Annotated in this window: 51 protein-coding genes, 18 tRNA genes, 3 rRNA genes and 1 pseudogene (2 of these 73 cut by a window edge); 62 read left to right on the top strand and 11 right to left on the bottom strand. The window is 33.6% G+C overall.

The annotated features are described in order from the left end of the window. From K337_RS0100995 to K337_RS17395, 15 genes and pseudogenes are all read left to right on the top strand, one after another. Positions 1 to 468: the 3' portion of a hypothetical protein gene (locus K337_RS0100995; RefSeq protein ID WP_028854945.1), read on the top strand. The gene continues 801 nt to the left of window position 1, outside the view; only the last 468 of its 1,269 coding nucleotides appear in the window; its start codon lies off the left edge, out of view; the stop codon is at positions 466 to 468. Continuing rightward, positions 461 to 1,954: a cysteine--tRNA ligase gene (gene cysS, locus K337_RS0100990; protein ID WP_028854944.1), complete on the top strand. Its 1,494-nt coding sequence runs from the start codon at positions 461 to 463 to the stop codon at positions 1,952 to 1,954. Before K337_RS0100995 ends, cysS begins: the two co-directional genes overlap by 8 nt. Continuing rightward, positions 1,942 to 2,334: a Mini-ribonuclease 3 gene (locus K337_RS0100985; RefSeq protein WP_028854943.1), complete on the top strand. Its 393-nt coding sequence runs from the start codon at positions 1,942 to 1,944 to the stop codon at positions 2,332 to 2,334. The genes cysS and K337_RS0100985 overlap by 13 nt, the downstream gene beginning before the upstream one ends. A 169-nt stretch (positions 2,335 to 2,503) precedes the next feature. Continuing rightward, positions 2,504 to 3,532, top strand: a complete 1,029-nt coding sequence (mreB, locus tag K337_RS0100980; RefSeq protein WP_028854942.1) for a rod shape-determining protein — start codon at positions 2,504 to 2,506, stop codon at positions 3,530 to 3,532. Further along, the gene (locus K337_RS17405; RefSeq protein WP_051251549.1) at positions 3,532 to 4,482 is read left to right on the top strand and encodes a hypothetical protein; all 951 of its coding nucleotides are present in this window, start codon (positions 3,532 to 3,534) and stop codon (positions 4,480 to 4,482) included. Before mreB ends, K337_RS17405 begins: the two co-directional genes overlap by 1 nt. A gap of 39 nt (positions 4,483 to 4,521) precedes the next feature. Next, positions 4,522 to 4,806 (top strand): annotated as a pseudogene (locus K337_RS0100970) (sulfatase-like hydrolase/transferase); the annotation flags it as partial. Further along, the gene (locus tag K337_RS0100965) at positions 4,785 to 5,006 is read left to right on the top strand and encodes a hypothetical protein (RefSeq protein ID WP_028854940.1); all 222 of its coding nucleotides are present in this window, start codon (positions 4,785 to 4,787) and stop codon (positions 5,004 to 5,006) included. The pseudogene K337_RS0100970 and the gene K337_RS0100965, both read left to right, overlap by 22 nt. A gap of 476 nt (positions 5,007 to 5,482) precedes the next feature. Then, positions 5,483 to 7,001, top strand: a 16S ribosomal RNA gene (locus tag K337_RS0100955). A gap of 286 nt (positions 7,002 to 7,287) precedes the next feature. After that, a 23S ribosomal RNA gene (locus tag K337_RS0100950) occupies positions 7,288 to 10,231 on the top strand. A gap of 151 nt (positions 10,232 to 10,382) precedes the next feature. After that, positions 10,383 to 10,499: ribosomal RNA gene (gene rrf, locus K337_RS0100945) — 5S ribosomal RNA — on the top strand. The 16S, 23S and 5S rRNA genes sit together here with 1 tRNA gene alongside, the layout of an rRNA operon. Before the next feature lie 24 nt (positions 10,500 to 10,523). Next, a tRNA-Lys gene (locus K337_RS0100940) sits at positions 10,524 to 10,599 on the top strand. 125 nt (positions 10,600 to 10,724) lie between these two features. Beyond that, complete coding sequence (locus tag K337_RS0100935; protein WP_037029031.1) at positions 10,725 to 11,945, top strand: aminopeptidase; 1,221 nt, start codon at positions 10,725 to 10,727, stop codon at positions 11,943 to 11,945. A gap of 28 nt (positions 11,946 to 11,973) precedes the next feature. Continuing rightward, positions 11,974 to 12,483, top strand: coding sequence for an NUDIX hydrolase (locus K337_RS0100930; protein WP_028854938.1), 510 nt, complete (start codon positions 11,974 to 11,976; stop codon positions 12,481 to 12,483). A 145-nt stretch (positions 12,484 to 12,628) separates the two neighbouring features. Beyond that, positions 12,629 to 14,335, top strand: coding sequence for an NAD(P)H-dependent oxidoreductase subunit E (locus K337_RS17400; RefSeq protein ID WP_037029029.1), 1,707 nt, complete (start codon positions 12,629 to 12,631; stop codon positions 14,333 to 14,335). Further along, positions 14,328 to 16,232 carry an NADH-dependent [FeFe] hydrogenase, group A6 gene (locus K337_RS17395; protein WP_051251548.1) on the top strand — a complete coding sequence of 635 codons (1,905 nt, stop codon included), beginning with the start codon at positions 14,328 to 14,330 and terminating at the stop codon, positions 16,230 to 16,232. Before K337_RS17400 ends, K337_RS17395 begins: the two co-directional genes overlap by 8 nt. A gap of 54 nt (positions 16,233 to 16,286) precedes the next feature. Here the strand turns inward: K337_RS17395 and K337_RS0100915 are convergent, their stop codons facing one another. Then, on the bottom strand, positions 16,287 to 16,535 hold the full coding sequence (locus tag K337_RS0100915) for a CPF_0552 family protein (protein WP_028854937.1): 249 nt from the start codon (positions 16,533 to 16,535) through the stop codon (positions 16,287 to 16,289). Between the two features lie 99 nt (positions 16,536 to 16,634). Then, a complete protein-coding gene (locus K337_RS0100910; RefSeq protein ID WP_028854936.1) occupies positions 16,635 to 17,954 on the bottom strand; it encodes a DUF1576 domain-containing protein in 1,320 nt (439 codons plus the stop codon). 150 nt (positions 17,955 to 18,104) lie between these two features. Here K337_RS0100910 and K337_RS0100905 point away from each other — a divergent pair, with 150 nt between their 5' ends. Next, positions 18,105 to 18,419, top strand: a complete 315-nt coding sequence (locus K337_RS0100905) for a GIY-YIG nuclease family protein (protein WP_028854935.1) — start codon at positions 18,105 to 18,107, stop codon at positions 18,417 to 18,419. A 182-nt stretch (positions 18,420 to 18,601) separates the two neighbouring features. Here K337_RS0100905 and K337_RS0100900 read toward each other — a convergent pair whose 3' ends face one another. The 4 genes from K337_RS0100900 to K337_RS19710 form a co-directional block, all read right to left on the bottom strand. Beyond that, on the bottom strand, positions 18,602 to 19,333 hold the full coding sequence (locus K337_RS0100900; protein WP_028854934.1) for an amino acid ABC transporter ATP-binding protein: 732 nt from the start codon (positions 19,331 to 19,333) through the stop codon (positions 18,602 to 18,604). After that, positions 19,323 to 20,114, bottom strand: coding sequence for an amino acid ABC transporter permease (locus K337_RS0100895; protein ID WP_028854933.1), 792 nt, complete (start codon positions 20,112 to 20,114; stop codon positions 19,323 to 19,325). The genes K337_RS0100900 and K337_RS0100895 overlap by 11 nt, the downstream gene beginning before the upstream one ends. A gap of 3 nt (positions 20,115 to 20,117) precedes the next feature. Then, positions 20,118 to 20,891: a transporter substrate-binding domain-containing protein gene (locus tag K337_RS0100890; RefSeq protein WP_028854932.1), complete on the bottom strand. Its 774-nt coding sequence runs from the start codon at positions 20,889 to 20,891 to the stop codon at positions 20,118 to 20,120. A 186-nt stretch (positions 20,892 to 21,077) separates the two neighbouring features. Beyond that, a complete protein-coding gene (locus K337_RS19710; protein ID WP_156877293.1) occupies positions 21,078 to 21,230 on the bottom strand; it encodes a hypothetical protein in 153 nt (50 codons plus the stop codon). A gap of 204 nt (positions 21,231 to 21,434) precedes the next feature. On the opposite strand from K337_RS19710, the gene K337_RS0100880 reads away from it, so the two are divergent. From K337_RS0100880 to K337_RS0100700, 37 genes are all read left to right on the top strand, one after another. Continuing rightward, the gene (locus K337_RS0100880; protein ID WP_028854931.1) at positions 21,435 to 23,567 is read left to right on the top strand and encodes an ATP-dependent helicase; all 2,133 of its coding nucleotides are present in this window, start codon (positions 21,435 to 21,437) and stop codon (positions 23,565 to 23,567) included. Positions 23,568 to 23,634: 67 nt separating this feature from the next. Continuing rightward, positions 23,635 to 24,318 carry a PD-(D/E)XK nuclease family protein gene (locus K337_RS0100875; protein ID WP_028854930.1) on the top strand — a complete coding sequence of 228 codons (684 nt, stop codon included), beginning with the start codon at positions 23,635 to 23,637 and terminating at the stop codon, positions 24,316 to 24,318. Between the two features lie 135 nt (positions 24,319 to 24,453). Continuing rightward, positions 24,454 to 24,541, top strand: a tRNA-Leu gene (locus tag K337_RS0100870). A gap of 22 nt (positions 24,542 to 24,563) precedes the next feature. Next, positions 24,564 to 24,640, top strand: a tRNA-Met gene (locus tag K337_RS0100865). Positions 24,641 to 24,666: 26 nt separating this feature from the next. Continuing rightward, positions 24,667 to 24,742 (top strand) — tRNA-Gly (locus tag K337_RS0100860). 3 nt (positions 24,743 to 24,745) lie between these two features. Beyond that, a tRNA-Lys gene (locus K337_RS0100855) sits at positions 24,746 to 24,821 on the top strand. Between the two features lie 5 nt (positions 24,822 to 24,826). Beyond that, positions 24,827 to 24,903 (top strand) — tRNA-Arg (locus K337_RS0100850). Positions 24,904 to 24,909: 6 nt separating this feature from the next. Next, a tRNA-Ile gene (locus K337_RS0100845) sits at positions 24,910 to 24,986 on the top strand. Between the two features lie 16 nt (positions 24,987 to 25,002). Next, a tRNA-Glu gene (locus K337_RS0100840) sits at positions 25,003 to 25,077 on the top strand. Between the two features lie 42 nt (positions 25,078 to 25,119). Then, positions 25,120 to 25,207: transfer RNA gene (locus K337_RS0100835), tRNA-Leu, on the top strand. Positions 25,208 to 25,234: 27 nt separating this feature from the next. Further along, positions 25,235 to 25,319 (top strand) — tRNA-Tyr (locus K337_RS0100830). 5 nt (positions 25,320 to 25,324) lie between these two features. Then, positions 25,325 to 25,401: transfer RNA gene (locus K337_RS0100825), tRNA-Ile, on the top strand. Positions 25,402 to 25,405: 4 nt separating this feature from the next. Continuing rightward, positions 25,406 to 25,481: transfer RNA gene (locus tag K337_RS0100820), tRNA-Ala, on the top strand. Between the two features lie 4 nt (positions 25,482 to 25,485). Then, a tRNA-Met gene (locus tag K337_RS0100815) sits at positions 25,486 to 25,562 on the top strand. A gap of 20 nt (positions 25,563 to 25,582) precedes the next feature. Continuing rightward, a tRNA-Glu gene (locus K337_RS0100810) sits at positions 25,583 to 25,657 on the top strand. Between the two features lie 11 nt (positions 25,658 to 25,668). Then, positions 25,669 to 25,744: transfer RNA gene (locus K337_RS0100805), tRNA-Val, on the top strand. A 20-nt stretch (positions 25,745 to 25,764) separates the two neighbouring features. After that, positions 25,765 to 25,841 (top strand) — tRNA-Asp (locus tag K337_RS0100800). Positions 25,842 to 25,862: 21 nt separating this feature from the next. After that, positions 25,863 to 25,938, top strand: a tRNA-Thr gene (locus K337_RS0100795). Between the two features lie 23 nt (positions 25,939 to 25,961). Then, a tRNA-Gln gene (locus K337_RS0100790) sits at positions 25,962 to 26,036 on the top strand. Positions 26,037 to 26,140: 104 nt separating this feature from the next. After that, positions 26,141 to 26,896, top strand: coding sequence for a glycosyltransferase family 2 protein (locus K337_RS0100785; RefSeq protein WP_028854929.1), 756 nt, complete (start codon positions 26,141 to 26,143; stop codon positions 26,894 to 26,896). Positions 26,897 to 26,931: 35 nt separating this feature from the next. Then, positions 26,932 to 27,966 carry a glycosyltransferase family 9 protein gene (locus K337_RS0100780; protein WP_028854928.1) on the top strand — a complete coding sequence of 345 codons (1,035 nt, stop codon included), beginning with the start codon at positions 26,932 to 26,934 and terminating at the stop codon, positions 27,964 to 27,966. Positions 27,967 to 27,984: 18 nt separating this feature from the next. Next, positions 27,985 to 29,109, top strand: coding sequence for a glycosyltransferase family 9 protein (locus K337_RS0100775; protein ID WP_028854927.1), 1,125 nt, complete (start codon positions 27,985 to 27,987; stop codon positions 29,107 to 29,109). Positions 29,110 to 29,125: 16 nt separating this feature from the next. Continuing rightward, the gene (locus tag K337_RS0100770) at positions 29,126 to 30,325 is read left to right on the top strand and encodes a CDP-glycerol glycerophosphotransferase family protein (protein ID WP_028854926.1); all 1,200 of its coding nucleotides are present in this window, start codon (positions 29,126 to 29,128) and stop codon (positions 30,323 to 30,325) included. Then, on the top strand, positions 30,322 to 31,455 hold the full coding sequence (locus K337_RS0100765; protein WP_028854925.1) for an O-antigen ligase family protein: 1,134 nt from the start codon (positions 30,322 to 30,324) through the stop codon (positions 31,453 to 31,455). The genes K337_RS0100770 and K337_RS0100765 overlap by 4 nt, the downstream gene beginning before the upstream one ends. 49 nt (positions 31,456 to 31,504) lie before the next feature. Then, positions 31,505 to 32,368 (top strand): glycosyltransferase, encoded by an 864-nt coding sequence (locus K337_RS0100760; protein WP_028854924.1) that lies wholly within the window; start codon positions 31,505 to 31,507, stop codon positions 32,366 to 32,368. An 18-nt stretch (positions 32,369 to 32,386) separates the two neighbouring features. Next, positions 32,387 to 33,463: a glycosyltransferase family 9 protein gene (locus tag K337_RS0100755; protein ID WP_028854923.1), complete on the top strand. Its 1,077-nt coding sequence runs from the start codon at positions 32,387 to 32,389 to the stop codon at positions 33,461 to 33,463. Positions 33,464 to 33,483: 20 nt separating this feature from the next. Then, the gene (locus K337_RS17390) at positions 33,484 to 34,134 is read left to right on the top strand and encodes a hypothetical protein (protein WP_051251547.1); all 651 of its coding nucleotides are present in this window, start codon (positions 33,484 to 33,486) and stop codon (positions 34,132 to 34,134) included. A 20-nt stretch (positions 34,135 to 34,154) separates the two neighbouring features. Next, positions 34,155 to 35,165 (top strand): glycosyltransferase, encoded by a 1,011-nt coding sequence (locus tag K337_RS0100745; protein ID WP_084140752.1) that lies wholly within the window; start codon positions 34,155 to 34,157, stop codon positions 35,163 to 35,165. Between the two features lie 14 nt (positions 35,166 to 35,179). Then, a complete protein-coding gene (locus K337_RS0100740) occupies positions 35,180 to 36,268 on the top strand; it encodes a DegT/DnrJ/EryC1/StrS family aminotransferase (RefSeq protein WP_028854921.1) in 1,089 nt (362 codons plus the stop codon). A 9-nt stretch (positions 36,269 to 36,277) separates the two neighbouring features. Beyond that, entirely contained in the window at positions 36,278 to 36,697 is a 420-nt protein-coding gene (locus K337_RS0100735; protein ID WP_028854920.1) for a sugar 3,4-ketoisomerase, read from the top strand. A 45-nt stretch (positions 36,698 to 36,742) separates the two neighbouring features. Then, entirely contained in the window at positions 36,743 to 37,786 is a 1,044-nt protein-coding gene (locus K337_RS0100730) for a glycosyltransferase family 9 protein (RefSeq protein ID WP_028854919.1), read from the top strand. Positions 37,787 to 37,795: 9 nt separating this feature from the next. Then, positions 37,796 to 38,527, top strand: a complete 732-nt coding sequence (locus tag K337_RS0100725; protein ID WP_037029026.1) for a lipopolysaccharide core heptose(II) kinase RfaY — start codon at positions 37,796 to 37,798, stop codon at positions 38,525 to 38,527. 8 nt (positions 38,528 to 38,535) lie between these two features. Further along, positions 38,536 to 39,399: a glucose-1-phosphate thymidylyltransferase RfbA gene (gene rfbA / locus K337_RS0100720; RefSeq protein ID WP_028854917.1), complete on the top strand. Its 864-nt coding sequence runs from the start codon at positions 38,536 to 38,538 to the stop codon at positions 39,397 to 39,399. A 171-nt stretch (positions 39,400 to 39,570) separates the two neighbouring features. After that, on the top strand, positions 39,571 to 40,596 hold the full coding sequence (gene waaF, locus K337_RS0100715; protein WP_028854916.1) for a lipopolysaccharide heptosyltransferase II: 1,026 nt from the start codon (positions 39,571 to 39,573) through the stop codon (positions 40,594 to 40,596). 60 nt (positions 40,597 to 40,656) lie between these two features. Further along, complete coding sequence (locus K337_RS0100710; RefSeq protein ID WP_037029025.1) at positions 40,657 to 41,337, top strand: lipopolysaccharide core heptose(II) kinase RfaY; 681 nt, start codon at positions 40,657 to 40,659, stop codon at positions 41,335 to 41,337. Positions 41,338 to 41,418: 81 nt separating this feature from the next. Next, on the top strand, positions 41,419 to 41,871 hold the full coding sequence (locus K337_RS17385) for an RIO1 family regulatory kinase/ATPase domain-containing protein (RefSeq protein ID WP_051251546.1): 453 nt from the start codon (positions 41,419 to 41,421) through the stop codon (positions 41,869 to 41,871). Between the two features lie 22 nt (positions 41,872 to 41,893). Continuing rightward, positions 41,894 to 43,918 carry an LTA synthase family protein gene (locus K337_RS0100700; protein WP_028854914.1) on the top strand — a complete coding sequence of 675 codons (2,025 nt, stop codon included), beginning with the start codon at positions 41,894 to 41,896 and terminating at the stop codon, positions 43,916 to 43,918. A gap of 70 nt (positions 43,919 to 43,988) precedes the next feature. Here K337_RS0100700 and K337_RS0100695 read toward each other — a convergent pair whose 3' ends face one another. The 5 genes from K337_RS0100695 to K337_RS0100675 all read right to left on the bottom strand — a co-directional run bounded on the left by K337_RS0100695 (position 43,989) and on the right by K337_RS0100675 (position 47,322). Further along, positions 43,989 to 44,528, bottom strand: coding sequence for a 2-oxoacid:ferredoxin oxidoreductase subunit gamma family protein (locus K337_RS0100695; protein ID WP_028854913.1), 540 nt, complete (start codon positions 44,526 to 44,528; stop codon positions 43,989 to 43,991). Next, a complete protein-coding gene (locus K337_RS0100690; RefSeq protein WP_028854912.1) occupies positions 44,528 to 45,277 on the bottom strand; it encodes a thiamine pyrophosphate-dependent enzyme in 750 nt (249 codons plus the stop codon). The genes K337_RS0100695 and K337_RS0100690 overlap by 1 nt, the downstream gene beginning before the upstream one ends. Next, a complete protein-coding gene (locus K337_RS0100685) occupies positions 45,277 to 46,338 on the bottom strand; it encodes a 3-methyl-2-oxobutanoate dehydrogenase subunit VorB (RefSeq protein ID WP_028854911.1) in 1,062 nt (353 codons plus the stop codon). The genes K337_RS0100690 and K337_RS0100685 overlap by 1 nt, the downstream gene beginning before the upstream one ends. 18 nt (positions 46,339 to 46,356) lie before the next feature. Further along, complete coding sequence (locus K337_RS0100680; RefSeq protein ID WP_028854910.1) at positions 46,357 to 46,578, bottom strand: 4Fe-4S dicluster domain-containing protein; 222 nt, start codon at positions 46,576 to 46,578, stop codon at positions 46,357 to 46,359. A 69-nt stretch (positions 46,579 to 46,647) separates the two neighbouring features. Next, a complete protein-coding gene (locus K337_RS0100675) occupies positions 46,648 to 47,322 on the bottom strand; it encodes a hypothetical protein (RefSeq protein WP_028854909.1) in 675 nt (224 codons plus the stop codon). A gap of 303 nt (positions 47,323 to 47,625) precedes the next feature. Here K337_RS0100675 and K337_RS0100670 point away from each other — a divergent pair, with 303 nt between their 5' ends. The 9 genes from K337_RS0100670 to K337_RS0100630 form a co-directional block, all read left to right on the top strand. Beyond that, on the top strand, positions 47,626 to 48,006 hold the full coding sequence (locus tag K337_RS0100670; protein WP_028854908.1) for a RidA family protein: 381 nt from the start codon (positions 47,626 to 47,628) through the stop codon (positions 48,004 to 48,006). Positions 48,007 to 48,397: 391 nt separating this feature from the next. Beyond that, on the top strand, positions 48,398 to 50,200 hold the full coding sequence (locus tag K337_RS0100665) for an ABC transporter substrate-binding protein (RefSeq protein WP_028854907.1): 1,803 nt from the start codon (positions 48,398 to 48,400) through the stop codon (positions 50,198 to 50,200). A 438-nt stretch (positions 50,201 to 50,638) separates the two neighbouring features. Beyond that, positions 50,639 to 52,429, top strand: coding sequence for an ABC transporter substrate-binding protein (locus tag K337_RS0100660; RefSeq protein WP_028854906.1), 1,791 nt, complete (start codon positions 50,639 to 50,641; stop codon positions 52,427 to 52,429). 55 nt (positions 52,430 to 52,484) lie between these two features. Then, positions 52,485 to 53,516 (top strand): ABC transporter permease, encoded by a 1,032-nt coding sequence (locus K337_RS0100655; protein WP_028854905.1) that lies wholly within the window; start codon positions 52,485 to 52,487, stop codon positions 53,514 to 53,516. Continuing rightward, on the top strand, positions 53,516 to 54,520 hold the full coding sequence (locus K337_RS0100650; RefSeq protein ID WP_028854904.1) for an ABC transporter permease: 1,005 nt from the start codon (positions 53,516 to 53,518) through the stop codon (positions 54,518 to 54,520). Before K337_RS0100655 ends, K337_RS0100650 begins: the two co-directional genes overlap by 1 nt. Continuing rightward, positions 54,521 to 55,522: an ABC transporter ATP-binding protein gene (locus K337_RS0100645; RefSeq protein ID WP_028854903.1), complete on the top strand. Its 1,002-nt coding sequence runs from the start codon at positions 54,521 to 54,523 to the stop codon at positions 55,520 to 55,522. Beyond that, on the top strand, positions 55,512 to 56,507 hold the full coding sequence (locus K337_RS0100640; RefSeq protein ID WP_028854902.1) for an ABC transporter ATP-binding protein: 996 nt from the start codon (positions 55,512 to 55,514) through the stop codon (positions 56,505 to 56,507). The genes K337_RS0100645 and K337_RS0100640 overlap by 11 nt, the downstream gene beginning before the upstream one ends. Then, a complete protein-coding gene (locus tag K337_RS0100635) occupies positions 56,500 to 56,721 on the top strand; it encodes a hypothetical protein (protein WP_051251545.1) in 222 nt (73 codons plus the stop codon). The genes K337_RS0100640 and K337_RS0100635 overlap by 8 nt, the downstream gene beginning before the upstream one ends. A gap of 69 nt (positions 56,722 to 56,790) precedes the next feature. Further along, a protein-coding gene (locus K337_RS0100630) for a M3 family oligoendopeptidase (RefSeq protein ID WP_028854900.1) crosses the window boundary here: on the top strand, positions 56,791 to 57,671 show its 5' portion. 886 nt of this gene lie beyond the right edge of the window; 881 of the gene's 1,767 nt are visible here — the first part of the coding sequence; the start codon lies at positions 56,791 to 56,793; its stop codon lies off the right edge, out of view.

Below are 57,671 nucleotides of genomic sequence, written 5' to 3'. Positions count from 1 at the left end.
AGAAAAAATGTAAATTCAGAAATAAATTCAATGTTATCTTTGGTGAAGATGTTTACAGGGAAAGACTTTGAAGATTATATGGACAAAGTAGATGGTGAGATGATCTATGACTATGTTAAAAATCAATTGCTTATTCCTGTAAAAGAGGTAAAAGATTTTAAGAAACTCATAGAAATCTTTGCAAAAAAAGATGGAGATAAATATATCTTGGGAAATGGTGAAACGATAGAGATAAAAGACAATGTTATCTACTATAATGGAATCATGTCGGAAGGGTCAATAACTCCCAAAGAGGATGAATTTATGAATATATCTTTAAATCTAGGGTTATACAATCCGGTATTAAAAGATATATATGTGGATATGGGAGGAAAAGTAGAAGCAAATAAGATAAAGATAAGAACTACCATAACAGATGGGGAGTTACTTGAAATATATAATAGGATGGAGGGCGAAAAAAATGATTAAGATACACAATACACTTACTAAAAAATTAGAAGAGTTTGTTCCTATAGAACCTGGTATGGTGAAGATGTATGTTTGTGGACCAACAGTATACAACTATATCCATATAGGGAATGCAAGACCTGCTATCTTTTTTGACACAGTGAGAAGATACTTTGAATATAGAGATTATAAAGTTAAATATGTACAAAATTTTACAGATGTAGATGACAAGATGATAGAAAAAGCTAACGCTGAAGGGGTAACTGTAAAGGATATAGCTGACAAATATATTGCGGCTTATCTGCAAGATACAAAACAGGTAAACCTGAAAGAAGAGGGAATGATGAGACCGAAGGCTACCGACCACATCAAAGAAATGATAAAATCTATCAAGATATTGGAGAGTAAAGGTTATGCATATGAATCTCATGGAGATGTATATTTTGATGTAGAGAAATATAAAGACAATTATGGTGAATTATCTGGGCAAAAAATTGAAGATTTAAAAGCCGGTGCCAGAATAGAGGTTACTGACATAAAAAAATCATCTGTAGATTTTGCTCTTTGGAAAACTGCCAAAGAAGGGGAACTTTCTTGGGGGTCACCTTGGGGTAAAGGTAGACCAGGATGGCACATTGAGTGTAGCGCAATGAGTGAAAAATATTTAGGAGCATCTTTTGATATTCATGGAGGGGGACAGGACCTTATATTCCCACATCATGAAAATGAGATAGCTCAATCAAAGTGTTCTTATGGTGGAGACTATGCTAGGTATTGGATTCATAATGGGTATATCAACATCAAAGGGGAAAAGATGTCTAAGTCTAAGGGAAATTTTTTCCTACTTCGTGAAATCTTAGAAGATTATGAAGGAAAAGTTGTTAGATTCTTCATGCTTTCATCTCATTATAGAAAACCAATTGATTTTTCTGAAACAGAATTAAATATGGCTAAGAGTGCAATAAATAGAATTGAAAACAGTATGCTGGCTATGCTGGAAAAATTAGATACTGAAAATTCAACTGAAGGCAGTGATGGAACAGAGTTAAGGGCTGTTTTAGAGAGTTCTAAAATAAGATTTGTAGAAGCTATGGATGAGGATTTCAACACCGCTCAAGCTATAGGTGTGTTGTTTGAACTTATAAAAGAAGCTAATAAATCTATGGAGCACCAACTAAATAATGCTGGAAAAGAAGTTTTAAAAGATGTGTATACATTTATAAAAACAACTTTAATAGATGTATTAGGAGTGGAGATTGTAGTTGAAAAGCAGATCAAAAACCTGACTACAGAATTACTGGAGCTTCTAAAAGAAATCAATATAGAAAAGCCTTCTGAATTTAATGAAGAAAATTTAACTGTAAAATTAATTGAATTTTTAATAGAGCAGAGAAAGGTAGCTAAAAAAGATAGAAACTTTGCATTATCGGATGAAATTAGAGATAAGATGGCTGGAATTGGTATAAAAATAAAGGACGGAAGGGAAAAAACTACATGGACAATATAAGGATAAAAGAATTAAATGGGTTATCATTGGCATATTTAGGAGATGCAGTTTGGGAATTGAGACTTAGGGAAAGATTTGTAGCGAGAAACCTCAAAGTAAAAGATCTGAATAAATTAGTGAAAGCTCATGTGAGTGCTGTGGCACAAAGTAAGATATATTTAAGCGTCATAGATGAGTTAGAAGATGAATATAGAGCTTGTGCTAGAAGAGCTAGAAATTCAAAAATTTCAACTTTTCCAAAATCATGTACTATGAAGGAATATAAAAACGCAACAGCATTTGAAGCGTTGATTGCCATGTGTTATATAAATAAAAGGGAAGATATAATAGAGGGAATTATAGATAATTATGTATTTGAAAAGAAAAATGATGAGAAATAAAAAAATAATGGTGCAGAAAAATAGGGTGAATTCCGCAGCAATCGAGGCAGAGGAAAGAATAGAAATAGAGGGGGAAACTCATGAATTCCCTATACAGGCAGAAGAAAATGATATTAAAAAAGGAGATGAGAAAAAAAAGATGAAGAAAAAAAGTAAGTTTAAATTTAATATGAGTTTTCCAGGCTTTAAATTTCAAAAGAGTATAGGGATAGACCTTGGGACTGCAAATACATTGGTATATAACAAGCAAAAAGAAGAGATTGTTTTGAATGAACCATCTGTAGTGGCTGTAGACAGGGAAACAAAGAAAGTTTTAGCAGTAGGAAAAGAAGCAAAGGATATGTTAGGGAAGACACCTGATCACATAATGGCGGTAAGACCCTTAAGAGAGGGAGTTATAGCTGATTACGACATTACAGAAGCGATGATAAAATATTTTATAAAAAAAGTATTCGGTAAGTTAAATATGGTATTACCAGAAGTAATGATCTGTGTTCCTATCGAAGTAACTGGGGTAGAAAAAAGAGCTGTATTGGAAGCTGCAATTTCAGCAGGAGCAAAGAGAGCATATTTAATAGAGGAAGCCAGAGCTGCAGCTTTAGGAGCGGGGATAGATATCTCAGCTCCTGAAGGAAATATGATAGTAGATATTGGTGGAGGATCTACAGATATAGCTGTAATTTCATTGGGTGGAACTATTGTAAGTAAATCTATTAGAATTGCAGGGAATAACTTCGATGAGGACATCATAAAATACATAAAGAGAAGACATAATCTATTGATTGGGGAAAAAACTGCTGAAGAGATCAAAATCAAGATAGGTACTGCGATTCCTTTAGAAGAAGATGAAACTATGATAATTAAAGGAAGAGACCTTATGACAGGATTACCAAAACCATTAGAGATAAACTCTAGTGAAGTATTAGAGGCTATAAAAGATTCTTTAGATGCTATAGTAACTAGTGTTAAGCAAGTGTTAGAAAAAACACCACCGGAATTATCAGCTGATATAGTAGATAAGGGGATAGTTATGGCAGGTGGAGGATCGATGATTAGAAACTTCCCGGAATTACTTGCTAAAAACACCCTTTTAAATGTAGTTTTAGCTGATAATGCTTTGGAATCAGTGGTACTAGGTGCTGGATTAGCCTTGGATAAATTAGCTGTTCTTAGAAAAATTGAGAAGGCTGAAAGATAATGTTTAATAGTTTGATTTTTGGAGATGAAGTTAAGTTATTTCTGAAAAATGAGTTGAGACAAAATAAGGAAGCGGGTACCTATCTTTTTTATGGAGATAAAGGAATAGATCTATTAGGATTAGCTGTAGCTTTTACCATGGCTATGAATTGCCCGGAAATAGAGAATAACTATTGTGGTGTCTGTGAAGTATGTAAGAAGATAAAACATGGAAACTATGCCGACTTAGAGATTGTTGGTCTCCTACAGGGAGAGAGTAAAGTAGGAATAGATAAGATAAAAAATACTATATATAAAGCTTCTAGCTCTAGTTATGAGGGAAGAAAAAAAGTTTTTATTATAAAAGATATTGAGAGTATGAATAAATATTCTGCAAATGCTCTCTTAAAGATAATGGAGGAGCCTCCTAAGGGGACATTTTTTATCCTTGTATCTAATACTTTAAATGTTTTACCGACTATTTTATCTAGATCTATTGTAGTAAAGGTCGATAAACCTTCTGCTGAAACTTTAGGGGTAACTGAAAAGGTATATGATTTTTTTATGGGGAATATGGAAGAGATATTGGAGTGGAAAGAGGAAAGGTTTGATCTCAATGAGATTAAATCTTATTCTGCTTTAGGTGAACAACTCAATTTATATCTTACAGAAAAAACTTTAAAATCAAAGATAGATCTATTAAAGGGGATAGATGATTATATATACAATATAGACAGGATAAAAAAATCAGAAAAACTTTCTATAGCTTTTGACTTGTTATCTATTTTACAGGATGATAAATTAGTGGAAAATAAATCTCATGAGAGAAAGATTATCGAAGAATTGATGCATATCTTCATAGTGAGGTTAAAAGCTCCTAAATACACAGAAAAATTGATAGAGTTGAAACAAGGGTTGAGACATAATATTAATACCCAGGCAGCGTTATCTTTATTTTTTTTGAGTTTTTAGGTTAAAGAACAGGAGAAAAACTAAGATGGTGTTGCTTTTGCAGACTATGCCATTGGTAGATTTATAGATTCTATAAAGAATGAAGAGTGGGCTAAAAATACGATATTTGTATTTATGGCAGAACATGGAGCAAATAGGAGTGTACCGGTTGAAATAGATTGGAAAAAATTTACTAATCCATTATTGATATGGAGTCCTAATAAAAAACTAGTAAAACCACAAGTAATAGATGCATTGGGGTCACAAGCAGATATATTACCGACTCTTATGGGGATATTAGGAGGAAAGTATGAGCATTCTACATGGGGCAAAATTTACTTTTAAAAGATAATAAAAAAGGGTTTTCCTATGTAGTTGATACTCAGTACGTGGGCATTATTGATAAAGATTATATCTATATAGAAGATATAATCGGAAAAAAGGATAAACTTTTAAATAAAAAAGATAATAAAGTAGTAAAAGAGGTAGCTTTAGAAAATTATAGAAAAAAAACTAGAACATTTTTAGAATTGTCTATAGAGTAGGAAAAAGAAGGGACTTTTGGAAAAGAAAACTAATGATTGGATGATTTAATGCTGAAGATTATAGAAACCACTAGACTAATGTAAATAATTTTACATTAGTCTAGTGGTTTTTTTGAACAAAAATATTAAGTGTAATATGAGGGTTTAGCCTTGATTTTATTGGGGTGTTTGATAAGTGATCTAGAATGGTGGAGTGGGGGTGGTGGAGAAAAAAACAAAAAAATCCTTGACGAAAACTTGTAAACGCGGTATACTTCTTCTTGTCCGCGAGGGAAAGCGAAAGCGACTTGAAGCGAGACATTTAATAGGACATTAGCAATTAAATAGAGAAAGAAAGTGTAAATTAAAAACTCAATTGTCGTTTGAAACTTTGTTTTCAAACAATCGATTAAGGTGTACAGTGGAATGAACCACTATAAAAATAATTATCTTTTAATAGATAGCTAAACTTCATTTATGAAGTTAGGATATAAATTTGAATGTAGAGTTTGATCCTGGCTCAGGATGAACGCTGACAGAATGCTTAACACATGCAAGTCGACTGGAATTCTTCTTCGGAAGATAGTACGGTGGCGGACGGGTGAGTAACGCGTAAAGAATTTGCCCTTCAGACTGGGACAACTAATCGAAAGGTTAGCTAATACCGGATATTATGAGACCTTGGCATCAAGGACTTATGAAAGCTATATGCGCTGAAGGAGAACTTTGCGTTCCATTAGGTAGTTGGTAGGGTAATGGCCTACCAAGCCGACGATGGATAGCCGGCCTGAGAGGGTGAACGGCCACAAGGGGACTGAGACACGGCCCTTACTCCTACGGGAGGCAGCAGTGGGGAATATTGGACAATGGACCAAAAGTCTGATCCAGCAATTCTGTGTGCACGATGAAGGTCTTCGGATTGTAAAGTGCTTTCAGGTGGGAAGAAGAAAGTGACGGTACCACCAGAAGAAGCGACGGCTAAATACGTGCCAGCAGCCGCGGTAATACGTATGTCGCAAGCGTTATCCGGAATTATTGGGCGTAAAGCGAGTCTAGGCGGCTTGTTAAGTCAGATGTGAAAATGCGGGGCTCAACTCCGTATTGCGTTTGAAACTGGCAGGCTAGAGTACTGGAGAGGTGGGCGGAACTACAAGTGTAGAGGTGAAATTCGTAGATATTTGTAGGAATGCCGATAGTGAAGACAGCTCACTGGACAGATACTGACGCTAAAGCTCGAAAGCGTGGGGAGCGAACAGGATTAGATACCCTGGTAGTCCACGCCGTAAACGATGTTCACTGGGTGTAGGGGGTCGAACCTCTGTGCCGAAGCTAACGCGATAAGTGAACCGCCTGGGGAGTACGCACGCAAGTGTGAAACTCAAAGGAATTGACGGGGACCCGCACAAGCGGTGGAGCATGTGGTTTAATTCGACGCAACGCGAGGAACCTTACCAGCACTTGACATACAACGAACTCGTCAGAGATGACTTGGTGCCGCTTCGGTGGAACGTTGATACAGGTGGTGCATGGCTGTCGTCAGCTCGTGTCGTGAGATGTTGGGTTAAGTCCCGCAACGAGCGCAACCCCTATCGTATGTTACCATCATTAAGTTGGGGACTCATGCGAGACTGCCTGCGACGAGCAGGAGGAAGGTGGGGATGACGTCAAGTCATCATGCCCCTTATGTGCTGGGCTACACACGTGCTACAATGGTTGGTACAGAGAGCAGCAATACCGCGAGGTGGAGCAAATCTCAGAAAGCCAATCTTAGTTCGGATCGCAGTCTGCAACTCGACTGCGTGAAGTTGGAATCGCTAGTAATCGCGAATCAGCAATGTCGCGGTGAATACGTTCTCGGGTCTTGTACACACCGCCCGTCACACCACGAGAGTTGGTTGCACCTAAAGTAGCAGGCCTAACCATTTATGGAGGGATGTTCCTAAGGTGTGATTAGCGATTGGGGTGAAGTCGTAACAAGGTATCCGTACCGGAAGGTGCGGATGGATCACCTCCTTTCTAAGGAGCACTTTATGAGATCAGTTTACTGATCTATATAAAGAATATTTACGCGTCTCTTTCTCTATTTATTTGGTAATGTTCTCTTTTTTGAGAGAAAATACCAGTTGGACATTGAAAACTATATAGTAATGAAATAATAAATTAACAATTTTATTAGATCTTCAAGTTATGTGAGAGCATAACGATAATTAACGAAGAGTTAGAAATAACTGAACGTAAATTAGATTTCAAAAATTCTAAAAACAAATTAAGCAAAAAATATTAAAATTCTATTTTAATAATAGGTTAAGAAATTAAGGGCGCACGGAGAATGCCTTGGTAGTAAGAGCCGATGAAGGACGTGATAAGCTGCGATAAGCTAAGACAAGCTGCAATTGAGCGTAATAGTCTTAGATTTCCGAATGGGTAAACCTACTAGTTTGAAGAACTAGTGTGGAAACGGGAACCGGATGAACTGAAACATCTAAGTAATCCGAGGAAGAGAAAGTAAAAACGATTCCCTAAGTAGCGGCGAGCGAACGGGGAAGAGCCCAAACCGAACAAGTGTGATAGCATGCAGGCGTTGCTTGTTGGGGGTAGTGGGATACAGAGTAGCAGATCTGCAAAGTCTGCGCTTGACTAACAGAGGTACTAGAATGAACTGGAAAGTTCAACCGTAGAAGGTGATAGTCCTGTATAGGGAACTTATGTTAGCAAGTCACTGTAATCCCAAGTAGCACGGGACACGAGAAACCCTGTGTGAATCAGCGAGGACCATATCTCGTAAGGCTAAATACTCTTACTAACCGATAGTGAATAGTACCGTGAGGGAAAGGTGAAAAGAACCCCGGGAGGGGAGTGAAATAGAACCTGAAACCGTGTGCTTACAAGCGGTCAGAGCAGAGCCTTCGGGCGTGTGATGGCGTGCCTTTTGGAGAATGATCCTGCGAGTTACGATCAATGGCGAGGTTAAGTATAACGGAGCCGAAGGGAAACCGAGTCTGAATAGGGCGAATTAGTCGTTGGTTGTAGACGCGAAACCTGGTGATCTATGCCTGTCCAAGATGAAGCTGTGGTAAGACACAGTGGAGGTCTGAACCCACCGTCGTTGAAAAGCCGGGGGATGAGGTAGGTATAGGGGTGAAAAGCCAATCGAACCAGGAGATAGCTCGTTCTCTCCGAAATGCATTTAGGTGCAGCCTTGATTGTTTAAATATGGGGGTAGAGCACTGAATGGTCTAGCGGGCATATTGCTTAGCGAAATCAATCAAACTCCGAATACCATATTTCAAGAGATCAGGAGTGAGACTATGGGTACTAAGATCCATGGTCAAAAGGGAAACAGCCCAGACCACCAACTAAGGTCCCAAATTATATCTAAGTGGGAAAGGAGGTGGAGATTCTGAAACAACCAGGATGTTGGCTTAGAAGCAGCCATACATTTAAAGAGTGCGTAATAGCTCACTGGTCGAGAGTCTCTGCGCCGACAATGTAACGGGGCTAAGATATAAACCGAAGTTGTGGAGTATACACTATGTGTAGACTGGTAGGAGAGCGTTCCGTAGGCCGTTGAAGGATAAGGGGTAACCCAATCTGGAGGTATCGGAAGTGAGAATGCAGGAATGAGTAGCGAGAAAGAGGGTGAGAATCCCTCTCGCCGGAAAACCAAGGTTTCCAGAGTAAAGCTTGTCTTCTCTGGGTAAGCCGGGACCTAAGCCGAGGCTAGATTGCGTAGGCGAATGGAAAGCAGTTTAATATTACTGCGCCACTATAATTTGTTTGAGAGATGGAGGGACGCAGAAGGGTATGTGCGCAGACTGTTGGATATGTCTGTGTAAGCATGTAGGATGGAACCGCAGGAAAATCCACGGTTTTAGATCTGAGGTGTGATGCGGAGTGTTTGTAATGAACACGAAGGTACAAATCCCACGCTGCCGAGAAAAGCTTCTATTGAGAATTATAGTGCCCGTACCGTAAACCGACACAGGTGGTTAGGATGAGAAATCTAAGGCGTACAGGCTAACTCTCGCTAAGGAACTCTGCAAAATGGCCCCGTAACTTCGGGAGAAGGGGTGCCATTAAAGGTGATAGAAACACGCGTTCTTGAGCTTTTGATGGCCGCAGTGAAGAGATTCGAGCAACTGTTTAGCAAAAACACAGGTCTATGCTAAGCTGAAAGGCGATGTATATGGGCTGACACCTGCCCAGTGCCGGAAGGTTAAGAGGAGGGTTTAGCGACTCAAATTGAAGCCCCGGTGAACGGCGGCCGTAACTATAACGGTCCTAAGGTAGCGAAATTCCTTGTCGGGTAAGTTCCGACCTGCACGAATGGTGTAATGACTCGAATGCTGTCTTGGCGGGAGGCCTGGTGAAATTGTACTACCGGTGAAGATACCGGTTACCTACAGTAGGACGGAAAGACCCCGTGGAGCTTTACTATAGCTTGGTATTGGGTTGAGATGTTATGTGTATAGGATAGTTGGGAGACTGTGAATGTGTGGCGCTAGCTGCATATGAGTCGCTGGTGGAATACCAACCATATAACATTTTGATTCTAATCTGTGATGTGTAATCATGGAGACAGTGCTAGGTGGGTAGTTTGACTGGGGCGGTCGCCTCCGAAAGAGTAACGGAGGCGTTCAAAGGTTCCCTCAGGTTGGATGGAAATCAACCGAAGAGTGCAATGGCATAAGGGAGCTTGACTGTGAGATAGACACATCGAGCAGGTGCGAAAGCAGGACATAGTGATCCGGTGGTTCCGAATGGAAGGGCCATCGCTCAACGGATAAAAGCTACCCCGGGGATAACAGGCTGATTTTGCCCGAGAGTCCATATCGACGGCAAAGTTTGGCACCTCGATGTCGGCTCATCGCATCCTGGGGCTGGAGAAGGTCCCAAGGGTTGGGCTGTTCGCCCATTAAAGCGGTACGTGAGCTGGGTTCAGAACGTCGTGAGACAGTTCGGTCCCTATCCACTGTAGGCGTAAGAATATTGATGAGATCTGTCCTTAGTACGAGAGGACCGGGATGGACAAACCTCTAATGTACCAGTTGTCATGCCAATGGCATAGCTGGGTAGTCACGTTTGGAATGGATAACCGCTGAAAGCATCTAAGCGGGAAGCCAACTCAGAGATAAGTATTCTATCATTGATAAGTCACCTTCGAGACTAGGAGGTTGATAGGTTGGGGGTGTAAGGGCTGTGAAGTCTTTAGCTGACCAATACTAATATGACGAACACTTTACCTAAAGTAAAATTGATTTAGAAGAAAAGAGTTAATTTAGAAAAAACATTATTATATAGTTTTGAATGTTTAACCGTAAAGGTCATCACCAAAACACTAAGATTTATTTAATAAATCAAGGGTTTTGCGATAACAATATTCAATAAGAAAGTAAGCTTGGTAAGAAAAGCTACGGGGGTACACCTGGTCACATTCCGAACCCAGAAGTTAAGTCCGTAAACGCCGAAAGTACTTAGGGGGCAGCCCCTTGGGAGGATAGGAACTTGCCAAGTCTTTTTTATTTTTTGTAAAAATATGCGCCACTAGCTCAGCTGGTAGAGCACTCGACTTTTAATCGAGTTGTCACAGGTTCAAACCCTGTGTGGCGCACCATAATTTATATAAATATCGGAGCCATCAATTAATTTTGATGGCTTTTTTTATGTATATAAAAAAAATAGATACAAAAATATAAAATTACTATATAATGTATTTAATAAAAAGAGGGGGAGATAATTATGAGAAAGAAATTAGTAGAATATGCAGAATTAGCAATAAAAACAGGAGTAAATGTACAGAAAGATCAAATAGTAAGTATAAATGCGCCAATGCATTCGTTAGAATTTGTAAGAGAATTAAGTAAAATAGCTTATGAAAGAGGAGCGAGAGAAGTAGTATACAACTGGTCTGATGATCAATTAACTCTGATGAGATTTGAAAAAGCAAACGATAAAGCTTTTGAAGAGTTTCCTAAATGGGATGCAGATAGGTTAAATGATTTAGCTGATAAAGGAGCTTGTTTTTTAAATGTAATCTCTCCAGACCCAGAATTGTTAAAAGATGTAGATGCTAAAAGAGTAGCGAACTGGTCAAAAGTGAGATCACAAGCTATAAAAGGGTACTATGAAAAAGTATTATCTGATAAAAACGCTTGGAGTATAGTTGCAGTACCTTGTGAAGCTTGGGCAACTAAGGTATTCTCTGGAGTTTCTACAGAAAAGGCGATGGATAAATTAATGGAAATGATACTAGATATGTGTAGAGTAGACGGAGAAGCTATCTCTAACTGGGATCAACATAATAAGAACTTAACAGAAAAAGTAAATATTTTAAATGAAAAGAAATTTACCGCATTTCACTACAAATCAGAAGGGACTGACTTAATGGTAGGGATGTCAAAAAAGCAGTTATGGAAAGCAGGAGCATCAACAACGACAGGTGGAGTAGTATTTAATCCTAATTTACCGACAGAAGAAGTGTTCTCATTACCAAATAAAAATAAAGTAGATGGAACTTTAGCAAGTAAGCTACCATTAAACTACAATGGAAACATAATCGACAACTTTACGTTAACTTTTGAAAAAGGAAAAGTAGTAGAATTTACAGCTGAAAAAGGATATGAAGTATTAGAAGGTTTATTAAACACAGATGAGGGAGCTAGATACTTGGGCGAAATTGCTTTAGTACAAGTGGATTCTCCTATTTCTAATACAAATACTTTATTCTATAACACTTTATTTGATGAAAATGCATCTTGTCATTTTGCATTTGGGGCAGCTTACAAGAGTTGTATAGAAGGTGCAGAAAATATGACCAAGGAAGAATTAGAAACTGAAGGGGTAAATGACAGTTTGGTACATGTAGATTTCATGGTAGGATCAGAAGATCTGTCTATCGATGGAATTGAAGAGGATGGAACTATAACATCTATATTTAGAGATGGGAACTGGGCAATATAGAGGTTAAAATAATATAAGGAGAAATTTTATGAAATTATCAGACTTAAAGTTTTTAAAGATAGAGTTAAAAGATCATCCTACGAGGGAATTGAAGATGGAGTATATAAATAAACCAAATGCCATAGGTGTAATGGTATTAGATGAAAAAGAGAAAAAAACTCTCTTGGTAGATCAATATAGACCTGGAACAAATTCTCATCTATTGGAAATACCTGCAGGAATAATAGAAGAGGGAGAAACAGCTAAATCAACTTTGGAAAGAGAACTCAGGGAAGAAACAGGATATACAATGGATGATGTAGAAATAATATATGAATCCAATGAAGCTTTGGCCTCATCACCGGGGTACACTACCGAGAAATTGTATATTTATATAGTTAAATTAAAGAGTAATGAGATAAAACCATTGGAGTTAGAATTAGATGAAACAGAGGATCTCATAACTAAGTGGATAAATTTAGAAGAGATGGAAAAAATCACTACAGATATGAAGAGTTTGTTGACTTACTATATGTATATGAATAGAAATAAACAGTAATATAATAGATTAAAATGGAGGGTTTTCCTCCATTTTTTTTATATAAAATTAATAAGTACTATTTATTGAAGGAATGAAGGAGAGTTTTTAGAATAAATAAAGATAAATTAAAAAAATACATTGGAAAAATATAAAAGGGGGATCTATGGAAAAATTAAAAAAAGAAGCGATGAAGAGATCATTGAAAAAATTGATAGATAAATATTCTTTGGAAAAATCGTCAATACTTCCAATACTAAATGAATTACAGGATGAATATGGAGAGGTAGGAGAAGGTATCATGGAGGAGTTAGCTCATAGTTTAGGAATCCATCCTACAGAAGTAGAGGGTGTTTATTCCTTTTATAGTTTTTTAAATAAAAAAAATGGCAAGCATACAATTCGGTTATGCCAAACAATTTCATGTGATTTAAAGGGGAAAAAAAGGTTGGAAAAACAACTTATAAATGAACTGGGAATAGGTTTTGGTGAGACTACCCAGGATGGTTTATTTTCACTGGAATACTGCAATTGTTTAGGAATGTGTGACAGGGGACCGGTTTTGATGGTAGATAAAAAATTGATCTCAAAGGTAAAACCGTCGGACATCCCTTCAATAATAAATGCATGTAAAAATAATAATTTAGATGAAAAATATGAAAATACAATAATTTCGAATGTTCAGATAGAGGGACCCCTGCTTAAAGGAAGATTTGAGGATGGAGAAGTGCTTAAAAAAGTTGTAAAAAAATCATCTGATAACTTATTAGAAGAGATAGAATCGGCTAATCTAAGGGGAAGGGGTGGAGCAGGATTTCCGACCTTTTTTAAATGGAAGTTGGCCTATAAACAGGAGAAAAAACCTAAATATATAGTTTGTAATGCAGATGAAGGGGAGCCTGGAACATTTAAAGATAGGTATATCCTGCACAAACATTGCAGTAAGGTAATAGAGGGAATGACTATAGGTGCCCATATAATAAAAGCCGAAAGGGGATTTATATATCTCAGGGGAGAATATTTTTATTTGAAAGAGATCATAGAAAAAACTATAGAAGACAGGCGAAAAAATGGATTGTTAGGAAAGAATATTCTGGGAATAGAAGGATTTGATTTTGAGATTGAAATAAGGATGGGAGCAGGTGCCTATATATGCGGTGAGGAAACAGCTTTAATTGAATCATTGGAAGGAATGAGAGGTGAGCCTAGAAATAGACCGCCTTATCCAGTAGATACAGGTTTTTATGACAAACCTACCATAGTCAATAATGTGGAAACTTTTTTAGATATAAATTTAATCTTTAAAAATGGTGTAGAATTTTTTAAAAAATACGGAACTTCTAAATCGACAGGAACTAAATTTTTTAGTGTTTCCGGGGACTGCGAAGATGAAGGGATATACGAGCTTCCCTTTGGGATAACTATAGAAAAATTAATAGAAAGAGTAGGAGCTAAAAATATAAAGGCGGTACAGGTAGGAGGAGCGGCAGGCCGTTGTCTTAAAGTAGGAGATTTTAAAAATAGGATAGCTTTTGAAGCAGTACCTACAGGAGGTTCTATTATCTTATTTAACGAAGACAGGGATATGCTGGAAGTTGCTCAAAATTTTATGGATTTTTTTGTGGATGAAAGTTGTGGACAGTGTACTCCCTGCCGGGAGGGAAATAGAAAATTATCCAATGGGTTGAGGCTTTTAGAGGAGGGACGTTGTTCTATAACATATTTGGAGGAGTTGATGGATCTGGCTGAAACTATAAAAATTTCTTCTAAGTGCGGGCTGGGACAGTCCAGTCCCAATGCGTTTATATCTATTATAGAGAATTTTAAAGATGAAATCTTAGGAAGGTTACCAAAGGGGGAAAACGATGAGTGAGTGTAGGGCAAGCAAGGCAGAAAAAATAAGGCTGGCCTGTGAAAATAAAGATAAGGCTTGTGAGGCAAAATTAATAGATATAGTTATAGATGGAAGGGAACGGACAGTAAAAAAAGGAACAACTATTTTGGAAGTAGCTAGATCTTTAGGAATAAAGATACCTACTCTATGTTACCATGAGGATCTTTGTATAGCAGGGATCTGCCGGATTTGTCTGGTAGAAGTGGTAGGGATGGAAACTCTGCAAGCATCTTGCTCCTACTCCATAGAAAGGGAGATAGAGGTGAAAACACATAGCCATAAGATAAGAAAAGCCAGAAGACATATATTGGATCTCATGTTGGCTAACCATGTGGGGGAATGTTATTCCTGTATAAGAAACGGAAACTGTGAGCTGCAGGATCTGGCAGAAGACTATGGGATCACAAAATACCCCTTTGGGCATCCGAATAAAACGGTAAAGCCTGTGGACTGCAGCAGTATGTCTATAGTGAGGGATATGGATAAATGTATTCTTTGCAGAAGATGTGTAAGAAGTTGTGTGGATCTGCAGGAGGTAGGAGTTTTTGGTGTGAAAGAACGAGGAGATCGGTGTTATATCTCTACCTTTGGAGATAGAAATATGGAGGATGTTATCTGTATTAACTGCGGACAATGTGTAAATCGATGTCCCACTGGTGCTCTCCATGAAAAAGATCAAACAGAGGAAGTGTGGAAGGCGTTGGAAGATAAAAATAAACATGTGGTTATTCAGACAGCACCGGCTCCTAGAGCAGGAATAGGAGAGTTATTTGGATTGGCTCCCGGTAAAAGTCTGACTTTAGAAATAAATACAGGGTTGAAATACTGTGGCTTTGACAGGGTATTTGATACTTGTTTCAGTGCTGATTTGACCATTATAGAGGAGGGATTAGAACTTCTTTTGAGACTGAAAAAAAATCTAATGGAGGATGGGAATGAAGCTTTACCGCAGTTTACTTCGTGTTCTCCAGGATGGGTGAAATATTTGGAACATTTTAATCCCAAATATATAGAGAACCTATCCACTGCTAAGAGTCCTCAGCAGATGTTTGGGAGTATTATAAAAACTTATTATTGTGAGAAAAACAATATTGATCCAAAAGATGTAGTGACAGTAGCTCTAATGCCGTGTACTGCTAAAAAGTTTGAAGCAGCTAGAGAAGAGATGTGTGATTCAGGTTATAGAGACATAGATTATGGTTTGACCACTAGGGAACTTGGAAAGATGTTTAAGGAGGTAGGACTAGATCTGCCTAACTTAGAAAAATCTAAATTTGATGACCCCTTTGGTGGAATTAGTGGTTCTGGAGTCATTTTTGGAGCTACAGGAGGAGTGATGGAGTCGGCTATCCGGACAATCTATGAGTTAGTTACAGGAAAGGAGATAGAGTCGGTGTTTGCAGCAGGAGAGATAAAGGTAGTAAGAGGATTTGAAAAAATAAAATATGCTGAATTGACCATAGATGAGGTAGGGAAAGTTCCAGAACTTTTAAAACCATATTTTGATAGTTTTGATTTTTTAAAGGGTGTTACACTGAAGGTAGCTGTATGTCATGGGACTGCTAACGCTAAGATGGTCTTGGAAAATATTGAGGCTGGTGGAGAGTTCAGCGGGTGTCATTTTATAGAATTTATGGCTTGTCCTGGAGGATGTTTGGGAGGGGGAGGTCAGCCGATTCCTACAAATAAGGAGATAAGAAAGGCTAGAGCACAGGCGATTTATGGGGAAGACAAAAAATCTACCATAAAAAAATCCTATAAAAACCCAGCAGTTATAGAATTATATGAAAATTTTCTAAAAGATGGTCCTGGAGGACATGGTGCTCATAAACTTTTACATACTGATTATATTGCAAGAGGAAAGAAATTAACTTAAAAAAAGATAGCAGTCAATTTTTTATTTGACTGCTATCTTTTTTTATTTAAATTTTTATATGAACATTTTTTTTGCTGTTGTTCCGGGAATAGAGTTTAATTTTTCTAAAAATTCATCGACGATATTATTTTCAGCAACTAATTCTAATAGAATTAAACCATCCTGCGAGCATACTTGATCATTGAGATTATGAAGGCCTAATCTTACCTTGATATAACACCCATACTCGGTAAGGGTATTTTGTACATGAAGAGCTGTTTCATTTCGATTTTCTAACTTAATACCTACAATTTTAAATTCCATAACTTCCCCCTCTAAAAAAAATTATTGACTGAGTTTTTATAACATAAAAACTTAGTTATTAGTATGAGTATAGGTTAAATAAATGAAAAAAACAAGAGATCAATCTAAATCTTCTTCTGAATATAAATTTTTGTAAAGTTCTTGACGTTTTAAGAAATATTTATCTTTAAATTTATTTCTTCTGTCTGTAAAAGTACGGATGATAGGTAATAAAACACCTGCAACTATACCGGCAGAAAAACCATTGTTATATAGATTTAATCCACCGTGAACAACACCTATATTTCTAACCACTGACATATGAAGCCATCCAGCAGCTATACCCCAAAGAGGACCATAGACCCCTGAAATTGGAGCCATAGCAGTACCAAATAGGGCTGAAAGAACTAAAACAAATTTATCCACTTCAGTGGTTACACCAGCTAACCAAACTCCGAAAAGGATAGGTGTAATATTTAGGGGATGTTTTCCAAAGGCAGAAAAACCAACGATCGTTAAGATCCCTGCCAAGAGAGGTCCACTTAGAGTTTCTCCTACAAGGAGGATAAATGCAATGGAGATAAACCCATTGATTCCCATATTGATAAATGAAAGTCCATATCCATATTTTTCTGTGAAATCAGATTTTAAACCATCACATTTTAATAGTTCTTTGTAGCCTTTAAAGCTATTTTTATTAATATAGAATCCTACTAAGATCATAAGTAAGAATACCATGGAACAAGTAATCAATAGCACCAGATGATATTTAGTTGAAATTAATTTTTGGGGCTCTATATCAAAATCATAAGCCTTTAGGATAGAGGTAATAACGGCTCCTAAAAGTCCCCCAGTAAATCCCAAATTATAAAGGTTGAACCCCTCATGGAATGAGATCATTTTTTTAGCTAGAGGAGTAGCTATAAACCCTATAACTATACCTAAGATCATAGCTAATAGATAGGCTTCCTCAAATGTACCAGAACTAAATGCCATAGCACTGATAAAAGGTGCCAATGCACTAGTAAACATAATTGTAGGTAAAACTGTTTTGAAGTCTAAGTGCTCAAATTTTGCATACATTATTCCGCCGAGATAGATTGGCAGTACATTAAATATATTTTTTCCAAAAAATGAGAACCCAAAGACAGTGAAAAAAGCAGCCAAAACCAAACCGCTAATCTTGAGCCTAAAACTTTTAACCAAGATAAAGTTAAAAATAAATAAACTAAATGCATTTAAAAATGTAGCTCCTAATCCTCCAATAACCAAGAAATCTGTTATCAGGGTAGAGGGAGATGTGACTATATTCTTTAATCCAATAATTATATTTGTTTTATCAATAAAAACAAAATAAGTGAAAACCGTAAGAATGGCAAGAGCCAATGCAAAGGTTAATTTTTTAGCTTTCTGCAGCCTTCCACAGCTAAATTCATCCATAAAAATCCTCCTAATAAAATACAATAAACCCCAATCTTTACAATTGGTATAGACTTATATTATACTTTATTTATAGGTAAAAAAAAAGTGAAATAAACTTAAGTAATGAATGTTTTTGTAAAAATAGAGCTAAAAATAGAGGTGGATGGGATGTATTATATATATATGTTAGGATGTGGAGATGGAAGTGTCTATACGGGTATAACCAATGATGTTGAGAAAAGAATAGAGGCTCACAAGAGTGGAGAGGGAGCTAAGTATACCAGGGGAAGGGGACCATTCGAACTTTTATCCCTTTGGGAGACAAAAACGAAATCCCAAGCCTGCAGGGTGGAGTATTTTATAAAAAAGCATACGAAAAAGAAAAAAATCCTATTCTATACAGATGGAGAGTATTTGGTTAATTTGATATACGAAGAGAAGCAGATAGAGATAAAAAAAATATTAGAATGGGATTTGAAATAAAAAACTTGTAATTATTTTAATTGATAACAGGGAATTAAAAAAAGATATTTCTGCATTAGAAGTAATGCAGAAATATCTTTTTTTAGTATAAGAAATTACATCAGCGAGTGACATCAACAATATTTTTTAGAGATCATGAAAACCTAAATTATGCTTGTTTAGATGCAAGGTCACCTTGTCTTTTAATATTTTAAGGTTTTTCCTAAAAATTCTTTTAATTCAGGTGTCTGAGGATTACTAAATATAGAACCAGCTTCTCCGGCTTCTACAACTTTACCACCATCTATAAAGAGGATATAATCCGCTACATTTTTGGCAAATCCCATCTCGTGGGTAACTAATATTAAATCTTTTTTCTCTTTTTTTAACTCTAAAATACTGTCTAATACTTCAGAAGTCAGAGCTGGATCCAATGCCGAAGTAGGTTCATCTAAGAGTAAAAACTGAGAATCAAGAGCAACAGCCCGGGCTATTGCTACACGTTGTTGCTGTCCTCCTGATAATTGGGATGGATATTTATGACCGTGCTCTCCCAATTGAAACTTATCCAAGAGAGTTCTAGCCCTTAGATTTGCTTCATTTTTTTTGATCTTATGAACTTTTTCCAAGGGCAGTGTGATGTTGTTTATCGCTGACAAATGAGGAAAAAGGTTAAATGCTTGAAAGACCATTCCTATGGTTTTTCTATAGTTGTAGAGCTCAGTTTCCTTAAACAAGATATTTTTATTGTTTATGGTGATATCTCCTTCTTCTGGGATCTCTAAGCCTGCTAATATTCGCAATAGAGTAGATTTCCCTCCTCCAGAAGGGCCGATAATGACCAAGGAATGAACTCCTTTTATATTCAGCTCTAAATTATTTAGAACAATCTGGTCTCCGTACTTTTTATTTAAATTTGATATATTAATCTCCATATGAAAACCTCTTTTCTAATTTTTTTGATAGGTGGGAGATAGGATAGGTCAATAAGATATATCCTAGAGCTAATACGGCATAATTTTCAATGGGAGTAAATGTAATGGAATCTACTTCCTGAACATTTTTTGTAAATTCATTTACTGCAATTATAGATAGAAGTGATGAATCCTTGATAAGGGATGCAAATTGTCCTGCAAGGGGAGGCATTACCCTTTTTATAACCTGGGGCAGGATGATATATCTATATTTTTGAAAATTGGTAAACCCCAAAGCTTTGGCTGATTCAATCTGTGTTTTATCGATGCTGTCTATCCCGCCTCTGATAATTTCTGCAACATATGCACCAGAAAAAGTAGCCATGATAAGGATACCCATAATATAACGGTTATTTATGTTCAAGGCCGTTCCTACTACATAGAAAAATAGGTAAACTTGGACAATAAGAGGGGTTCCTCTAATTATCTCGATGAAGATCTTAGTAAAATAATGAAGGGGCAAAAATCTACTTTTTTGACCCATAGCTAAAAGGCTTCCGATGATTAGACTACAAATTAAAGAAAATATAGAGATCATAATGGTTATAAAAAAACCAAAGATAAATTTATATTTAAATTCTAAAAAAACTGAAAGTCCTTGAGATTCATAGTTTAATCTGCTGAAAGCGTAGTTCCAAAATATAATTCCTATGATTAAGATGAGTGTAGTATTAACTATTTTTGCTGACAAAGTTATATCGAATTTATCATCTTTAGCATAGAATAAGTCTTTAATTTTCATATGTTATAGGAAAAAAGGTATATCTCTTTTTTCAAATTCCTCTTTAGGTTCAGCAAGATATTTGTCAGCTAATCTATCTAAACTTCCGTCTTTTTTATAACTCTCTATAAATTTATTTATTTTTTCTCCTAATTTGTTGTTATTTTTATTGTATGCAATAGCCCAATATTGAGGAGTTTCCTCAAAGGGTTTTAGGATAGGTTCAGTTGTACTTTTATTTTTTTTCCAATTTTTTAAAATTGTTAGTGGGTCATATATAAAAGCATCCACTTTTCCCTGGGTAACTTCTAAGATGCATGCGCTTTCCTTTTCAAAGACTAAGATGTCAGCTTTTGGAAAGGTTTTCATAGCTACTACATGGCCTGTAGTTCCTTGTTTTACTGCTACCTTTTTACCTTTTTTATTCAGGTCCATAGGATCTTTTATCCCGCTATTTTGGTTGGCTAAAATTGCAAGATTTGATTTTGCATAGGGAGTAGAAAAATTGATAGATCTCTTTCTTCTGTCTGTGATACTCATAGATGATAAGATAATATCGACCTTTTCAGTCCTGAGTGCAGGGATAAGACCTCCATATGCCATATTTTCGATGACAACTTCTCTGCCTAGATATTTTCCTAGGTCTGTGGCCATGTCTACACTAAAACCACTGGGGTTTCCATATTTATCGGTAGTTTCGAATGGAGGATAAGCCAGTTCCATTCCTACCACTAAAGGTTTCTGTCCAAAGGTAATAACGCTAAAGATGGTTAAAAATAAAAATATAATTTTTTTCATAAATTCCTCCTTGGATTTTTGAGTTAATTTGTAAACAATAGTTCGGTACTATTATATACTATAAACTTATTAAATAAAAATTTAAATTTCCTCTTTAAATGGAAGGAATTATTTTGTTTCATTTGTAATTCTTAGGGGTTGGTAGTTTTTTTTAATAAAAAAAGAGGCAAAGCCCCTTAGAATAATCTATTTATAGACACTTAAGATTGTCGATTTGTTGTCATATGAATAATAGTTAGCATATTCCTCAATATTTCCCTTTACTCCTACGTGGCAAGTTACTGTCTTTATCTCAACTTTGTTCTTTTTTTTCTCTTCTAAAACTACTCTATATCTCATGTTGTTTTCCCCCTCAACCACTCTATGTGATTTTTTTCTCTTAATTGTTAAAGATAGTATATAATTTTAACGATTAAAATTCAAGCGTAAATTTTAAGTTTTTGGTGGTTAAAAGTGGTTCGTTTTTGAAGGGTGGAAATTAAAATTAGGAGTTGGAATAAAAAAAATATATAATTTAAAAAAAAGAGAAAGCGGGAGGAGTTTATGGAAGGGATTAGATATAGACGGGAGCAAGAATTGATTATGAACTATACCTCTGGAAAGATGGCCATCCCGGCAGTTCCTGGAGGAGGGAAGACTTTTATACTCAGTAGGTTAGCTGCTAAATTAGTGAAACAGTTAGAAGGGGAAGAAGAAATTTTGATCTTAACCTATATGAATTCATCTGTAAACAATTTTAAACATAGAATAATGGAACTACTTCAAAAAAGAGGCGAATATGAGCTCTATAGAAAATTTCAAATAAAAACTATCCATAAGGTGGGATCGGATCTTTTAAGGGAGCATGGGGACAGTGTGGGGATCACAGAGGGATTTCAAACTATGACAGATGCTAATAGATATTATTTGATGAGTTTAGTTGTGATGGAGTATAGGAGGGAAAAACCTAAAGATTTAGATTCATTCTTAGATTCCAAATATAGTGGAAATGGAATGCAGGTCAGGTGGGACAAGGAACTAGTTAATTTAACACTAAAGATGATCAGTGTGATGAAAAATAAGGGGATGACTGCTAAAAGGCTATATAGTTATAGTAAAAAATACAGGAAAGACAGTTTGTTGAGGGTTGTAGGAGAGTTGTTTTATAGATATGATATGAAATGCAAAAAAGAAGGTGTTTTGGACTATGACGACATCTTATTTTATACCTATAAATTGTTGAAACAAACTCCTGCTTTGGTAGAGGAACTAAAATTAAGATATAGATATATTTTTGAAGATGAAGCTCAGGACAGTAACAACCTCCAAAATAAGATAATAAATTTGATAACAAATGGGAATTTAGTCAAAGTAGGAGATCCCAATCAGAGTATCTTAGGGACATTTACTTCCAGTTCACCTGAGATATTTAAAAGTTTTATAAAGTCTAATCCAAAGGTGGAGATGTTTACGGCAGGCAGAAGCACTAGGAATATAATAGAGGTAGCTAACCATCTAGTACAAACTGTGACTGTAAGACATCCTCTTGAAAAGGTAAGGACAGCCTTGCAACCACAGATTATAAAGCCTGTATTGGAGGGTGAGACACCTTCTAATCCAAAGGTAGATGGATATGGGGTTAAAACTGTAAAAGTTTTAGGATGGGAAGAGGAAAGAGATAGGTTGATAAGGGGGATAGAGGGATTTATAAAAAAATACCCCGAGAAAAGTATAGGGATCCTTCTGCCTACCAATTACAGGATAGATGAAGTGGCCAGGATATTTAGGAGGAAAAAAATAGATTTTCAGATTCTCAGTGATATTCCAGAAAGTTTGTTGGAGCTCATGAATTTCTTAGGAGATTTTTTGGAATATCTGGCTAGGCCATTTGAAAATAAAAGATTGATTAAACTTTTGGAAGATAATTTTTTTGCAGATGATGAAAAAGAAGTCAGGGAAATATTCTCCCAATTTATAAGAAACAACCTTTTAGAAGATGTTCTTTATAGTGAAGAGTATCCAAAACTGGATAAACCTTCATTAAAAAAATATAAAGCTATTCTGAAAAAAATTCGAGCTGTGTTGGATCTGAATCAAAGTTCGTTGGAAAAAGTGATTGTATTTATAGGAGAGATATTTGAAATTCATGGTGAGAAAAAATTGTTGATAGAAAAAATATCCTATGATCTGAAGAAAATATTAAAATATAATCCTAAATGGAGTTTACTGGATCTAGCTTCTAATTTGAAAAAAGCAAAGAACAGTGAATTTAGTTATATGGCTAAGGCTGTTGAAGAGGAAGGAATTTTAGAAAATAAAGAGAAATTCAAGGTAACCTTATCTAGCTATCATAGGAGTAAGGGGATGGAGTGGGATTTTGTTTACTTAGTTGGAGTGGACAATAGGACTTTTCCTGTACACCTCAATGAAACTAACTATGGCCAATGTTATTATCTAAAGAAGGAATATGAATATCCTCAAATTTTTACAGAAAAAGAGTTTGAAAGGGAGTTTATAGATAGAGAGACAGAGATAGGGATAGTAAAGAATAAGTTAGAAAAACTAGCGGAAAATACAAGACTGCTCTATGTAGGGATAACCAGAGCCAAAGAATATCTCATGATTAGTGGAAATGTAGAAAATGGAGTTTATTATTTAGGAGAAATAGAAAAGTTTATAAAAAGCAGAGTTAATTAATATAGAGTAGGCTAATTCATGAATTAGCCTACTCTAGGAATCTTTGAACAAAAAGGAGTTGAAATATATGGAAAAATCTTTTTATTATAGTCAAAATTCATTGGGAACCTTTCAGAGGTGTCCAAAGATGTTTGAATATATTTATATAGATGGTATATCGGGAAGGGGAGTAGATCCTGAATTAAAAAAGAGTATAGAGAGGGGAACTGATTTTCATATTTTAGCTGAAAGATATTTTAATGGGATGAAAGATTATTTCTATATAAGAGATGAACAGCTTTTGGAGTGGATGGATGTACTAGAGAAAAGATATCCTGAAAAAGTAGACTGCAAGAGTGAAGTTGAGATAAGGCAGGATAAGGATGAGATCAGGCTTATGGCGAAATATGACCTGCTTATTATAGAAGATGATAAAATAAAGATAGTAGATTTTAAAACAAATAAAAACCCATATAACGTAGGAGTTATGGAGGAGAGTATTCAGACTAAAGTTTATATGTTTCTTTTAGGAGAAAATTTTAAAAAAATATTTCCAAAGAAGAAAATAAATGATATTAGTATGGAATATTTTCAATTAAATTACCCTGGAAATAAAATTTTTATAGAATATAATGAAAAAAAACATGAAAAAAATAAAAAAATATTAAAAGAATTAATAGGTGAAATAAAAAAAAATAAAAAAAATTTTTTTATAAAAAACAATGAAACCTGTGAAAAATGTGGGTTTGAGAGTTTTTGTAAGAAGAATTAAAAAAAAACTTCATAAAAAACAAAAAAAAGTGTTGACGAAAACTTGTAAACACGGTATACTTCTTCTTGTCCGCGAGGGAAAGCGAAAAACGCAACGAACTCACAGACGAAAAGAATAAACGTTTTAAATGATTATGCCTGGGTGGCGGAATCGGTAGACGCACGGGACTTAAAATCCCGTGTCCTCTGTGGACGTGCGGGTTCAAGTCCCGCCCTAGGCACCATTTAAAACAAAAAAATCCATGTCGCGGGATAGAGCAGCCTGGTAGCTCGTCGGGCTCATAACCCGAAGGTCGTAAGTTCAAATCTTGCTCCCGCCACCAAAACAATTGAATAACCATATATGTATGCGGGAATAGCTCAGTTGGTAGAGCGTCAGCCTTCCAAGCTGAATGTCGCCAGTTCGAACCTGGTTTCCCGCTCCATATGCGCCACTAGCTCAGCTGGTAGAGCACTCGACTTTTAATCGAGTTGTCACAGGTTCAAACCCTGTGTGGCGCACCATATATGAATCTGTAGCTCAGCTGGATAGAGCAACGCCCTTCTAAGGCGTGGGTCAGGGGTTCAAATCCCTTCAGGTTCACCATTATATGGATCTATAGCTCAGTTGGTTAGAGCACTCGGCTCATAACCGAGTGGTCGCTGGTTCAACTCCAGCTAGATCCACCATTTATTTCAAAAGTGTGGTCCGTTCGTCTATCGGTTAGGATTCTTGGTTTTCACTCAAGCGGGAGGGGTTCAACTCCCCTACGGACTACCAAATGAAATAAAAAACAAACAAATAATTGTTCTAAATGATTATGCCTGGGTGGCGGAATCGGTAGACGCACGGGACTTAAAATCCCGTGTCCTCTGTGGACGTGCGGGTTCAAGTCCCGCCCTAGGCACCATTTAAAACATTTATACACACATTGTGTGGTTGGATTCCCGAGTGGTCAAAGGGAGCAGACTGTAAATCTGCCGGCTCAGCCTTCGAAGGTTCAAATCCTTCTCCAACCACCATATCTACGCCTATAGCTCAGCTGGTTAGAGCGCACGCCTGATAAGCGTGAGGTCGGTGGTTCAAGTCCACTTAGGCGTACCATTTTGGGGATATAGCTCAGTTGGGAGAGCGCCGCACTTGCACTGCGGAGGTCAGCGGTTCGACCCCGCTTATCTCCACCAAAATGCCTTGATAGCTCAGTTGGCTAGAGCACTCGGTTCATACCCGAGCGGTCGATGGTTCGAATCCATTTCAAGGCACCATTATAACATTACAATACTGTGGTCCGTTCGTCTATCGGTTAGGATTCTTGGTTTTCACTCAAGCGGGAGGGGTTCAACTCCCCTACGGACTACCAAATTGTAATAAGCTCGCATAGCTCAGTTGGGAGAGCACCTGCCTTACAAGCAGGGGGTCACTGGTTCAAGTCCAGTTGTGAGCACCATTTAAAACTTTATAATTTATGGGGGTGTAGCTCAGTTGGTTAGAGTGCCTGCCTGTCACGCAGGATGTCGCGAGTTCGAGTCTCGTCACTCCCGCCATTAAATTATAAACATATGTATGCCGCTTTAGCTCATCTGGTAGAGCAACTGACTTGTAATCAGTAGGTGATTGGTTCGACTCCGATAAGCGGCACCATATATATAATATAGTAAACATGTTGGGCTGTCGCCAAGCGGTAAGGCAACGCACTTTGACTGCGTCATGCGCAGGTTCGAATCCTGCCAGCCCAGCCAACTATAAACTTTAACACCCTTCGGGGTGTTTTTTTGTATATATAAATTTAGATATATATATGGTATAATCTAGAGAATGATGAAAAAAATTGGAGTGAATAAATATGAAGTTATCGGTAGGTATAATAACATATAATGAAGAGCGAATTTTAGGAAAAACCTTAGAAGCTGTAAGGGAACTGGCTGATGAGATAATAATTGTAGATAGTAACAGTTCAGATGCTACTGTAGAGATTGCTAGGTCTAAAGGAGCTGCGGTCTATACTGAAAATTGGAAGGGATTTGGTCCTCAAAAAAACTCTGTAATAGACAAATGTAAAGGGGAATGGATCCTCCTAATTGATGCAGATGAGGTAATAAGTAAAGAATTAAAAGAAACGATCAAAACTATAATAGATGGAAAAAATAAATATGAAGTCTATGACATAAATAGATGTTCAGTATGTTTTGGTAAGGAATTGAAATATGGCGGGTGGTCAAATCAATATGCTACCAGATTATGGAAGAATGGAAGCGTAAAGGTAAGTGATAACTTAGTCCATGAAGAATTTGAAACAATGTCAACTAAAGGTAAGATAAAAGAGAAAATATACCACTATACATACCTAACTTTGAGTGATTATATAACTAGATTTGACAGATATACGACATTAGGAGCAGAGGAGTATGTCAAGAGAGGTAAAAAATCCAGTTTTTTTAATGTAGTAATAAACCCATTTTTTAAATTTATAAGGATGTATATATTTAGATTGGGGTTTTTAGATGGTATAGAGGGCTTGATAATAGCGTTGTTTAGTGGAATGTATACTATGACTAAATATTTTAAGTTGAGAGAGATGGAAAAAACAAGTTTAAAATAAGAATGAAATTAATTATAGTTTTGAGGAGCTAAGTTATGAAAGATATAAAAAGGATCATAATATCTAGAACGGATAAGATAGGGGATTTGGTATTATCAATCCCCAGTTTTTTTATGGTAAAAAAAATGTATCCAGATGTCGAGATAATAGTTTTGGTAAGAAAATATAACTATGAAATTGTGAAAAACTTACCCTATATAGATAGAGTAGTTAAAATAGATGATTATAGAAAGGTTGAATTGATAGAAAAAATAAAATATTTTAAAGCAGATGTATTTATAGCTCTATATAACGATGAATTTGTGATGCAGCTGGCTAAAGCTAGTGGTGCTAAGGTTAAAATAGGTCCACTATCAAAAATAAAGTCATTTTTTGTATACAACAAAGGGGTCCTGCAAAAAAGATCTAAATCGATTAAAAATGAAGCTGAGTATAATCTGGATTTGATAAAAAAATTAGATTGTAAAAAATTTGATAATCTATTTGAGTTAAATACTGAGATCTATTATGAGGAAAAACACAAAAAAGCAGTAGAGGTATTCATAGCAGAAAAAGAAATGAAATCTCCAATATTAGTAATAAATCCATTTATGGGTGGAAGTGCTAAAAATATTAGTGATGAAGAGTATATAGAACTAATAAAGGCTGTATTAGATAAGGTCACAGATCTAAATGTGGTATTGACATGTCATATATCGGAAGAGGAAAGAGGACAGAAGATATTAGATGGTATAGGAAGAGAAAGGGTGTATTTGTATGCCAACGGAGGAGACCTTCTAAACTTGGCAGCTATGATAGATAAAGCAGATGTATATTTCGGCGGTTCAACAGGGCCGACTCATATAGCAGGATCGTTGAAAAAGAGCATTGTGGCTATCTATCCCAATAAAAAAACTCAATCACCTTTAAGGTGGGGAGTATTTGGACATAAAGATGTAACTTATATAGTTCCTGACAGGGATAAAAAGGAAGATTATAAACATAAATTTTTTGACAGCTATACAGATGAAACGAGGGAAGAGATAGTAGGAGCAATAGCCTCTAAAGTAGAAAGAACAGATAAAAATTAAAAAAGGAAAGGTGAAATCATGGGAATTAGAGAATTAAATAGAAAGTTACAGGATTTTTTGAGACCTAAAAGATTAGCTTTAGGAAGATTTTTGTGGGATCGTAAAAAAACAGAAAAAAATAGTAAAGAAGAGATGAAAAACGACAATAATCTTATAAAAAATCTGGATATAAAATCTATTTTATTTATTAGAAATGACGGAAAGATTGGGGATATGATAATAAATACCTTGATGTTTCGTGAAATAAAGAAGGTCTATCCACAGATAAAGATCGGTGTGGTCACCAGAGGAGCGAACAGGCAGGTTATAGCCAATAATCCTCATGTAGACAAGATCTATGATTACAGTAAATCTGACAGGGAACTAAAAAACTTAGCCAATGAGATATCTTCTGAAAAATATGATCTTTTAATTGATTTTTCAGAGATGCTGAGAGTGAAGCAGATGAAGTTCATTAATTTGTGTAGAGCAAGGATCAACATGGGGTTAAACAAGTCTGACTGGACCTTATTTGACGTTTCTGTGGAGTATAGAGTGACAGATAAACATATAACTGACAGGTACAAAAAATACTTAGAAATTTTAGGCATTTTAAAACCGGATTTATCCTATGATATCCATCTTTCAGAAGAAAATTTAAAAATTGGAATAGAATTCAGAGAGAGAATAAAAGAAAAAAAAATCATATGTATAAACCCATATGGTGCAAGTAAATACAGGACTTTAAATGAAAATAAAATTAAGGAAATAGTAGGAGTAATATTAAAAGAAGAAGGTACTGCAGTAACTTTTGTATATTCTCCAGATAAATTAGTAGAGTTGAAAAAAATAGTTAAAGAGGTGGATACAAAGAAAGTTTATTTAAATGAAAATATAAGTTCTATATTGGATACAGCATCAATTATCAAGGTATCTGATTTAATAATTACACCAGATACTTCTATAGTACATCTAGGAGTTGCTTTAGATAAAAAGATATTAGCCATCTATAGGTCAGATGAAGGATCTGGGGAGTTAAATAGTCTTGTGTGGGGAGCTAATTCGACTAAAGTAAAGCAGATATATGCTAAACCAAGTTTAGGAGAAAACGAGGAAGCGGATGTAAATGAATTTGATGTTGAGGAAATAAAATTGAAAAAATAACTAAAGAGAGGGGCTTATGGATATAAAAAATAAACTAAAAAATAAACTAAAAGTTATACCTGTAACAATCTATGTTGAATTCCTAAAAATAATATATATCCTGTTTTTAAAGAAAAAAGATGATATATGGTTAATATGCGAGACAGAAAACCAAGCTCAAGATAATGGGTATCATTTTTTTAAGTATATAAGAGAAAATTACCCTCAAAAAAAAGTGTTTTTTTTAATCAAGGAATCATCACCAGATTATTTTAAAGTAGACAACTTAGGAAATGTAATAAAATATATGAGTATAAAACACATAATCTATATGTTTCAAGCAGAATTAATTTTATCTACTCATGGTTTATGGATGGTCCCTAGAGAATTTGGAATTTTAAAAAAACATACTAAAAAAATTATTAGGGCTAAAAAAATAATGTTGCAACATGGAATAATAGCAATAAAAAATGTTGAAAAAGAATATAATAAATTAAAATTTGAATTGAAAGATGGTTTTGTTGTAAGTTCAGAGTTCGAAAAGGAAATAGTCATTAATAAACTTAAATATACTGAAGAGGAGATATTTTTAACAGGATTACCAAGAATGGATAACTTAGTTAAAAATAATAAGTTTAAGAATAAAGGGATATTATTAATGCCAACTTTTAGAAAAGGGATAGACTGCAATGAAAAAAAATTTAAAAATTCTGATTTTTTTTATCAAATAAGCAATTTGTTGAAAAATAAGAGTTTAAATGAGTTATTAAGTTTATATAAGGTAGAATTAAATTTATATTTACACCAAAATTTTCAACAATATAATAATTTATTTAAAAAATTTGAAAATGAGAATATAAAGGTGTTAGAGCAAAAGAAATCAAATTTTCAAGACATATTAAAAAATAATAAATTAATGATAACGGATTACTCAAGTGTAGCTTTTGATTTTTCTTATTTAAATAAACCTGTAATCTTTTATCAATTTGATTGTGAAAATTTTTTAAAAACAAGGGAAAAAGCTGGATATATTGATATAAAAAAAGATTTATTTGGATTCAGAACTGAAAAAGAGGAAGAGGTTGTAAAAAAAATAGAAAATTATATCGAAGCGGATTTTATAGTCGAGAAAATCTATAAGCAGAGATTAAATAGGTATTTTAAATTTAGAGGCCAAAATAATTGTGAGAGATTATATAAAAAATTAATTATTTTTTTAAAAACGGAGGATGAATGAACGAAGAAAAGCAATTAAAAAAATATACTTTAATATTAGTTTATATTTTAGCGCCATTTTTGATGAGTGAAGCTAAAATATTGAATATAATATATTATTTGTTGTTGATATTATTTATCGTTAAAGTGAAAAAAACTGGATATAAAAAAACTGGATACGAAACAGGTTTAATTTTATTCTTTATGGGAATAACATTAGGAGCTTTTTTTTCAGCTGATATTTTAGGTGTCATCAAATTATTTGAAAGAGCCTTGAGAGCGTGGATGTTAGTAGTTATTTTAGGCCAATATAGTTTTGATGAAAAAGAAAAGAACTTTTTTTTGATTTTAATATCCGTTGGGTTACTTAGATTATTAGGCCTTGGAATAGCTGAAAAACTAGGTTATATACAGGGAAGATATCTCCCTAGAATTTCAGGAGGGTATAAACTTTGGGTATATACAATGTGGATTTGTATATATATATCAGGAGTGTTTACACTATTATTTTTTAAGAAGAAAAAAATAGAATTATTCTACCTATTTTCTATAGGGGGCTTATCAATATACGTACTCATGATAACAATGAGCCGGTCTAGTTGGTTAGCAATAATAGGAATAATAGTAGCTTTGATTTTAATAAAAAAATCAAAGAATGGAATTATTTTATTGGTTTTATCAGGAATTTTAACTATAGGAATTTTAAATTTAAAAGGGAATGAAAAATATTTGTCGAGGGTAAAAAGTATTGCTAGTTTAAAAAGTTACAGTAACGCCACTAGAATTGATATGTATAAATATGGTTTTGAAATTTGGGAAGAAAATAAATTTGGAATAGGGCTAAAGCAATATAAATATACAGATAAAAAAGGTAAAATTTTTTATCATGCACATAATGACTATGTTGAGATACTAAGTGAAAATGGATTTTTAGGTTTATTCGGATTTTTAATATTAATGGGATTGATATTAAAAAATAACCTTAAAGTTGAAAATAAATATAATATAATTGTTTTTATGAGTTTTTTATCTATGATTATATATGGTTTTTTTGAATCGCCAATTCATTATCCACAAGTTCAGCAGCTCTTGTATGCTGGTTTAGGAGTTTTGGGATATAAAAAATGGGAGTATAAACCAAATGTGATGTGACAGAAAATAAGAGAACTATATCGTAAAATAGGATATGATAAGGAGAAATATGAAAAAAGAAATAAGTTTAATAGTTACTATATATAATAGGTTAGAATATGCTAGAAATATAATTCTTTGTCTTTTAAAACAAAATATAGGTGTGAAGGAACTAATCTTTGCAGATGATGGTTCTAGTGAAGTATTGAAGGATTATATTGAAGATTTAATACCTAAGTGTAAGTTTAAAATAAAGCATGTTTATCAAGAAGATAGAGGATTTAGATTGGCGAAAAGTAGAAATAACGGTGTTAGAGTTTCTGAAGGTGATTGGTTAGTTTTTTTAGATCAAGATATTATTTTTGGTAAAAATTTTGTAAAAGAAATAATAAATAATTTGGAAGAAAATAAATTTTTAATGGCTAAAGCATACATGTCGAATGAGGAAGAAAGGATTAAAATCCAAAAGAAAATAGAAAAAAATGATGAATATCCTTCTATTATTGCAGCGTTAACGGATGTTGAAAAATTAGAAAATATAGAAAAAGTTTTTAAAAAAGATAAGTTTAGAAGTTTTCTTCATAAAATAAAGTTTAAAACTAGAGGTGCAAAAATAGTAGGATTATTTTCTGTAGTTTCTAAAAAAGATTTTCTAAAAATAAATGGATTTGATGAAAAATACGAAGGATGGGGAAAAGAAGACGATGACTTGGGAAACAGGCTATTCAAAGCAGGCATAGAATCCCAACCTATAAAATTTAGCGAAGATATGATACATATGTATCACCCATTTGATCCAACTAAAAAAGTAAGTGCTAATGAAGAGTATTATAGAAAAAGAAAGAAAGAAATATCTAGAAAAAATTATAGATGTGAATATGGAGTGGAAACTCCTTTAGGTGAAGAGGAAATTTTATATGAAAAATTAAATTAGATTATAAAAGGAGTTAGGATGTCGTTTTTAATATTGAAAGAAAAGTTAAAACAGTTAAAGCAGTTAAAACCCAAGTGGCTTAAAAGTAGTTTTATAAAAGGTAAGTTAAATAATTTTATATTTGAAATCTGGTATAAATCATATAGAAATAAAAATTATGATAACAGTGAAAATGTTTTGATAATTGCAACTGAAGCCATGGGAGATACGATTGTAAAGAGTGGAGCTATGGAAATTGTTAGAAAAAAATATGGAAATGACAAAGTTTATATTTTTGCCAATGATAAATGGGAAGATATTTTAAAAAGAATGGATTTTAATGTTATATCCAAAACTAAAGGGTATAGACGTGGGTTTAAAGACAGGATTAAAACCATAAAAAAAATAGATGAAATAGGATTTAAAACTGTAATAGATTTAAATTTTATCAGTGACAAGACTTTTACGTCGAAGTTATCTTATAAAAATTTAATTAAGTTAGAAGATTATGTAAAAGTAGATGAAAAATATATTTTAAACCCTATATATAGGATGATAAATGATACAATAGAAGTTCAAGTGGACTTAGAAGAAATAAAACCAGATTTTAAAACATATTATAATTTAGGTGAAAGTGGGATTGTCGTAGGAGTAGGAGCCTCCCATGAAAGCAAGGTATTCCCACCGGAAAAGATGATAGAGATTTTAAATCTAGTAAAGAACAGTTATCCTAAAGAGAAAATTTATCTTTTAGGGACTGGAAATAAACAAAGAAATTATACTGAAAAAATAGTGAAGGAATTAAAAATAGAAAATATAATTAATTTAGTCGATGAAATCTCTTTAGTTGAAGGAATGGAAAAGATAGCTCAATCTAAATTATACATCGGTTTTGATTCTGGGTTATTTCATGCTGCATATTCTTTTCGTAAGGATATAATGGTATTTTTTGGGATAGAATCTGGATTTGAACATAGGGAAAAGAATGTTCATATAATTATGGGGGATGGGGAAAATCCCATAAAAGATGGCTTTTATGGAAATGAAATATTAAATAGTATTAAAAAAAGTCAAGTGGAAGAAGTTTTGGCGAAATTAAAAAATAGGTTTAGATAAATAAAAGAAAGAAGGTTATGATGTTTGAGGAAAGTTATTTTATAGATTACTTTAATTCAGAAAAATTAAAAGGTAAGAAGTGCATTAGAAATGATAGGGACAAAAAGAATGTTTATATGGAAGAAATAGACGGAGAAATATATTATATAAAAAAATATAAGGCTTATGGAAGAAGAAAAAGAAATATGGCTTTTGGTCTCAAAAGAGATCCAGCCCTTTATTATAAAGATATATCGGAAAAATTAAAAAAAATAGGGATTCCTCATGCAGAGCCATTAGTAGTTTTGGTAAATAGGACCTCTTTTTTTGAAAGAGAATCACTGTATGTAACTAAAAAAGCAGGTGTTCACTTAGAAGAATATGGGTATAACGATGGGTTAATTCAAACTTTTTTTGATTATTTTCTACTAATATTGAAAAATAGAATATATCCAACTGACTACAATACTGATGGTGCTTTAGTTGATTCAAATGGGCAGTTAGTTCTTATAGACTTTGATGCATATAGACAAAAAATATTTTTAACAAAAAAGTTTAAGGAGTATGTTTTTATAAAATTAAAAAAAAATTTTTATAAAGAGTTTAGTGATGAAATTAGAAAAGAATATGTTGAATATAAAAAAATAATAGACGAGAACTTAGAAGTTGTTAAAAGAGAACTTAGTTTATAAAGGTTGAGTTCTTTTCTAAAATGGAAAAGATACCGGAGAAAAGAGGTGCTAAGATGAAAATAGCAGTATATTGTGTTTCGGATGAAAATTATATAAAGCCTTCAATAGTAGCATTAAAATCATTTAAAGTTACTAATCCAGAGGTGGATCTATTTATAGTATCAGATGCTATAGATAAGATAGGAGAAAGAGTTAAAAAAACTTTATTAGATGAAAATATTGAAATATTAGATCCTAAATTTAGAGGGAGATTCAAAAAAAGTCAAAAATGGCCGGAAGAAGTCTTTTGGGTTTTAGGAATTCCTGAGATTTTATATGAAAAAGGATATAATTATAGTATTACTATTGATGCAGATATCCTATGTAAAAAAAATATGGGTTTAAAAAATTTAACTAAAAATATAGAGTTTGTAGGAGCTATAAAAGATGAGTTAGAGTTAGGTCAGATGTTAAATGATAAAGAGTTTTTAAATGAGGAATATGGATTAAAAACCTCTGATTATAATATGGAATCTCCTAATACAGGTTTTATGATTTACAATAATAGATATTGTCACGAAAATAAAATTTTTGAAAAACACTGTAATTTATTTAATAATTTAGAAGAAAAAAACTCCATTGAAAATGTATTTGCAGATCAAGGATTATTGGGGTTATTAATAAAAGTGTATAATTTATCCTTTTATCAATTGGATAGATCTTATAATTTTATGGTTCATGAATATGATGCCTATAAATATATTAATTCAGATATAAAATTTATACATTATACTAGTGGGATGAAACCTTGGCATAGTTTAAAATTAGGGTATATCAGGAGAAATCCAACACTCTATTATTTCCGGAAAGATTGGAATAAATTTGTAGATGAATATACGGGATTTAATAGAGATTTGAGTTATAAAGATGAAAAAAATAAAAAAAATGAATATAAAATAAAAGATATTTTGGATATACCTCTGGAATCATTGGTTATGAATGTTTGGCTGCCTTTTTGGATAAAAAAACATGAAAAAAGGGGAAATCTATAGTTTGGAGGAATAAAATGAAAATACCATTTAATGTATTGGATAGACAATTTTTTAAATATCAAGATGAATATGAAAAAAAAGCCATAGAAGTTCTTAGGAGTGGATGGTATGTTTTAGGAAAGGAAGTTTCAGAGTTTGAAAAAGAATTTGCAGAATATACAGAAAGTAAATACGCCATAGGAGTAGACAATGGATTAAACGCTTTAGTGCTTACATTTAGAGCTTTAGAGATAGGAGATGGTGATGAGGTATTGGTTCAGGGAAATACCTATATAGCATCTGTAATGGGAATAAGCATGAATGGTGCTACCCCTGTATTTATAGAACCGGATCAGCATTATAATATGGATATAGATAGAATTGAAGAAAAAATAAATTCAAAAACAAAGGCAATCTTAGTGACGCATCTTTATGGTCAGGCATCAAATATGGATAAGATTGTTGATCTTTGTAAAAAATATGATCTGTATTTAGTTGAAGATTGTGCCCAGTCACATGGGGCTAATTTTAATAGTAAAAGAACAGGAAGTTTTGGGATTGGTTGTTTTAGTTTTTATCCAAGTAAAAATTTGGGCTGCTTTGGAGATGGAGGAGCAATAACAACTAGTGACGAAAAAATAGCTCAAAGACTAAAGACGTTGAGAAACTATGGGAGTGAAAAAAGATATCACAATGAAGTTGTCGGCTACAATTCCAGATTAGATGAGATCCAGGCAGGACTTTTAAGGGTAAAACTTTCTCATTTGGATGAACTTACAAATGAGAGGGAAGATATAGCTAATAAATATTTGGATTCTATAGATAATCCTAAGATAAAACTTCCAAAGCTACTAGAAAAAGCTACCAATGTATGGCACTTATTTGTGGTAGAAGTAGAAGACCGTGAGAACTTTCAAAAATATATGAATGAAATGGAAATAGGGACGGTTATCCACTATCCAATTCCACCTCATTTATCAGAAGCTTATAAATATTTAGGGTACAAGAAAGGTGATTTTCCAATCACAGAAAAGTATGCTGAAACTATAATTAGTTTACCCCTTTATATTGGGATGACAGATGAAGAAATTGAGTATGTAATAAAAGCTGTTAACAGCTATTAGGAGGCAAAAATGAAAGGCGTAGAAGTTTTGGAGTTACCAAATTTAGGAGACGACAGAGGAGAATTAGTAGTAGCTGAAGGTGGGAATAAAACGATACCTTTTGATATAAAAAGAGTTTTTTATATATACAAAACTACAGAGGGAACGATAAGGGGTCAGCATGCAAATAGAAATTCTAAATTCTTTTTTATAAATGTAAATGGAAGCTGTAAAGTGAAGATAGATGATGGTATTACCCAAGAGGTAATAACTTTAGACCAACCTCATAAAGCTTTGTATATGGATAAAATGATTTGGAAAGAGATGTATGATTTTTCAGAGGATGCTGTATTAATAGTATTATCCAGCGAACATTATGATGGTGGAGAATATATAAGAAATTATGATGAGTATTTGAAAGAAATAAAAGATAAAGGAAATAATAATTAATAAACTCTGTTTTAATTAAATTTATTTTATAAGAGAGGAAACCAGATGAAAATATTAATAGTAAGATTTAAACAAATAGGAGATTCGGTATTGGCAACTCCTATTTGTGAGTCACTCCGAAAAACATATCCAGATGCAAGGATAGACTATGTGGTCTATGAGCATATAGCTCCATTGTTTCTAAATCATCCTGCAATAGATAATGTAATATCTATCACTAAGGCAGAGCAAAAAAATCCTTTTAAATATGCAGCTAAAGTATGGAAGGTAACCAGGGCAAAATATGACATCATAATAGATATTATGTCCACTCCTAAATCGGAGTTATTTACTCTTTTTGGCAGATCAGCAGAATACCGTATAGGCAGATGGAAACCTAAAAGAGGTTATACCTATACACATTCTACAAGGGAGCCTAAGGTATCTCGTGACAAGGTAGACAAATTTTTACATATGCTAAAGCCATTGGAAGAGGCAGGAATAGATATAAAATATGATACAACTTATAGAGTGGTGGTTACGGATGAGGAAAAAAACAAGTTAAAAGACAGAATGATAAAGGCTGGCTTAAATTTTGATAGACCTGTATTTGCTTTTGCTATAAACAGCAGAAGACCTGAAAAAATATGGAATCCTGAATATATGAAAGAAATAATAATGACTCTATTGGATAAATATAATGCCCAGGGAATATTTTATTATTCGCCGGCAGAGAGGGAATTTGCAAAAAATATGCACAGAGAATTAGAAAACAGAGAAGATATCTTTTCCAATATAGAGACCAAATCTATAAGAGAGTTAGCTATGCTGCTTTCTAATTGCGATATGTTTTTAGGGAATGAAGGTGGACCCAGACATATAGCTCAAGGGCTTGATATTCCTAGTTTTGCTATATTTTCACCTAGGGCAGAAAAAAAAGAGTGGCTGTCCAATGCTAATGACAGGCATCGTGGGATAGAACCAGATGATATTATTAGGGAGACAAACATTGAGACTCCAAAGACTTCTAAAGAGGAATATGAATTGATAACTCCTGAAAGGGTCTTACCTATAATAGATGAGATGATAAGTAAATATGTAAGAAAATAGGTGGTAAAAATGGAAATTTTAAAAAAAAATTACAAAGAATGGAAAATTTATTATTTAGATGAGCAGAAAAATCTTTTGGATTTGGGGAAAAAACTAGCTGATGAAGAAAAAATAGAAGAAGTACAGGTTTTTAAAGAAAGTCAGAGAAATTATGTTTCTAAAATAAAATTTAATAATAAATATTATGTTTTGAAGTCACCTAGAAATGAATATAGAATACCTCAAAGAAGAGCAGGGACCCTGTTTAAAGAGGGAGAAGCTTTGGCTACATTAAAAAATATAACGAAATTAAGAAATAGAGGACTTACAGAGTTAGTTGCACCTCTTTTAGTTGTAGTACGAAGAACCAAAGGCATGATAAAGGAATCATATATTGTATTTGAATACGCTGAAGGGAAAGATGGGACAGAGAACATTCCTGAAATGATAAAATTAGGATTAAAGATGCATGAGTTAGGAGTATATCATGGGGATTTTAACCCTTCTAATTTTATCTGGACAAAAGATGGGATGAAAATTATAGATACTCAGGGAAAAAAAGCGTGGACACCATTTAAACAAAGATATGACTTTATAACTTTAGATCACGACAATATAGATGATTTTGAGAGCTATGCAGAGCATAAAAAAGATTTTTGGTATTATTTAGCTGTATTTACAAAAAAATATAAGAGGTTAGGCTTTGTATCCAATATAAAAAAATGGAAAAAAAAGAAAAGAGACAAGGGTTGGAAAATATAGGGGGAAAAATGAAAGGAATTATTTTAGCAGGGGGATCAGGAACAAGATTATATCCAATAACAAAGGCAATAAGTAAACAAATAAATCCGATATATGATAAACCTATGATATATTACCCATTATCTGTATTGATGTTAGCAGGAATAAAGGAAGTTTTGATTATATCGACTCCTAGAGATCTCCCTTTATTTAAAGAGTTATTAGGGGATGGATCAGATCTTGGAATGAAGTTAGAATATGCAGTGCAAAAAGATCCCAATGGTCTTGCTGAAGCTTTTATAATTGGGGAAGAATTTATAGAAGATGATTCTTGTGCATTAGTTTTAGGAGATAATATTTTTTACGGAATGGGACTTTCTACAGCGGTACAAGAAGCGGCAGAAGTAAAAAAAGGAGCTTATATATTTGGTTATCCGGTAAAGGATCCTGAAAGATTTGGAGTAGTTGAATTTAATGAAAATGGTGAAGCAATTTCATTGGAGGAAAAGCCTGCAAATCCTAGATCTAAATTTGCTATACCAGGGTTATATTTTTATGATAATACAGTGGTTGAAAAAGCCAAGGCAGTAAAACCATCTCATAGGGGAGAATTAGAGATAACCACTCTAAATGAGATGTATTTAGATGAGGGGACTTTAAATGTAATCAATCTTGGTCGTGGGATGGCATGGCTTGATACAGGAACTCATGATTCATTATTAGAAGCAAGTAACTTTGTGAAGACGGTACAACATAATCAAGGTTTATTTGTAGCTTGTCTTGAGGAAATTGCATACAATAATAAATGGATTACTAGAGATGATTTGATTAGGTTAGCTCAGCCATTACTTAAAACACATTATGGTGAGTATTTGATGGATTTGGTGAAATAGAAAAGAGCTAAAAACTCGTTAAATATTAGTGGTAAGATTAACAGAAGATAGTTTTTGAAAAGAGTACAGCGGTATTTGTCCAATGTACTCTTTTTATTATGTATAATATGTGTTATTATATAGAGCAATAATGTATACGAACAAAAATAAAACAATAGAGGAGGCTTTAATTTGAAAAAGATATTAATAATACATACGGCATTTATTGGAGATATAATTTTATCAACTCCTCTAATAAAAAAATTAAAGGCTAAGTATATAGATGAAGGATGCAGTATAACCTTTGTAACTACCCCGGCAGGAGCCAGTGTACTAAAAAATAATCCGGATTTAGACGAGATAATAGCCTATGACAAAAGAGGGGCTCATAGAGGATTTAAAGGGCTTTATCTATTGGGAAAAAGACTTAACTATAAGGGGTTTGATGAGGTAATAATCCCTCATAGATATTTGAGAAGTTCTATCCTAGCCAGGTTGACTGGTGCTCCTACAAGGATTGGATATGACAATGCCAGTGGTGGTTTTTTATTGACTAAAAAAATTCCCTACGATAAATCTAAGCATGAGGTAGAAAAATTACTATCATTTGTAGAACTAGATGATTTCACAGATGATAAACTGTCTCTCTATCCAAGTCAGGTAGAGAAACAAAAGATAGATGAGATTTGGAAAAAGAATAATTTAGACACCAAAAAAATAATTTTAATTGCCCCTGGAAGTAAATGGTTTACCAAGAGGTGGCCACTAGAATACTTTAATGAACTTCTAAAAAAATTAGCAAGAAAAAGTGAGTATAGAGTTATCCTTACTGGAGGGCATGAAGAGTCTATGCTTAATATGTATACAGACAAAAATATAATAAACTTAATGGGTAAAACAAGTCTTTTGGATGTAGCGGAGCTTTGTAGAAGAAGTGATGTAATAGTTACCAATGATAGCTCTCCTATCCATATAGCTTCAGCTTTTGAAAAGTTACATATAATAGCTATTTTTGGAGCAACAACTAAGGAATTAGGGTTCTTTCCATGGTCGATAAATTCAGAGGTATTAGAAAATGATGATTTAGACTGCCGACCTTGCGGATTACATGGAGGGGATAAATGTCCTAAAGGACATTTTAAGTGTATGTTGGAAATTAAGCCGGAAACCGTATATGAAAGGGTAGTTGAAGTTCTTCAAGAGAATACAGAAATCTAGAAGGATGAACTACTAAGTTTTTTGATAAGGGATAGTGCCTAAAGGGCAAGAGAGGGTCAGATGAAAACAAAAAAAAGCAATGATGTGACTGTTTATTATAGAGAGGAAAAGTATTTAAAAATATTAGATATTTTAGAAAACTTAAAGGTAGAAAAGGTGTTTAAAGATGATAGTAGGAGTAAGGTTAGTTTATTTACTTTTGAAGGAGAGAAATTAGTCTTTAAAGTTCCCAGGGAAAAAAATAGCCGGAAATGGCAAAGGGTTCTGTCTATTTTTAGGGGATCGGAATCTTATCGTGAGTATATACAAGCAGAAAAGATATATAAGGCAGGAATGCAGACGTATAAACCTATCTTAGCTTTTGAGAAAAGAAAATATGGATTTGTAGTGGATTCCTATTTTATATGTGAATATCTTTCGGGGGAAACAGGATCGATAAAACATTTAGAGGCTATAAAAAATGAACTAGATAAAATTCATCAGTCGGGGTATTTGCACGGCGATTCCCAGCTGGTTAATTTTATTATTGATAACAAACATGTTTATATTATAGATTCAAAGTTTTCAAAAAATAAATATGGAAAGTTTGGAGTAAGGTATGAATATATCTACTTGGAAGAGAGTTGCCCCAGAGAGATAGAGTATGAAAAAAATGATATTTATTATAGGGGAGCTAAAGGTTTAAATGAATTACTTCATTGGTGGGGAAGAGTAAGAAAAAAAATAAAGGGCAAAAAATAAAGATTAAAATTAGGAGGCAGAAAAATAAAGATAATAGTAGATCATAAAACTAGAAGAGTTTATTATGATAGAAATAAAGAAATGTATGTAAAAGAGTTTTATCCAAAATTTGAAGAAAAATTAAAGTATTTTTTTAGGTTAAGAAAATATCCTGGAGAAAATTTTGATCTTGTAGCTAAAACCCTTAATAAAATAGGAATAAAAACTCCTAAAATAATTGAGTACTCTAAATATAAGGTAGTTATGGAGGAGCTTAAAGGAGTTCTTTTATCTGAATATTTAGACGAAAACAAAGATAGTGTTGTTATAGAAAAATTTTTAAATCTCATAATTAAAATTTTAAAAAATAAAATATATCACAGTGATTTTGCTCCGAGAAATTTTTTAATAAAAGATGGAGAAATTTTTGCTATCGATTTAGAAGATTATATGGTAGGAGTAATAACGTTGAAAACAAAAGAAGAACTCCATAAGAGGTTAAAAAAAGCTTTAAGAAATGATGAGTGGGTAAGGTATATAGAAGATAGATTATAAAATATTGAAAAGGGGAGTTGGAATGGTAAAAAAAGGAATACTGAAGAGTTTTATAATGCAATATATTTTAATATTGATTACTTTATGTTTTACAAGAGTTTGGTTTTTAAATGTAAATAATAATGGCACTTTAACATGGGATGAAATTTTTAAAGGATTTTATATAGGAGTCAAGTTTGATGCCTCTATCGGCGGAATTATAATGGCTGCTTTACTTTTATTGTTTTTATTATCTAGGATAATACCATTAAAAAAAATATGGTTTAAAATTTCCATGGGAATCTATGGGGTTCTAATGTTTATAACCATATTTTTTTCAGCAGGAAATGTTTATTATTACAGGGAATTTGAGACCCAGTTAGATGCATCTATTTTTGAATATGCAGGAGATACCGAGGTATATGGAAATATGGGAGCCATCTTTAATTTGCCAGTAATATACGGATTAATATGTATACTAACAATAATAAACGTATGTCTGTCTTATAAAAATTTAAAAGAAATCTATTTAACTGATAGGCTGGGAAAGGCAAAAAAGAATATTTTGACTTTTATAGTTTTAATTTTAGTTGTATTTATTGGAATAAGAGGATTACAGAATAGACCTAGAAATGTAGAACATGGATTCTTTTCTAAGAAAATTTTAGCCAACCAAATGACACAAAATGGTATGCTATCTCTAATCCATTCTGTAGACAGGCAGAGAGAGTTTAAAAATATCGACATGAAAAAATTAGAATTTTTTGATAACGATGAATTGGTTAAAAGAAGCAGGGAATTGGTGGGAACTGAAAATAATCAATTTTTAAGTGATCAAAACCCACTACTTAGAATTACAGATACGAAAAAGTCATTGAAAGATAAAAATGTAGTTCTGATTATAGCTGAAAGTTTTTCAGGACAATACGTAGGAGCACTTGGGCACAACGACCCTGATCTGGCACCATATTTTAGTGAGTTGTCTAAAAAAGGAGTTTTATTTACCAGCTTCTATGGAAATGGAACTAGAACTAGAAATGGTGTGTTATCTACTAATGTGTCTTTCCCAGTACAGGTAGGAAGAGATCTGATGCGTGACCCGGCTGTACAAAAACCATTTTATGGTCTTCCTAGAATATTAAAAGATAGGGGTTATAACACTAATTTTTACCATGGATCCAGGTTAAACTTTGATAATATGCAGGGAGTTCTTTTAACTAATGGGATGGATAATTTTACAGGGAAAAAAGATTTTCCCAATGAAATAACTTCTAAATATCACTGGGGTGCACCGGATACAGTCTTATTTGATAGAAGTGCTAAAGAGATAAAAAAATTAAAGGAACCATTCTTTGCTGAGATACTTACTATATCCAATCATAGTCCATTTGAAATACCAAAGGAATATGATAAGTTAGAGGAATATACAAAAAAATACAGTTCAAGGGATACAAAAGCAGGAACCGATGATTCTCTTATGATGAGGTATAACGCTTATAGATATATGGATACAGCTTTTGAAGAATTTTTTGAAAGTATCAAGAATGAGCCGTGGTATATGGATACACTTTTTGTGATTGTATCGGATCATAAAATAGGGGGGATCCATAATAACATTCCATTATTCCTTTATACACCAGATGGGTCATTGAAGCCACAAAGAATAGATAGTGTGGGTTCACAGGTAGATATACTACCTACTATCATGGGTTATTTAGGCGGAACATATAAGAATGCATCATGGGGAAAAGACCTGCTAAATGCAAAAGATGGGGAGAGAATGGCTTATACAAAATCTCCTAAGGAATTTGAAAAAGCGGTAATCATGTATAAAGATTACTACTATGAAAAAAATGGAAGAAGTTTTACCCTTAGAGATAGGAAAACATTAAAAAATATAGATTCTAAAGGGAAAGAAAAAGATATAGAAAAGATGGAAGACTTCATAAAATTGCATCTTCAGTTATCAGAAACTATGGTAAGAAAGAGAAGTTTTGCAGATGTAGATGATGATATCTCGTTAAAAGATTTAAAAGTTGTTAAGACTGAATCGGAAAAGAAAAAATAGCAGGTTATAAAAAAAGGAGTTGAGAACTATGTTCTCGACTCCTTTTAAATTGAATTATATAGAAAAAAGCTTATTTTACTGCTTCTGCACCTTTATTTAAAGCTTCTCTGTTCATAGGAACAAATTTAGCCTTATTTTCTCCGAATACTTTTACGAAAGCTTGTAAAACACTATCTTGCTCTACAGTTTTAGTAAGTTCTAAGAAAGCTCCTAACATAACCATGTTAGCTGCTTTAACAGTTCCACAAGATTCAGCGATTGCATTTGCATCGATATAAAATGCATCTACATCATTTCTAGTTGTTTTTTCTTTGATTAAAGATGAGTTGATAAGTATTTTCCCCCCAGAAATTACATCTACTTCAAATTTATCTAAAGAAGGTTTATTCATTGCTATTAAACATGTTGCATCTCCTACAACTACAGGTGACCCAATAAGACCATCAGAGACGATAACACCACAGTTAGCAGTTCCTCCTCTCATTTCAGGACCATAAGATGGTAACCATGAAACTTGTTTCTCTTCTATCATTCCAGCATATGCTAATAATTGACCTAAAGACATTACACCTTGTCCACCAAATCCAGCAGCGATTACTTTCTCATTCATTATTTATCCCCTCCTTCAGGAGTTCTGATATTACCTAATGGGTAATATGGAATCATGTTTTCTTCTAACCACTTTAATGAGTCAACAGGAGTCATTCCCCAGTTTGTAGGACAAGTAGATAATATTTCTACGATTCCAAAACCTTCTCCATTTATTTGCATTTCAAAAGCTTTCTTTAGAGCAATCTTAGTTTTTCTAACACCAGCTGGGTTATGAACAGTACATCTTTCCACAAAATTAGCTCCGTCTAAAGTAGCTAACATTTCAGAAACTTTCATAGGCATTCCAACTTTTTTAGGATCTCTACCTAATGGAGATGTAGTAGCTTTTTGACCTACTAAAGTAGTAGGAGCCATTTGTCCACCAGTCATTCCATAGATAGCGTTGTTGATGAATACAGTTGTGAATTTTTCTCCTCTAGCAGCAGCATGAACGATCTCAGCAGCACCGATAGAAGCTAAATCTCCGTCACCTTGATAAGTAAATACTACTTTATCAGGGTGAACTCTTCTGATACCAGTAGCTACAGCAGGAGCTCTTCCATGAGCAGCTTGATGAACATCACAATTAAAATATTTATATGCAAGTACAGAACATCCAACCGGTGCAACACCGATAGTTTCTCCTAATACTCCTAATTCTTCTAAAACTTCTCCAACCAATCTATGAACAATTCCGTGGGTACATCCAGGACAGTAATGAGATTTTACATCTGTAAGTCCTTTTGTTCCTTTAAAAACAACTGCCATTATTTAGCACCTCCAACAAGTTTCTTAACTGCTTCTACAACGCCATCAGGAGTTGGAATAACTCCACCAGTTCTTCCGAAGAATGCAGTAGGTAATTTACCATTTAAAGCTAATCTAACATCTTCTATCATTTGTCCTCTACTCATCTCAACTGTTAATACATTAGTTGTAGTAGAATCAATATGATCGAATGCTTTCTTAGGGAATGGCCATAATGTAATCGGTCTGATTAAACCTACCTTGATTCCATCTTTTTCTAAAGTATCTATAGCATTTTTTACGATTCTAGCAGTAGTTCCATAAGCAGCGATTACTATTTCAGCACCTTCTAACTTATACTCTTCCCATCTGCATTCGTTTTCTTCCATTAAGTTATATTTTTCTTCTAATTTAATAATATGATCTTCTAAATCTTGAGCATCTAAGAATAAAGAGTTGATAACATTAGGTTTTCTCTCTTCTTTAGTTCCATCAGTTGCCCATGTTTTTTCTTCTAACTTTCTATGAGGCGTCTCTTTAAATTCAACTGGTTCCATCATTTGACCGATCATTCCATCAGCTATAACCATAACTGGAGTTCTGTATTGGTCAGCTACGTCAAAAGCTTCTTGAATTAAGTCAACAGTTTCTTGAATAGATGCAGGTGCATATACTGGCATGAAGTAGTCTCCATTACCTCCACCTTTAACTGACATAAAGTAGTCAGATTGAGCAGGTTGAATCCCTCCTAAACCAGGACCTCCTCTCATCATGTTTACTATAACAGCAGGTAATTCTGCTCCAGCTAAGTAAGAGATTCCCTCTTGCTTAAGTGCCATACCGGGTGAAGAAGATGAAGTCATTACTCTTGCTCCACATCCAGCAGCACCGTAAACCATGTTTATAGCAGCTACTTCAGATTCAGCTTGAACGAATTCTCCTCCAACTTCAGGAAGTTTTTTAGACATATATTCTGGAATTTCATTTTGTGGTGTGATAGGATAACCGAAGAAATATTTACATCCAGCTTTAATAGCTGCTGCACCGACTGCTTCGTTACCTTTCATAAGTACTTTAGACATTATTTTAGTCCCCCTTTATTAATTTCTTTCAACTGTGATAACAGAATCTGGACACATAAGACCACATTGAGCACAACCGATACATTTATCCTTGTTTGCTTCACTTACGTAAGCTGGGTTATACCCTTTTGAGTTTGTAGTAGTTCTATCTAATTCAATTATCTTAACTGGACAGACAGACACGCATAGTTGACAACCTTTGCAACGATCTTGATTAAAACTAACCATTCCTTTAGCCATTCTAAACCTCCTAATTTATATTTACACGGGGTAGGCATAAGACACTACCTTTTCGTTTAACTTACCTTTTTAGCTCATCCAATTTTCTCTCATTATTAGAGAGGTAGTGATACAGATATCTTTTAATTCTTGAGGCAGCTGTTTTTCTACTTCCTCGATACATGATATATATTTAATTGGAAGATTCAATTCTTTTGAAACTTCCTCAGAAACTTTTTGACCAAATAAAACATCTTCCAATGTAGTTTTTCTCATCATATGAGTATTGTTTACAAGGCCGGTAACCTTGATTCCAGTAGTTTTTTCTATAGCTTTTAGGTGAGATATAACATCTTCAGCATTCTGTGTTTCAGGTCTATAAGCGTTGATAACGAAGAACATGTCATAATCATCAGATCTAATACCTTGAGTTTGAGATGCTAAAGCTCGAGCTCCTACATTATCTCCCCCAACATCTAAAATTAAGTTCCATTCATTACCTACGATCAATGTTCCTATTTCTCCACTGATAGCGGGAAGATCCAGAGCTGTTCCATCTAGAGAACTGTATATAACTTTGATTCCTTGTTCTCTTAAAATCTCAGCTTTTTCCCTGCTTCTAAAATAGGGATTAACTACATCCATATCAGCAATGGCAACTTTGTCTTGTGACTTCTTAAGAGCCAAAGAATAGTTGATTGCAAATTCGGTTTTTCCACTTCCGTAGTGACCACAAATAATTCTAATTCTATTATCTTTTAGCATTTTGAACTCCTAAGTTACTATATTTTTAGTACACATAATTGATTATACTTTAAAAATGATGAAAAAGTCAACAAAAAAAAGCTTTTTTTTGATCTGATTAGAATCGAAATAGGATATAATGTTTTAATAACATACGGTTATTATGGGCTTAGCCTTGTATTTGCAAAGAAATCTTATAAATCTATCATTTTTTTATCTTTTGAGAAAAATAAAATTTAAATTTTTTTATTTTTTCGTTGACATAAAATTTAAAAATTGTATAATTTATATAGTAATATCATAATAAAAAATGGAGGTAAAATCATGTCAAAAAGATATATTCATACAGACAATGCACCAGCTGCATTAGGACCATATTCACAAGCGGTAGAGGTAAACGGAACGTTATACGTTTCAGGACAAATCCCGTTCGTACCAGCTACAATGGAATTAGTATCTGAAGATGTACAAGAGCAAGCTAAGCAATCATTAGAAAATGTAAAAGCTATCCTTACTGAAGCTGGATACTCTTTAGCTGATGTTGTAAAGGCTGGAGTTTTCATCAAAGATATGAATGACTTTGGAAAGATCAATGAGATCTATGCACAATACTTTACAGATACAAAGCCTGCTAGAGCTTGTGTAGAAGTAGCTAGATTACCAAAAGATGTTAAAGTTGAGATCGAAGTAATCGCAGTAAAATAATTCAAATAGTATTATGGAATTTAGGAGGACTTTTGGGTCCTCCTATTTTTATATGTAAAAATTTCATTTTATGATTATGGTTATATTAAAATTAAGAAAATTTTTATAAAAAATAAAGATATTTTATCAATATATAATTTATACTCTTTAATAAAAGAAACATGAGGGAGATTGTACTTAATTATGATACTTTTTAATAAAAAGTTCGTTATTTTAATTTCTAAAATTGACTTTTTTTCAGTACTATGATACCTTTAATTTATACTTTTGATTAAAATTAAATTAAAATAAAGCGAATTAGTTATTAAAACTTTTTTTTATGAAAGATTTTATAGTATTACATTAGTATATAGAATGATTTTGTTCTAAAAATAAAACTAGGGAGGTAAGGATGAAGAAAAAATTATTAATACTTGGAGTGTTAGCAACCTTATTATTAACAGGATGCGGAGGATCGGATAAGGAAACAGCAGGAACTACTGGGGAAAAAGGTAAGGAAACAACCTTTGTAATGGGATCATCTAACTTTAATGGAGATTTCTATGAAGGGTGGACAAATTCAGCATATGATGCAAATATCAGAAGATTGGTATGGGGTGGAGGTCTTTTATCACCAACAGATAAAGGGGAATTAACTTTATCTTCTTTTGTGGAAAGTAAAACACTATCAAAATCTGATCCGTCTAAAGAAAATGACGATATTTGGACATTTAAGATAAAGGATGGAATGAAGTTTTCAAATGGAGATCCATTGACTGCAAAGGATGTAAAGTTTACATATGATTTTTATATGGATAAAGAAGCTTTATCAGATACAGGAGCGACAACAAGTCTTCCAGAGTATATTGATAGAGTTGAATTAGATGAAGCTAATAACAGTGTGACTTTTTATTTGAAAAAGATTTTATATACTATAGACAACACTGTATTCGGAGAAACTATGTATATACTGGATTCTACAAATGTTCTTGCAGAAACAGAAAAAGCCGGAGTAACTCCTCAGCAATGGGTAAAGGCAAATATGAATACTCCTATAGGGTACGGACCATATAAGATCGATGAGTATATAGAGTCACAATATGTAAAGTTATCGATAAATGAAAACTACCAGGGAAACTTTGAAGGGGATAAGCCCAGTATAGATCATTTAATCGTTCAAAATGTACCAGAGGAAACTAAGATAACTCAGTTAGTTAGTGGAGAGATCGATGGGATTGTAAACATTGGTAAAGAGGAAAATGTAGATGCAGTTTTAGCGGATACATCAACACTATCAACTAACAACTATTTCCGTCATGGTGGAGGACAAATCACATTCCATAATGATTTTGGACCGGTACAATTGCCGGAAGTAAGAAAGGCTTTTGCTTATGAATTTGATAGAATTAAATTTAGAAATATTTTCTTAGGGAAATACGGGATCTCATCTAATGCGCCATACTCTAGAAATATGTGGATGATGTATGATGAAGGTGAGCAATTTGGAACAGAGGGGAAATTTGAAAAATCATTGACAAGTTATGATATTTTAGATAAAGACGGTAATTGGGATGAAGCAGCTAACTTAAAGGAAGCACATAAGTTATTGGATCAGGCTGCAGCTAAAACAGATGGATTATATGCAAAATTAACTAAGGATGCTAAAGGGATTTATCTATGGGAAGGGAAGGAATTGACTCTTAACCTGGCTATCACATCAGCATGGACAGATGCAATAAACCTTACTTTGACAGAGAAAATTCAAGATAAATTTGGAATGAAGATCAATGTAGATTCTATGGATTGGTCAATCATGGCTAATAATTTATATGGAAATTCAGCATTAAGTGAGAGAAAATATCATATGTTTACAGGTGGAACTTCATATGTATTAAAATCTAATCCGTATACCGATTGGTCTAAGACAAAGATCTTACCATATGGAAAAGGAACTTCAAGTAATACACCAAGATATGTCGGTGATGAAGAATTACTTATCACTATAAGAGATGCTAATCCGTCAACTGATGAAGGAACTGCTAACTACAAGAAAAACTGGAGAAAATGGATCGTAGAAGTTAATAAAGACCTACCGTCATTACCGTTATATTCAAATAACTACTACGATGCTTATACAAATAAAGTGGAAAATTTTGAGACAAATGCACTATGGCAATGGCCTTATGCAATAATAAAAGCAGATTTTAAAAAATAATGTTAGGAATTGAAATGATTCAAATGATTCAAATGATTTTATAGAACTTGAGAGGGTCTTCGGATCCTCCCATTTTTATATTTAAAAGCAATAGTTTTTGACAACATGCAAAGAATAAATTAAGAAAAAAATTATAAAAAATTAAGATTTTTTAATATTGTAAATGATTCATACCATTATGGATAAATAAAATATATATAATACCAAAATATAGAACTATACATTAGAAAAGTTCATATTTTTTTAAGAAAATTCTAATTTTAAATTGATTATTTTTTGGTATCATGATACCTTTTATTTATGCTTGTGATTAAAAAATGATTATGTTTTAATTAAAAAAAACGAAAATAAAAATTAAAGTTTTTAAAATTAAGAAAATTATAGTATTACATTAGTATATACAGTAATTATGGTCTAAAAAAAACTAGGGAGGAAAGAATGAAGAAAAAATTATTAATACTTGGAGTATTGGCAACTTTATTGTTCACAGGTTGCGGAGGATCGGACAAAGAAACAGCAGGAACAGCTGATGGGAAAAGTAAACCTACAACCTTTGTAATGGGATCATCTAACTTTAATGGGGATTTCTACGATGGATGGACAAACTCATCGTATGATGCAAACATTAGAAGATTGGTATGGGGTGGAGGACTTTTGTCACCAACTGATAAGGGAGAATTGGCTTTAGCTTCTTTTGTAGAGAGTAGAACTTTAACAAAATCTGACCCTTCAATGAAGAGTGAGGATGTTTGGACATTTAAGATTAAAGATGGGATGAAGTTTTCAAATGGAGATTCATTGACAGCTAAGGATGTAAAATTTACATATGATTTTTACATGGATAAAGAAGCTTTGGGGAATACAGGTGGAACAAGCAGTTTAGATCAATATATTGGGAAAATTGATCTTGATGAAGAAAATAATACAATTACATTTTATTTAAAGCAACTTATATATACTGTAGACGCTTCAGCTTTTGAGACATTTATTTTGGATTCAACATATATAAGCACAGGGGCAGAAAAAGACGGAATAACTCCTCAGCAGTGGGTTAAAGCAAATATGTCGGCTCCAGTAGGGTATGGACCATACAAGATAGATGAATATATGGAGTCACAATATGTAAAATTATCTATCAATGAAAACTATCAGGGGAACTTTGAAGGAGAAAAGCCGAATATAAACAGATTAATCGTTCAAAATGTACCTGATGAAACTAAGATAACTCAATTAGTAACAGGGGAAATTGACGGTATAACAGGGTTAATTAAAGAGGAAAATATAGATGCAGTAAAAGATGATCAAGGTATTGCTACTAATGATTATTTCAGACATGGCGGGGGACAGATCACATTCCATTCAGATTTTGGACCAGTACAACTGCCAGAAGTAAGAAAAGCTTTTGCCTATGAATTTGATAGAATTAAATTCAGAGAAATTTTCTTAGGGAAATATGGAATAGCTTCAAATGCACCATATTCTAGAAATATGTGGATGATGTATGAAGATGGTGAACAGTTAGGAACAGAGGGGAAATTTGAAAAATCATTAACAAGTTATGATATTTTAGATGCAGATGGTAACTGGGATGAAGCAGCGAATTTAAAAGAAGCACATAAATTACTGGATGAGGCTGCAGCTAAAACAGATGGAGTATATGCAAAATTAACTAAGGATGTAGATGGAACTTATCTATGGAAAGGTAAGGAACTTACTCTTAACTTAGCTATCACAGCTGGGTGGACGGATGCAATCAACCTTACTTTAACAAAGGGAGTTCAAGAAGAATTTGGAATTAAAGTAAATATAGATTCTATGGACTGGTCTATTATGGCTAATCATTTATACGGAAATGCGGCTTTAAGTGAAAGAAAATATCATATGTTTACAGGAGGAACTTCATATTCGATAAAATATGATCCATATGCTAACTGGTCTAGTACAAAGATCTTACCTTATGGGAAGGGGTCATCTACTAACAGTGCAAGATATGTAGGAGATGAAAAATTACTTGATGTGATCAGATTCTCAAACCCTTCAAGTGAAGAAGGAACAGCAAGTTACAAAGCTAACTGGAGAAAATGGATTGTAGAAGTTAATAAAGACCTGCCTTTATTACCGCTTTACTCAAATAACTACTATGATGCTTATACAAATAGAGTGGAGAGCTTTGAAACAAATGCATTATGGCAATGGCCTTATGCAATTGTAGAAGCTAGATTTAAATAATCAAATAAATATTAAATAAGCAGAGAACTCTCTGCTTATTTATTGGAGGTAAGTTATGGAAAATGAAAAACAGCAAGGAAAATTGAGCACTCTATTTGATAACGTATTTCCCTATGTGAAATACATAGGAAACAGATTATTTCACCTGTTACCAGTTGTAATTATAATTTCAATAGTAATATTCACTTTGATACAATTAATGCCGGGAGATCCTATCCTTGCCATGATAAACCCAGAAACAACTGCTAATATGACAGAGGAACAAAGGGTAGCGTATATAGAAACCATGAGAAAAGTATTGGGATATGATAAACCCGTTATAGTAAGATATTTTTTATGGTGGAAAGATGTATTGACTGCTAACTTTGGTTACTCAGTAGCACTTAATAAGCCTATCAATGAATTTATAGGAAGTTATATTATGAATTCATTCAAAGTTAATATTGTAGGATTTGTTATAGCATTCTTAATCGCTATACCTATTGGAATTAAATCAGCAGTAAAGAAAAATACAAGATACGATAAGGTAGTAACAGTAATGTCTATGGTTGGAATTTCACTTCCTTCATTCTTTATGGCACTATTATTAGTATTATTATTTTCTGCAGTACTAAGAATCTTACCATTCTCAGGGATGATAGATCCTAGAGGAGTAAGGCCTGAGTATGTATATTATATCCTACCAGTTTCAGTAATCGTATTATCATCTCTTGCAGGTTTGATCAGATATATTAGAAACGCCATGATAGAAGTTTTAAAAGCTGATTATATCAGAACATCTAGAGCAAAGGGGTTATCAGAGAAAGTAGTTATATATAGACATGCATTTAAAAATGCATTAATTCCTGTAATTACAATTATTGGATTCTGGATTCCGGCATTATTTGGTGGATCTATCATCGTAGAGAAGATATTTGCATGGCCGGGAATGGGTCTTTTGATGAACCAGGCATATCAATTTAAAGATAGAGGAGTTTTATCTACTGTATTGTTATTCTTTGCAGTATTGACATTGTTTGCTAATTTATTTATCGATGTAGGTTATGCATTGGTAGATCCTAGAATAAAAGCAAGGAGGATAAAATAATGAGTAATAACGATAATTTAAATAAACAGCATGAAAAAATCATTTCTCCTACAAGACAGATAATGGAAAAATTTAAACACAATAAATTAGCTATGGTTGGACTTATCTCATTTATGTTTTTAGTTGTTGTTATAGTGGGAGCTCAAATATTCGTACATGTGACTAACTATGATTTAGCAAATGTAGATATATCTCAAAAATATATGAGACCAAGTATGGATCATCTATTTGGAACAGATGCCCAGGGAAGAGATTTATTTCTAAGAGTATTAGCAGGTGGATGGATCTCTATACAAGTAGGTCTATTATCTACTTTCTTATCTGTGGTATTAGGAGTTTCAATTGGAGCTGTAGCAGGATTCTTTGGTGGAAAAGTAGATACACTAATCATGAGAGGAACAGAGATTGTTTCATCATTTCCATTTTTAGCAATTGCAATGACTATATCTGCTATATTCATGGATTTAGATCCACAGCTTAGATTATATTTGATAATCTTTATTCTGGGATTCTTAAGATGGACTGGATTAGCAAGAATGGTAAGGGGACAGATCTTATCCCTTAGAGAACAAGAGTTTATAGTAGCAACAAAAGCTTTAGGGATCAGTAGTTTTAATCAAATAACAAAGCATTTAATTCCAAATGTATTAACATATGTAATCGTTAGTGGAACTCTGACATTTGCAGGAGCAATCCTTATGGAATCTTCACTATCATATTTAGGATTATCAGTTACGGAGCCTATCCCTACATGGGGAAGACTTATCAGTTTATCTGCTAAGAATGCCATTATAATGACAAATTACTGGTGGACTTGGATCTTCCCAGGAATTGCATTGTTTATCTTAATAATGAGTATCAATGTAATAGGAGAAGGGTTAAGAGATGCTGTAGATCCAAAATCTCAATATGTTACCAAAGAGCAGAGAATAAGAATCAAAGAGAAGAGAAAAAGAGAGAAAGAAAGACAAAGAAGAAGAAAATTAGCAAAGGCGGCGGTGTAGATGAAAACAAATGAAAATTTACTTGAAATAAGAAATCTACATACTTATTTCTTCACTAATAAAGGTACTATAAAAGCTGTAAATGGTGTAGATATGGAGATCCAAAGAGGTAGAACTCTAGGGGTTGTAGGAGAATCAGGATCAGGGAAATCTATAACTTCATTTAGTATCTTGAAACTTATAGATGATCCAGGCGATATCGTAGATGGAAGTATAATGTTTGATGGTGAGGAACTATTAGACTATACAGAAGATGAGATGAGAAAAATAAGGGGTAATGAGATATCGATGATATTCCAAGAGCCTATGACAAGTTTGAACCCTGTATTAAAAATCGGGGAACAATTGGGAGAGCCATTAATCCTTCATCAAGGGATGGATAAAAATCAAGCTTGGGAAAGATCTGTAGAACTTCTAAGAGAGGTAAAAATACCTGAACCAGAAGGCGTAGTACATAATTACCCTCACCAGTTATCAGGGGGAATGAGACAAAGGGTAATGATAGCTATGGCACTAGCATGTGAACCTAAATTACTTATCGCTGATGAGCCTACAACTGCCTTGGATGTAACTATTCAGGCACAGATATTTAACCTTATGAATGACCTAAAGAAAAAACATAATACAGCTATATTATTTATAACCCATGACTTAGGGGCTATAGCAGAATTAGCTGATGATGTAGTAGTAATGTATACAGGAGAAGCAGTAGAAAAAGCTCCAGTAGAGATATTATTCTCAAAAGTTTCAAAGTTTTCTCATCCATACAAGGAAGGACTATTGAACTCTATTCCAAAACTAAATGAAGAGGTGGAATATTTAGATCAAATAGATGGAAGTGTACCTCATCCATTGAACCTTCCAATAGGCTGTAGATTTGCACCTCGTTGTAAGTTTGCCAGCCAAAAATGTATCGATGAAAAACCAAATCTTGTAGAGGTAGAACCTAATCATCTGATCAGATGTTTCTATCCAAATAAGGAGCAGAGAGATGGAAAATAGAAAAATAATATTAGAAACTAAAGGGCTTAAGCAACACTTTCCTACTGGAAAAAGAAAAAATGGTGAAAGATTATTTGTTAAAGCAAATGATGGTATAGATATGGTTTTATACGAAGGGGAAACTATAGGGATAGTAGGAGAATCAGGGTGTGGTAAATCTACATTTGGAAGAAGTCTGCTTAAATTATACACTCCTACAGCAGGAAAAATAATCTATGACAACAAGGATATCACTGATCTATCTGTAAAGCAGATGGTACCTTTAAGACGTGAGATGCAGATAATATTCCAAGATCCATATTCATCATTAAATCCTAGGATGACAGTGGGTAATATAATTGGAGAAGCTTTAGTAGAGCATAAGATATATAAAAGAGGGTCTAAGGAACTTGAAACATATGTAAAGAAAATAATGAAAACCTGTGGACTAGATGACTATATGATCTATAGATTTCCTCATGAATTTAGTGGAGGACAAAGACAAAGAATTGGAATAGCTAGATCGTTAGCTTTAAAACCTAAATTTATCGTTTGTGATGAAGCGGTATCTGCACTAGATGTATCTATTCAGTCACAGGTAATAAATTTATTAAATGATTTGAAAAAGGAATTTGGAATGTCATATCTATTTATATCTCATGACCTTTCAGTTGTAAAACATATCTCTGATAGGATTGGTGTAATGTATTTAGGAAATATGGTAGAATTAGCTCCTAAAAAAAATCTATATGCATCTCCTCAACATCCATATACAAAAGCATTATTATCTTCCATCCCAGAAACGGATCTAGATATTATAAAGAATAGAAAGAGGATTGTATTAGAAGGAGATATTCCTTCAAATGTAACTCCTCCATCTGGGTGTAAATTCCATACTAGATGTCCTATAGCTAAGGATGTCTGTAAAGCAGAGGAACCTAAGTGGCAAGAAGTTTCAGAGGGTCACTTTGTAGCTTGTCACTATAAGGGAGCAGATATTGTTTAGAGACAAAGAAAAAGGGACTATGGAAGACCTTGTTTCAAAAAAAGAAAAGCTTAAACGGGAAAATGATGAATTAAAAAAATTAATAGATAAAACAGAATTTGAAAAGAACGATGCTAAAGCACTTATAATTGCGGCGTTGACAACTATCGTACCTGTAGTTTTAATAGCTTGTTTATTATTTTATCTCGTAATAAAATTTGTTTTTAAATTTTAAGAGATATGTATAAAAAAAGGAGCTTATCCATCTAAGGGTGGATAAGCTCCTTTTTCTTAGGAGGGAATTATGAATAATTGGAATTTAGATAAACTCTATCCGTCATTTGACTCAAAGGAGTTTAACGAGGATTTAATCAGATTAGATGAAAATATAGCGGAGTTAAACAGTTATAAAGACAGATTGGATGACAAGGTGGAAACTGTAGAAGGGTATATAAAAACACTGGCAAAATCAGCAACTCTATACAGAACTTTAGGAGCGTTTTCATCGTTGACAAAATCTACAAATACGTCTGATTCAAATGCAATAAAATATATAAATTTATTATCAAATAAATATTCAGAGACAACAGAGATAGAGACTAGAGCCAAAAAATGGATAGCAAATTTAGATATCGATGAGATGCTAAATAAAAGTGATTTTTTAAAGGAACATGAATTTTATTTGAGACAAATAAAGGAAAATAATAGGTATATCTTAGATGAAAAAACAGAATTTCTACTTTCTAAATTGGGACAGACAGGGGCAACAGCTTGGAGTAACCTCCATGGAGCTCTGACTTCTACACTGGATGTAGAAATAAACTTAGGTGGAGAGGATAAAATAATAACTTTATCAGAAGTAAGAAACTTAGCTCAAGATAAGGATGCAAATATCAGAAAAATAGCTTTTGAAGCAGAATTAAAAGCTTATAAAAAAATAGAAAAATCAATAGCCTCTTCTCTTAATTCTATAAAGGGAGAAGTTAATACTATAAACGATCTCAGAGGTTATGAGATGCCTATCTCTAAGACACTGACAGATTCTAGAATGACAAAGGAAACATTGGATGCATTATTAGATGCAATCAAAGAATATCTGCCATATTTTAGAAAATATCTAAAGAGAAAAGGTGAGATATTAGGGTATGAAAATGGGTTACCTTTTTATGGATTGTTTGCTCCAAT

This window comes from Psychrilyobacter atlanticus DSM 19335 (assembly GCF_000426625.1).
Classification (GTDB): domain Bacteria; phylum Fusobacteriota; class Fusobacteriia; order Fusobacteriales; family Fusobacteriaceae; genus Psychrilyobacter; species Psychrilyobacter atlanticus.
Note: the sequence above shows the minus strand (reverse complement) of the source record. Positions and strands in the feature narration are given on the sequence as shown.

Excerpts from the sequence above, each read along its gene's own strand:
- K337_RS0100890 (WP_028854932.1), bottom strand. The coding sequence starts at position 20,891 with ATGAAAAAAATTATATTTTTATTTTTAACCATCTTTAGCGTTATTACC.
- K337_RS0100875 (WP_028854930.1), top strand. The coding sequence starts at position 23,635 with ATGGAAAAATCTTTTTATTATAGTCAAAATTCATTGGGAACCTTTCAG.
- K337_RS0100700 (WP_028854914.1), top strand. The coding sequence starts at position 41,894 with ATGGTAAAAAAAGGAATACTGAAGAGTTTTATAATGCAATATATTTTA.
- K337_RS0100680 (WP_028854910.1), bottom strand. The coding sequence starts at position 46,578 with ATGGCTAAAGGAATGGTTAGTTTTAATCAAGATCGTTGCAAAGGTTGT.
- mreB (WP_028854942.1), top strand. The coding sequence starts at position 2,504 with ATGAGTTTTCCAGGCTTTAAATTTCAAAAGAGTATAGGGATAGACCTT.
- K337_RS0100695 (WP_028854913.1), bottom strand. The coding sequence starts at position 44,528 with ATGAATGAGAAAGTAATCGCTGCTGGATTTGGTGGACAAGGTGTAATG.
- K337_RS0100905 (WP_028854935.1), top strand. The coding sequence starts at position 18,105 with ATGTATTATATATATATGTTAGGATGTGGAGATGGAAGTGTCTATACG.
- K337_RS0100775 (WP_028854927.1), top strand. The coding sequence starts at position 27,985 with ATGGGAATTAGAGAATTAAATAGAAAGTTACAGGATTTTTTGAGACCT.
- K337_RS0100965 (WP_028854940.1), top strand. The coding sequence starts at position 4,785 with ATGGGGCAAAATTTACTTTTAAAAGATAATAAAAAAGGGTTTTCCTAT.
- K337_RS0100740 (WP_028854921.1), top strand. The coding sequence starts at position 35,180 with ATGAAAATACCATTTAATGTATTGGATAGACAATTTTTTAAATATCAA.
- K337_RS0100900 (WP_028854934.1), bottom strand. The coding sequence starts at position 19,333 with ATGGAGATTAATATATCAAATTTAAATAAAAAGTACGGAGACCAGATT.
- K337_RS0100650 (WP_028854904.1), top strand. The coding sequence starts at position 53,516 with ATGAGTAATAACGATAATTTAAATAAACAGCATGAAAAAATCATTTCT.
- K337_RS0100730 (WP_028854919.1), top strand. The coding sequence starts at position 36,743 with ATGAAAATATTAATAGTAAGATTTAAACAAATAGGAGATTCGGTATTG.
- cysS (WP_028854944.1), top strand. The coding sequence starts at position 461 with ATGATTAAGATACACAATACACTTACTAAAAAATTAGAAGAGTTTGTT.
- K337_RS0100895 (WP_028854933.1), bottom strand. The coding sequence starts at position 20,114 with ATGAAAATTAAAGACTTATTCTATGCTAAAGATGATAAATTCGATATA.
- K337_RS17385 (WP_051251546.1), top strand. The coding sequence starts at position 41,419 with ATGTATGTAAAAGAGTTTTATCCAAAATTTGAAGAAAAATTAAAGTAT.
- K337_RS17390 (WP_051251547.1), top strand. The coding sequence starts at position 33,484 with ATGTTTGAGGAAAGTTATTTTATAGATTACTTTAATTCAGAAAAATTA.
- K337_RS0100725 (WP_037029026.1), top strand. The coding sequence starts at position 37,796 with ATGGAAATTTTAAAAAAAAATTACAAAGAATGGAAAATTTATTATTTA.
- K337_RS0100910 (WP_028854936.1), bottom strand. The coding sequence starts at position 17,954 with ATGGATGAATTTAGCTGTGGAAGGCTGCAGAAAGCTAAAAAATTAACC.
- K337_RS19710 (WP_156877293.1), bottom strand. The coding sequence starts at position 21,230 with ATGAGATATAGAGTAGTTTTAGAAGAGAAAAAAAAGAACAAAGTTGAG.
- rfbA (WP_028854917.1), top strand. The coding sequence starts at position 38,536 with ATGAAAGGAATTATTTTAGCAGGGGGATCAGGAACAAGATTATATCCA.
- K337_RS0100880 (WP_028854931.1), top strand. The coding sequence starts at position 21,435 with ATGGAAGGGATTAGATATAGACGGGAGCAAGAATTGATTATGAACTAT.
- K337_RS0100935 (WP_037029031.1), top strand. The coding sequence starts at position 10,725 with ATGAGAAAGAAATTAGTAGAATATGCAGAATTAGCAATAAAAACAGGA.
- K337_RS0100735 (WP_028854920.1), top strand. The coding sequence starts at position 36,278 with ATGAAAGGCGTAGAAGTTTTGGAGTTACCAAATTTAGGAGACGACAGA.
- K337_RS0100645 (WP_028854903.1), top strand. The coding sequence starts at position 54,521 with ATGAAAACAAATGAAAATTTACTTGAAATAAGAAATCTACATACTTAT.
- K337_RS0100675 (WP_028854909.1), bottom strand. The coding sequence starts at position 47,322 with ATGCTAAAAGATAATAGAATTAGAATTATTTGTGGTCACTACGGAAGT.
- K337_RS0100640 (WP_028854902.1), top strand. The coding sequence starts at position 55,512 with ATGGAAAATAGAAAAATAATATTAGAAACTAAAGGGCTTAAGCAACAC.
- K337_RS17400 (WP_037029029.1), top strand. The coding sequence starts at position 12,629 with ATGGAAAAATTAAAAAAAGAAGCGATGAAGAGATCATTGAAAAAATTG.
- K337_RS0100765 (WP_028854925.1), top strand. The coding sequence starts at position 30,322 with ATGAACGAAGAAAAGCAATTAAAAAAATATACTTTAATATTAGTTTAT.
- K337_RS0100930 (WP_028854938.1), top strand. The coding sequence starts at position 11,974 with ATGAAATTATCAGACTTAAAGTTTTTAAAGATAGAGTTAAAAGATCAT.
- K337_RS17405 (WP_051251549.1), top strand. The coding sequence starts at position 3,532 with ATGTTTAATAGTTTGATTTTTGGAGATGAAGTTAAGTTATTTCTGAAA.
- K337_RS0100780 (WP_028854928.1), top strand. The coding sequence starts at position 26,932 with ATGAAAGATATAAAAAGGATCATAATATCTAGAACGGATAAGATAGGG.
- K337_RS0100760 (WP_028854924.1), top strand. The coding sequence starts at position 31,505 with ATGAAAAAAGAAATAAGTTTAATAGTTACTATATATAATAGGTTAGAA.
- K337_RS0100690 (WP_028854912.1), bottom strand. The coding sequence starts at position 45,277 with ATGGCAGTTGTTTTTAAAGGAACAAAAGGACTTACAGATGTAAAATCT.
- K337_RS17395 (WP_051251548.1), top strand. The coding sequence starts at position 14,328 with ATGAGTGAGTGTAGGGCAAGCAAGGCAGAAAAAATAAGGCTGGCCTGT.
- K337_RS0100660 (WP_028854906.1), top strand. The coding sequence starts at position 50,639 with ATGAAGAAAAAATTATTAATACTTGGAGTATTGGCAACTTTATTGTTC.
- K337_RS0100755 (WP_028854923.1), top strand. The coding sequence starts at position 32,387 with ATGTCGTTTTTAATATTGAAAGAAAAGTTAAAACAGTTAAAGCAGTTA.
- K337_RS0100745 (WP_084140752.1), top strand. The coding sequence starts at position 34,155 with ATGGAAAAGATACCGGAGAAAAGAGGTGCTAAGATGAAAATAGCAGTA.
- K337_RS0100710 (WP_037029025.1), top strand. The coding sequence starts at position 40,657 with ATGAAAACAAAAAAAAGCAATGATGTGACTGTTTATTATAGAGAGGAA.
- K337_RS0100915 (WP_028854937.1), bottom strand. The coding sequence starts at position 16,535 with ATGGAATTTAAAATTGTAGGTATTAAGTTAGAAAATCGAAATGAAACA.
- K337_RS0100670 (WP_028854908.1), top strand. The coding sequence starts at position 47,626 with ATGTCAAAAAGATATATTCATACAGACAATGCACCAGCTGCATTAGGA.
- K337_RS0100785 (WP_028854929.1), top strand. The coding sequence starts at position 26,141 with ATGAAGTTATCGGTAGGTATAATAACATATAATGAAGAGCGAATTTTA.
- K337_RS0100770 (WP_028854926.1), top strand. The coding sequence starts at position 29,126 with ATGGATATAAAAAATAAACTAAAAAATAAACTAAAAGTTATACCTGTA.
- K337_RS0100985 (WP_028854943.1), top strand. The coding sequence starts at position 1,942 with ATGGACAATATAAGGATAAAAGAATTAAATGGGTTATCATTGGCATAT.
- K337_RS0100655 (WP_028854905.1), top strand. The coding sequence starts at position 52,485 with ATGGAAAATGAAAAACAGCAAGGAAAATTGAGCACTCTATTTGATAAC.
- K337_RS0100685 (WP_028854911.1), bottom strand. The coding sequence starts at position 46,338 with ATGTCTAAAGTACTTATGAAAGGTAACGAAGCAGTCGGTGCAGCAGCT.
- K337_RS0100665 (WP_028854907.1), top strand. The coding sequence starts at position 48,398 with ATGAAGAAAAAATTATTAATACTTGGAGTGTTAGCAACCTTATTATTA.